The sequence below is a fragment of the Vibrio gelatinilyticus genome, assembly GCF_022836845.1.
GTDB lineage: Bacteria > Pseudomonadota > Gammaproteobacteria > Enterobacterales > Vibrionaceae > Vibrio > Vibrio gelatinilyticus.
In genome coordinates this window covers 1-57,671 of the sequence record NZ_JAJNNZ010000014.1, presented here as the reverse complement: position 1 = coordinate 57,671, position 57,671 = coordinate 1, and the positions used below count along the sequence as shown (strand labels likewise).

54 protein-coding genes, 1 tRNA gene and 3 pseudogenes (1 of these 58 running past the window's edge) are annotated in these 57,671 nt (G+C 44.3%); 34 read left to right on the top strand and 24 right to left on the bottom strand.

What is annotated here, in order from left to right:
* The 8 genes from potG to LNL84_RS15490 all read left to right on the top strand — a co-directional run.
* Positions 1–195 carry the 3' end of a putrescine ABC transporter ATP-binding subunit PotG gene (gene potG, locus LNL84_RS15525; RefSeq protein ID WP_244358465.1) on the top strand. The gene continues 948 nt to the left of window position 1, outside the view, so the window shows 195 of its 1,143 coding nt (coding positions 949–1,143); the start codon falls outside the window, past its left edge; its stop codon occupies positions 193–195.
* A complete protein-coding gene (potH, locus tag LNL84_RS15520) occupies positions 192–1,109 on the top strand; it encodes a putrescine ABC transporter permease PotH (protein ID WP_244358464.1) in 918 nt (305 codons plus the stop codon). Before potG ends, potH begins: the two co-directional genes overlap by 4 nt.
* Complete coding sequence (locus tag LNL84_RS15515) at positions 1,106–1,945, top strand: ABC transporter permease subunit (RefSeq protein WP_244358463.1); 840 nt, start codon at positions 1,106–1,108, stop codon at positions 1,943–1,945. Before potH ends, LNL84_RS15515 begins: the two co-directional genes overlap by 4 nt.
* A 96-nt stretch (positions 1,946–2,041) precedes the next feature.
* The gene (locus tag LNL84_RS15510) at positions 2,042–2,584 is read left to right on the top strand and encodes a cupin domain-containing protein (protein ID WP_244358462.1); all 543 of its coding nucleotides are present in this window, start codon (positions 2,042–2,044) and stop codon (positions 2,582–2,584) included.
* Positions 2,585–2,678: 94 nt separating this feature from the next.
* Entirely contained in the window at positions 2,679–3,101 is a 423-nt protein-coding gene (locus LNL84_RS15505) for an Hsp20 family protein (protein WP_244358461.1), read from the top strand.
* Positions 3,102–3,348: 247 nt separating this feature from the next.
* A complete protein-coding gene (locus LNL84_RS15500; RefSeq protein WP_244358460.1) occupies positions 3,349–3,525 on the top strand; it encodes a hypothetical protein in 177 nt (58 codons plus the stop codon).
* Positions 3,526–3,708: 183 nt separating this feature from the next.
* Positions 3,709–5,442 (top strand): amidohydrolase, encoded by a 1,734-nt coding sequence (locus tag LNL84_RS15495; protein WP_244358459.1) that lies wholly within the window; start codon positions 3,709–3,711, stop codon positions 5,440–5,442.
* 87 nt (positions 5,443–5,529) lie between these two features.
* Positions 5,530–5,958 carry a hypothetical protein gene (locus LNL84_RS15490; RefSeq protein WP_244358458.1) on the top strand — a complete coding sequence of 143 codons (429 nt, stop codon included), beginning with the start codon at positions 5,530–5,532 and terminating at the stop codon, positions 5,956–5,958.
* A 124-nt stretch (positions 5,959–6,082) separates the two neighbouring features.
* Here LNL84_RS15490 and LNL84_RS15485 read toward each other — a convergent pair whose 3' ends face one another.
* The 5 genes from LNL84_RS15485 to LNL84_RS15465 all read right to left on the bottom strand — a co-directional run bounded on the left by LNL84_RS15485 (position 6,083) and on the right by LNL84_RS15465 (position 11,696).
* The gene (locus LNL84_RS15485; RefSeq protein WP_244358457.1) at positions 6,083–6,535 is read right to left on the bottom strand and encodes a septal ring lytic transglycosylase RlpA family protein; all 453 of its coding nucleotides are present in this window, start codon (positions 6,533–6,535) and stop codon (positions 6,083–6,085) included.
* A 467-nt stretch (positions 6,536–7,002) separates the two neighbouring features.
* Complete coding sequence (locus LNL84_RS15480) at positions 7,003–8,640, bottom strand: MFS transporter (protein ID WP_244358456.1); 1,638 nt, start codon at positions 8,638–8,640, stop codon at positions 7,003–7,005.
* Positions 8,641–8,720: 80 nt separating this feature from the next.
* On the bottom strand, positions 8,721–10,340 hold the full coding sequence (locus LNL84_RS15475) for an MFS transporter (protein WP_244358455.1): 1,620 nt from the start codon (positions 10,338–10,340) through the stop codon (positions 8,721–8,723).
* Between the two features lie 169 nt (positions 10,341–10,509).
* Complete coding sequence (locus LNL84_RS15470; protein WP_244358454.1) at positions 10,510–10,992, bottom strand: hypothetical protein; 483 nt, start codon at positions 10,990–10,992, stop codon at positions 10,510–10,512.
* Positions 10,974–11,696, bottom strand: a complete 723-nt coding sequence (locus LNL84_RS15465) for a winged helix-turn-helix domain-containing protein (RefSeq protein WP_244358453.1) — start codon at positions 11,694–11,696, stop codon at positions 10,974–10,976. The genes LNL84_RS15470 and LNL84_RS15465 overlap by 19 nt, the downstream gene beginning before the upstream one ends.
* A 488-nt stretch (positions 11,697–12,184) precedes the next feature.
* On the opposite strand from LNL84_RS15465, the gene LNL84_RS15460 reads away from it, so the two are divergent.
* A complete protein-coding gene (locus tag LNL84_RS15460; RefSeq protein ID WP_244358452.1) occupies positions 12,185–13,021 on the top strand; it encodes a hypothetical protein in 837 nt (278 codons plus the stop codon).
* Between the two features lie 92 nt (positions 13,022–13,113).
* Here the strand turns inward: LNL84_RS15460 and LNL84_RS15455 are convergent, their stop codons facing one another.
* Both LNL84_RS15455 and LNL84_RS15450 read right to left on the bottom strand, forming a co-directional pair.
* A complete protein-coding gene (locus LNL84_RS15455) occupies positions 13,114–14,601 on the bottom strand; it encodes an aldehyde dehydrogenase (protein WP_244358451.1) in 1,488 nt (495 codons plus the stop codon).
* Between the two features lie 16 nt (positions 14,602–14,617).
* Entirely contained in the window at positions 14,618–15,166 is a 549-nt protein-coding gene (locus tag LNL84_RS15450) for a cupin domain-containing protein (protein WP_244358450.1), read from the bottom strand.
* A 244-nt stretch (positions 15,167–15,410) separates the two neighbouring features.
* Here LNL84_RS15450 and aptA point away from each other — a divergent pair, with 244 nt between their 5' ends.
* From aptA to LNL84_RS15435, 3 genes are read left to right on the top strand one after another with little or no spacing between them, the layout of a single operon-like run.
* Positions 15,411–16,742: an omega-aminotransferase AptA gene (gene aptA, locus LNL84_RS15445; protein ID WP_244358449.1), complete on the top strand. Its 1,332-nt coding sequence runs from the start codon at positions 15,411–15,413 to the stop codon at positions 16,740–16,742.
* A 3-nt stretch (positions 16,743–16,745) separates the two neighbouring features.
* Entirely contained in the window at positions 16,746–18,242 is a 1,497-nt protein-coding gene (locus tag LNL84_RS15440; protein WP_244358448.1) for a CoA-acylating methylmalonate-semialdehyde dehydrogenase, read from the top strand.
* Between the two features lie 7 nt (positions 18,243–18,249).
* Positions 18,250–18,999, top strand: a complete 750-nt coding sequence (locus tag LNL84_RS15435) for a type 1 glutamine amidotransferase (protein ID WP_244358447.1) — start codon at positions 18,250–18,252, stop codon at positions 18,997–18,999.
* 50 nt (positions 19,000–19,049) lie between these two features.
* On the opposite strand, the gene LNL84_RS15430 is transcribed toward LNL84_RS15435, so the two are convergent.
* Positions 19,050–19,409 carry a glutaredoxin family protein gene (locus LNL84_RS15430; RefSeq protein WP_244358446.1) on the bottom strand — a complete coding sequence of 120 codons (360 nt, stop codon included), beginning with the start codon at positions 19,407–19,409 and terminating at the stop codon, positions 19,050–19,052.
* Between the two features lie 84 nt (positions 19,410–19,493).
* Positions 19,494–21,068 (bottom strand): nitric oxide reductase transcriptional regulator NorR, encoded by a 1,575-nt coding sequence (gene norR, locus LNL84_RS15425; protein WP_244358498.1) that lies wholly within the window; start codon positions 21,066–21,068, stop codon positions 19,494–19,496.
* A 255-nt stretch (positions 21,069–21,323) separates the two neighbouring features.
* Here norR and hmpA point away from each other — a divergent pair, with 255 nt between their 5' ends.
* Both hmpA and LNL84_RS15415 read left to right on the top strand, forming a co-directional pair.
* Positions 21,324–22,523 (top strand): NO-inducible flavohemoprotein, encoded by a 1,200-nt coding sequence (gene hmpA, locus LNL84_RS15420; RefSeq protein ID WP_244358445.1) that lies wholly within the window; start codon positions 21,324–21,326, stop codon positions 22,521–22,523.
* A 222-nt stretch (positions 22,524–22,745) separates the two neighbouring features.
* Positions 22,746–23,723, top strand: coding sequence for a DUF4382 domain-containing protein (locus LNL84_RS15415; RefSeq protein WP_244358444.1), 978 nt, complete (start codon positions 22,746–22,748; stop codon positions 23,721–23,723).
* A gap of 6 nt (positions 23,724–23,729) precedes the next feature.
* On the opposite strand, the gene LNL84_RS15410 is transcribed toward LNL84_RS15415, so the two are convergent.
* The 4 genes from LNL84_RS15410 to LNL84_RS15395 all read right to left on the bottom strand — a co-directional run bounded on the left by LNL84_RS15410 (position 23,730) and on the right by LNL84_RS15395 (position 26,759).
* Positions 23,730–24,290, bottom strand: coding sequence for a hypothetical protein (locus LNL84_RS15410; RefSeq protein ID WP_244358443.1), 561 nt, complete (start codon positions 24,288–24,290; stop codon positions 23,730–23,732).
* The gene (locus LNL84_RS15405; protein ID WP_244358442.1) at positions 24,266–24,802 is read right to left on the bottom strand and encodes a YaeQ family protein; all 537 of its coding nucleotides are present in this window, start codon (positions 24,800–24,802) and stop codon (positions 24,266–24,268) included. Before LNL84_RS15405 ends, LNL84_RS15410 begins: the two co-directional genes overlap by 25 nt.
* Before the next feature lie 136 nt (positions 24,803–24,938).
* Positions 24,939–25,148, bottom strand: coding sequence for a cold-shock protein (locus LNL84_RS15400; protein WP_244358441.1), 210 nt, complete (start codon positions 25,146–25,148; stop codon positions 24,939–24,941).
* A 447-nt stretch (positions 25,149–25,595) separates the two neighbouring features.
* Positions 25,596–26,759 (bottom strand): threonine/serine exporter family protein, encoded by a 1,164-nt coding sequence (locus tag LNL84_RS15395; protein WP_244358440.1) that lies wholly within the window; start codon positions 26,757–26,759, stop codon positions 25,596–25,598.
* A 421-nt stretch (positions 26,760–27,180) separates the two neighbouring features.
* Between LNL84_RS15395 and LNL84_RS15390 the strand changes: the two genes are divergently transcribed.
* Positions 27,181–27,255 (top strand) — tRNA-Gly (locus LNL84_RS15390).
* Positions 27,256–27,452: 197 nt separating this feature from the next.
* Here LNL84_RS15390 and LNL84_RS15385 read toward each other — a convergent pair.
* Positions 27,453–27,620 (bottom strand): hypothetical protein, encoded by a 168-nt coding sequence (locus LNL84_RS15385; RefSeq protein WP_244358439.1) that lies wholly within the window; start codon positions 27,618–27,620, stop codon positions 27,453–27,455.
* A gap of 130 nt (positions 27,621–27,750) precedes the next feature.
* Positions 27,751–28,101 (bottom strand): TraR/DksA family transcriptional regulator, encoded by a 351-nt coding sequence (locus LNL84_RS15380; RefSeq protein WP_244358438.1) that lies wholly within the window; start codon positions 28,099–28,101, stop codon positions 27,751–27,753.
* A 75-nt stretch (positions 28,102–28,176) separates the two neighbouring features.
* Between LNL84_RS15380 and LNL84_RS15375 the strand changes: the two genes are divergently transcribed.
* From LNL84_RS15375 to LNL84_RS15365, 3 genes are all read left to right on the top strand, one after another.
* Positions 28,177–28,539 carry a hypothetical protein gene (locus tag LNL84_RS15375; protein ID WP_244358437.1) on the top strand — a complete coding sequence of 121 codons (363 nt, stop codon included), beginning with the start codon at positions 28,177–28,179 and terminating at the stop codon, positions 28,537–28,539.
* Positions 28,540–28,615: 76 nt separating this feature from the next.
* A complete protein-coding gene (locus LNL84_RS15370; RefSeq protein WP_244358436.1) occupies positions 28,616–29,212 on the top strand; it encodes a hypothetical protein in 597 nt (198 codons plus the stop codon).
* Positions 29,202–29,729 (top strand): opioid growth factor receptor-related protein, encoded by a 528-nt coding sequence (locus tag LNL84_RS15365; RefSeq protein ID WP_244358435.1) that lies wholly within the window; start codon positions 29,202–29,204, stop codon positions 29,727–29,729. The genes LNL84_RS15370 and LNL84_RS15365 overlap by 11 nt, the downstream gene beginning before the upstream one ends.
* A gap of 566 nt (positions 29,730–30,295) precedes the next feature.
* Here the strand turns inward: LNL84_RS15365 and LNL84_RS15360 are convergent.
* Positions 30,296–30,649, bottom strand: a complete 354-nt coding sequence (locus LNL84_RS15360) for a TraR/DksA family transcriptional regulator (protein ID WP_244358434.1) — start codon at positions 30,647–30,649, stop codon at positions 30,296–30,298.
* Positions 30,650–30,950: 301 nt separating this feature from the next.
* Between LNL84_RS15360 and LNL84_RS15355 the strand changes: the two genes are divergently transcribed.
* From LNL84_RS15355 to LNL84_RS15340, 4 genes are all read left to right on the top strand, one after another.
* Positions 30,951–31,088: a hypothetical protein gene (locus LNL84_RS15355; protein ID WP_244358433.1), complete on the top strand. Its 138-nt coding sequence runs from the start codon at positions 30,951–30,953 to the stop codon at positions 31,086–31,088.
* Positions 31,089–32,006: 918 nt separating this feature from the next.
* Entirely contained in the window at positions 32,007–33,014 is a 1,008-nt protein-coding gene (dctP, locus tag LNL84_RS15350) for a TRAP transporter substrate-binding protein DctP (RefSeq protein WP_244358432.1), read from the top strand.
* 100 nt (positions 33,015–33,114) lie between these two features.
* Positions 33,115–33,735: a TRAP transporter small permease subunit gene (locus LNL84_RS15345; protein ID WP_244358431.1), complete on the top strand. Its 621-nt coding sequence runs from the start codon at positions 33,115–33,117 to the stop codon at positions 33,733–33,735.
* Positions 33,735–35,144 (top strand): TRAP transporter large permease, encoded by a 1,410-nt coding sequence (locus LNL84_RS15340; RefSeq protein WP_244358430.1) that lies wholly within the window; start codon positions 33,735–33,737, stop codon positions 35,142–35,144. The genes LNL84_RS15345 and LNL84_RS15340 overlap by 1 nt, the downstream gene beginning before the upstream one ends.
* 186 nt (positions 35,145–35,330) lie before the next feature.
* On the opposite strand, the gene LNL84_RS15335 is transcribed toward LNL84_RS15340, so the two are convergent.
* Positions 35,331–35,951 (bottom strand): hypothetical protein, encoded by a 621-nt coding sequence (locus tag LNL84_RS15335; RefSeq protein WP_244358429.1) that lies wholly within the window; start codon positions 35,949–35,951, stop codon positions 35,331–35,333.
* Positions 35,952–36,221: 270 nt separating this feature from the next.
* On the bottom strand, positions 36,222–36,857 hold the full coding sequence (locus tag LNL84_RS15330; protein WP_244358428.1) for a D-Ala-D-Ala carboxypeptidase family metallohydrolase: 636 nt from the start codon (positions 36,855–36,857) through the stop codon (positions 36,222–36,224).
* Between the two features lie 350 nt (positions 36,858–37,207).
* Between LNL84_RS15330 and LNL84_RS15325 the strand changes: the two genes are divergently transcribed.
* From LNL84_RS15325 to LNL84_RS15295, 7 genes are all read left to right on the top strand, one after another.
* Positions 37,208–37,645, top strand: a complete 438-nt coding sequence (locus tag LNL84_RS15325; RefSeq protein ID WP_244358427.1) for a glycine zipper family protein — start codon at positions 37,208–37,210, stop codon at positions 37,643–37,645.
* A 216-nt stretch (positions 37,646–37,861) separates the two neighbouring features.
* Positions 37,862–39,256, top strand: a complete 1,395-nt coding sequence (locus tag LNL84_RS15320; RefSeq protein WP_244358426.1) for a coniferyl aldehyde dehydrogenase — start codon at positions 37,862–37,864, stop codon at positions 39,254–39,256.
* A 381-nt stretch (positions 39,257–39,637) separates the two neighbouring features.
* The gene (locus tag LNL84_RS15315; protein WP_244358425.1) at positions 39,638–40,675 is read left to right on the top strand and encodes a porin; all 1,038 of its coding nucleotides are present in this window, start codon (positions 39,638–39,640) and stop codon (positions 40,673–40,675) included.
* 163 nt (positions 40,676–40,838) lie between these two features.
* Positions 40,839–41,615, top strand: coding sequence for a helix-turn-helix transcriptional regulator (locus LNL84_RS15310; protein WP_244358424.1), 777 nt, complete (start codon positions 40,839–40,841; stop codon positions 41,613–41,615).
* Positions 41,616–41,776: 161 nt separating this feature from the next.
* On the top strand, positions 41,777–42,586 hold the full coding sequence (locus LNL84_RS15305; protein ID WP_244358423.1) for an SDR family NAD(P)-dependent oxidoreductase: 810 nt from the start codon (positions 41,777–41,779) through the stop codon (positions 42,584–42,586).
* Positions 42,587–42,824: 238 nt separating this feature from the next.
* Positions 42,825–43,997, top strand: a complete 1,173-nt coding sequence (locus LNL84_RS15300; protein WP_244358422.1) for an OmpP1/FadL family transporter — start codon at positions 42,825–42,827, stop codon at positions 43,995–43,997.
* A gap of 190 nt (positions 43,998–44,187) precedes the next feature.
* On the top strand, positions 44,188–44,586 hold the full coding sequence (locus LNL84_RS15295) for a hypothetical protein (protein ID WP_244358421.1): 399 nt from the start codon (positions 44,188–44,190) through the stop codon (positions 44,584–44,586).
* Positions 44,587–44,647: 61 nt separating this feature from the next.
* Here the strand turns inward: LNL84_RS15295 and LNL84_RS15290 are convergent, their stop codons facing one another.
* Together LNL84_RS15290 and LNL84_RS15285 are read right to left on the bottom strand one after the other, a co-directional pair.
* The gene (locus tag LNL84_RS15290) at positions 44,648–45,841 is read right to left on the bottom strand and encodes an HlyD family secretion protein (protein WP_244358420.1); all 1,194 of its coding nucleotides are present in this window, start codon (positions 45,839–45,841) and stop codon (positions 44,648–44,650) included.
* Positions 45,842–45,846: 5 nt separating this feature from the next.
* Entirely contained in the window at positions 45,847–46,170 is a 324-nt protein-coding gene (locus tag LNL84_RS15285) for a DUF3302 domain-containing protein (protein ID WP_244358419.1), read from the bottom strand.
* Positions 46,171–46,522: 352 nt separating this feature from the next.
* On the opposite strand from LNL84_RS15285, the gene LNL84_RS15280 reads away from it, so the two are divergent.
* Positions 46,523–48,100, top strand: coding sequence for an arylsulfatase (locus LNL84_RS15280; protein WP_425244316.1), 1,578 nt, complete (start codon positions 46,523–46,525; stop codon positions 48,098–48,100).
* 47 nt (positions 48,101–48,147) lie between these two features.
* Here the strand turns inward: LNL84_RS15280 and LNL84_RS15275 are convergent.
* The 3 genes and pseudogenes from LNL84_RS15275 to LNL84_RS15265 form a co-directional block, all read right to left on the bottom strand.
* A pseudogene (locus LNL84_RS15275) lies at positions 48,148–48,897 on the bottom strand (transposase); the annotation flags it as partial.
* Positions 48,894–49,172, bottom strand: a pseudogene (locus tag LNL84_RS15270) (NAD(P)H-dependent oxidoreductase); the annotation flags it as partial. The pseudogenes LNL84_RS15275 and LNL84_RS15270, both read right to left, overlap by 4 nt.
* A 146-nt stretch (positions 49,173–49,318) precedes the next feature.
* A complete protein-coding gene (locus LNL84_RS15265; protein WP_244358418.1) occupies positions 49,319–50,041 on the bottom strand; it encodes a TetR/AcrR family transcriptional regulator in 723 nt (240 codons plus the stop codon).
* A gap of 271 nt (positions 50,042–50,312) precedes the next feature.
* Here LNL84_RS15265 and LNL84_RS15260 point away from each other — a divergent pair, with 271 nt between their 5' ends.
* Genes LNL84_RS15260 through LNL84_RS15250 form a run of 3 tightly spaced genes read left to right on the top strand, consistent with a single transcriptional unit; the run spans position 50,313 to position 55,500 of the window.
* Entirely contained in the window at positions 50,313–51,386 is a 1,074-nt protein-coding gene (locus LNL84_RS15260; protein ID WP_244358417.1) for an efflux RND transporter periplasmic adaptor subunit, read from the top strand.
* Complete coding sequence (locus tag LNL84_RS15255; protein WP_244358416.1) at positions 51,386–52,444, top strand: efflux RND transporter periplasmic adaptor subunit; 1,059 nt, start codon at positions 51,386–51,388, stop codon at positions 52,442–52,444. The genes LNL84_RS15260 and LNL84_RS15255 overlap by 1 nt, the downstream gene beginning before the upstream one ends.
* Positions 52,444–55,500: an efflux RND transporter permease subunit gene (locus LNL84_RS15250; RefSeq protein ID WP_244358415.1), complete on the top strand. Its 3,057-nt coding sequence runs from the start codon at positions 52,444–52,446 to the stop codon at positions 55,498–55,500. Before LNL84_RS15255 ends, LNL84_RS15250 begins: the two co-directional genes overlap by 1 nt.
* A 48-nt stretch (positions 55,501–55,548) precedes the next feature.
* On the opposite strand, the pseudogene LNL84_RS15245 reads toward LNL84_RS15250, so the two are convergent.
* Positions 55,549–56,758 (bottom strand): annotated as a pseudogene (locus LNL84_RS15245) (IS4 family transposase); the annotation flags it as partial.
* A gap of 545 nt (positions 56,759–57,303) precedes the next feature.
* Here LNL84_RS15245 and LNL84_RS15240 point away from each other — a divergent pair.
* Entirely contained in the window at positions 57,304–57,657 is a 354-nt protein-coding gene (locus tag LNL84_RS15240) for a hypothetical protein (RefSeq protein WP_244358414.1), read from the top strand.
* The last annotated feature ends 14 nt before the right edge of the window (positions 57,658–57,671 follow it).

Here is a 57,671-nt window from a genome sequence, read left to right as displayed (position 1 = left end):
AACTCTTGCTCTGGCATTGTTGAAGATATTGCCTACATGGGGAATCAGTCCATTTACCATGTCAGGCTAGACAGCGGTAAGCTAGTGACCGCGACACTGCAAAATACCAGTCGACACCGTAAAGACATGCCAACATGGGAGCAAAGAGTCAACCTTTGCTGGGACATGGAAAGTTGTGTGGTACTCAAACTATGATAAAAAAAGCCAAACTTGATTTTTGGCGGGTGATACCTACGCCAAAATGCTTATTGCTTGCTGTGCCTTATGGCTGGCTATTGCTGTTTTTTCTATTGCCATTTCTCATTGTATTCAAAATCAGCTTGGCAGAGGCGCAGATAGCGATCCCGCCATACACAGAGCTGTTAACCTATGCAGAGCAGCAACTACAGTTGTTACTTAACATTGGCAATTACCAATACCTCATAGACGATGACCTTTATATCTCTTCGTATATACAATCGATTCGCATCGCACTGATATCGACATTGCTATGCTTGTTCATCGGTTTTCCAATTGCATGGGCAATAGTGCATTCAACACCATCGACACGAAATGTATTGCTTATGTTGATCATATTGCCGTCATGGACGAGCTTTTTGATACGTGTATATGCTTGGATCGGCATTCTTAAGAATAATGGGTTACTCAATAATGCCTTGCTGTCGATTGGCATCATCGATGAGCCTTTGAGGATCCTCCATACCGATGTGGCTGTTTACATTGGTATTGTTTACACCTATCTGCCCTTTATGGTGCTTCCTTTATACACTGCACTGATGCGAGTGGATTACTCCCTTATTGAGGCTGCTAGTGATCTGGGTGCTAAGCCTATGACGACATTATTTCAGATCCTGATTCCGTTAACCAGAGCGGGCATTATTGCAGGTTCTATGTTGGTGTTTATTCCTGCGGTTGGTGAATTTGTAATACCAGAGCTGTTAGGAGGACCTGATTCGATATTGATCGGTAAGGTGCTTTGGCAAGAGTTCTTTAACAACCGAGATTGGCCAGTGGCATCAGCAGTCGCGATTGTGATGTTGCTACTTCTGATGATTCCTATTTTGTGGTTCCACCGCTATCAAAAAAGAGAGCTGGAGGTAAATGCATGAACGCAATACCCGTCTATAAAAACAAATGGAAGTGGATGATTCTGGCTGCAGGGTTTACCTTTTTATACCTGCCAATTTTGATACTCATTATCTATTCATTTAACGAGAGCCGTTTGGTGACGGTATGGTCTGGCTTTTCCATCAAATGGTATTTTGAGTTGTTTGAAGATGACCTTCTAATGGGAGGGGTAAAACTTAGCCTCATCATAGGCTTTCTTTCTGCGAGCGCAGCAGTGGTATTAGGCACCGTCGCAGCCTTTGTTCTCAATCGTTTTGGTAAATTTCATGGTGAAACCAGCTTTGCGTTTATGATCACCGCGCCCTTAGTGATGCCCGAGGTGATTACCGGCCTGTCGTTGCTCTTGTTGTTTATTGCCATGGGGCAGATGTTTGAGTTGTTTAGTCAGCGAGGGATGCTCACTATTTGGATCGCCCACGTAACGTTTTGTACCGCGTATGTGACGGTAGTGGTAAGTTCCAGATTACAAGAAGTGGATCGTTCTATCGAGGAAGCGGCAATGGATTTGGGCGCTCCACCATGGAAAGTTTTTTTTCAAATTACCTTACCAACAATCGCACCCGCTATTCTAGCCGGTTGGTTACTTGCGTTTACCTTGTCTTTAGACGATCTCGTGATAGCGAGTTTTGTGTCAGGCCCAAGTGCTACGACCCTACCAATGGTGGTATTTTCCAGCGTAAGACTAGGGGTTAGCCCGAAAATCAATGCGTTAGCGACATTGATTATTCTTGCTGTCGCGTGTGCTACGTTTATTGCTTGGTGGGTAATGGCCAAAGCAGAGAAACGCAGACAACTTGAAATGAAATTGGCGGAATAATCCTAGCAATGAGGTCGGTCGCACTGTTGGTAGTGCGTCTACTATTTTGACTATAGGCGGTTATGATAGCAGCAAAAATCAAGAGGACGATTGAGCATGGACGTAGGCAAACAGTTAAAAACGATTAGAACCATGCGTGGCCTATCGCAAAGACAGTTGGCAAAGCAAAGTGGCGTGACCAACTCTATGATTTCTCAGATCGAGCAGAATTTAGTGAACCCCTCAGTGGGTTCGTTAAAGAAAATTCTTGATGCTATCCCCATTTCTATGGGGGAGTTTTTTACCCTCAACGTAGAGCCAGAAGACGATATCTTCTTCAACGCAGAGCAAATGGCCGACTTAGGCGATGGCACCATAAAAATGTTGCTGGTTGGTGCAAAGCGCGAAGGGCGTGAACTGGCCATTCTACGAGAAGTGTATCCACCGGGTTCGGATACAGGGACAGATTTCATGCAACACGACGGGGAAGAGGGCGGAATTGTTATTCGCGGAGAAATTGAAATTACGGTCGGTAGTCAGAGTCGTGTATTAAAGGCAGGGGATTCCTATTACTTTGAAACCCGAAAGCCCCACCGTTTTCGTAATAAAGGCAAGATAGAGTGCGAACTCATAAGCGCTGCCACACCTCCGACCTTCTAGCTTGACCTAGATCAATATCATCTAACAAATAGTCTTGGGCTTGATTCCCCTGAACTAAACTTACTAATGGGAACCTGTCGATCTGGAGGTTATTATGAGCCTAATTCCACGTGACTCTTGGAATGATTTCAGCCATATGTTCGATCATGCTTTTCCAACCATGCGGCCAAAATGGGGAAGTGGTGTATTTTCTCCAAAAGTAGACGTTTTGGACAAAGAGACAGCATTCGAGATCATTGCTGACCTTCCTGGGGTCGATAAAAAAGACATCTCCATTACTTATGAAAATGGCATGCTTACTTTGTCAGCATCCACTCTTCAAAGTGATGAACAGACTGAGATTGACAAAGTCATCCACAAAGAACGCTATGAAGGTAAAATGGTTCGTAGCTTCACATTGAGTGACAATGTACAGCCTCAGGATATTTATGCTGAATTCACCGATGGGGTACTTGTTGTGGTTGTCCCTAAAGTTGAGCCAACTAAGTCTGAACCTAAGCATATAGAAATCAGCTAACTCTAAAGGCCTAAGCAATTTAGGCCTTTATCATTGATACTTCCTTATCTAATTCTTTTTAAGAATAGATAAACCTTATCGTGAATTCGACAGCTCTATTCCCGATTTCAGATAATAAGTGCGATATTTATATTAATTATCATAAAAAGTAAAATTTGATTTGGTTTGTTATTAAATCAAAGAAGAGAACCACAATTTCAGCATATTATTGAGAGAAGCATTAATCGTTCTTAATAAGAGGCTAATAATGGCTTTAAATAAAAAAAAGACCATCGTAATAATCTGCACTATTCTTCTCGCCGTATTGTTCGCTGCTTACTTGATGACCGGTCATGATCAAACGAAACCCATTGACCTAGTAGAACCATTCCCAGCAGGTTCATTCGAAGTCCATGTGTTTCTAGAGCAACATAGTGGAGGGTAACAGACTGTAATTACGAGGCTTTAATCACTGGTTTATAGTTTTTTGATATTTTTATATTGCTAGAGTGAGGTGCAATATTTTTAATAATTTATTTTCATTTTTTAATTCTAGATTTCAGCAACCACGTTGGGCATATTTAATTCAACCAATATAGATAACGATAACCCTACACAGGAGTTTCTAATGACAAATAAAACATTCCATAAGCCAGGAATAGCCTATAGCGAAGAAGCTGTTTTATATACGGGCGATTTTATTACTGTTAATGAAAAACAACCACGAGCAAGTGCGACAGTAATAAAAGATGGCAAAATTATTTTTGTTGGAACAAAAGATCAAGCTGAGACTTTTTTAACAAATGAAAACATAGAGTATCGCCTAGATACTCAGTTTGAAGGTAAGACAATTGTCCCTGGTTTTATAGAAGCTCACATGCACCCACTTGGCGCAGCACTTTTCACAGCCCGCTTTGGTTACGTAGGTCAAATAGAACGTACAGCGGCCGCGGGAAAAGTATTACCAGCTAGTGTGACAAGCGCAGAGCTAACAAACACCATCGATCAGTTTGTTGCCGAGCATAATGAAGCTGGTAAAAAAGGCGAATGGCTTGACTTCTGGGGATTTGACCCACTATTGATGAGCGACGGCACAGTTGTTGATCGTGACTTCCTAGATGCATTGTGCAGCGACTCACCAATCATGCTTATGCACGCTTCTTGCCATGTAGCTGTGTTTAACACTGCGGCAATTGAAAAAGCGGGTTATAGCCTTAACGATAATCCAGCATTCGTTTTCCGTAAAGATGATCGCCTAACAGGTGAAATTGCAGAAATGCCAGATATCTTACGTGCAGTTGGGACTGGAGCTTTCAACCTGGGTACGGCAGAAGATGCAGTCGGTGCGATGATCGCTTACGTCGATGGTACAAGCCGTTTAGGTGTGACAACCATGTCTGATTGTGGAATGGGTCTACCTCAAAATCCTTTCCCTCTTTACACAGCTCTTTCTCAAATGCCAATCTTTAAGGCGCGTCTTGCCGCTTACCCACTGGTACCAAACTTTAACAAGGATGAGCTTGCAGAGTTTAATGCTGCAAGCAACGACCGACTTTTTGCAACCAAAACTAAGTACCTGAACACTGATGGTTCTATCCAAGGTTTTACAGCGGTACTTAAAGAAGGTGAAAAGTACTACAACGGAAAAGAGAGCGGCCATTTCCAATATGATGATGAAAAAATGTACGAGGATGTGTTTTATGCACATGAACTAGGCTACAGCATCTCATTCCACTGTAATGGCGAAGGTTGCACAGACAAACTATTGGATCTCATTGAACGCATGCAAAAAGAGTGTGCTCAGCCAAATGTACGCCATTGCCTAGAGCACAACCAAATGGTTACCCCTGAGCAAATGGAACGCATGAAGACCTTGGGTGTGGTTCACAACTTATTTGGTACGCATATTCCTTTCTGGGGCGATGTTCATGCATCCCAAACCGTTGGTCCTGAGCGCGTTAAAACACTGAACCCATTCCAAACATCTGCAAAAAAAGGCGTCCCTTTCTCAATCCACTGTGATGATGTCGTAACTCAAGTTAACCCATTGTTCATGATGTGGGGCGCAATGAACCGCCAATGTGTTTTCTCTGGCAAAGTGTACGGCGAAGATGAGTGTCTAACCGCAGAGCAAGCATTACACGCTGTAACTCTTGGCGCGGCTTATCTTATGGAGAAAGAGCACATGATAGGCTCAATAGAGGTAGGCAAGCTCGCAGACATGGCAATTCTTGATGCGAATATCTTGGATATCGACAAGATGGCAGTTAAAGACGTCAAAGTACACGCGACGATGCTAGGTGGTGATGTTTCTGTTCACGAAAGTGCAACAGCGACTAACGAAGAAGCGATGCCTGCTTAATATGTGGTGATTTGCTTTAAATAAATAGAGTGCTCCTAGCAATTAGGAGCATTTTTTTTAATCTTCTAGAAAAAGAGTAACAATGAAATGAAAATGAAGACGGTCAATGAACTTATCTTATGTAGCTTGATCGGAACCTTTGCAATGCTTGGTTACGGTGCCGTTTGGAATTGGGTTTCTGTGGATGGCGTTTTTATGGCGCTGGTATCAGCGATTATCATGGCGGTAGTACTCAAAAGCTCGGTTGCTTTTGAAAAATTTGCTGCTGTCTTTTGTCTTAAACAATCAACTTTGCCGAAGATTAAACGTTTTTTCTCATCATGGTTCATTTTGATCGGCTCTAAAGTGGTTGCAATGGGCGCGATTGTTCTTTTGTTTGATGAGCAAGTTCAGTTCTCTGGGCCAGCGGGTGGCGTTGTGGCTTTCTACATTACGATTATTTCGATTGTGATCTTAGAATCCTTATTCCTTAAGACGGTGAATAAAAAAGCCGCAAAAGAAGCAACCCCAGCTTAGTCTCTGCATTAAGTAGAGCTCACTCCCCTTATAGTCTTAAAAGCCTCACTTCATAGTGAGGCTTTTGTATCCATTGAGAACCGCGCCCCCAATAAATGGGTTTATTGGACGAGGCACCAGCGTGCTAGTGCTTGTACCTAAAGGTATTACTGTCATCAATAATTTCAATTTTGATAGACGCTAAACCTTTGTTGATATCACCTATTTGTTCAAATGACTTTTTAGAAAGGTCAATGATTCGGCCTTTAACAAAAGGCCCTCGATCATTGATTTTAACATCCACCGATTTGCTATTGGTTGTATTGGTGACCCGTACGATAGTCCCAAAAGGTAGAGTTCTATGAGCCGCAGTGTAGGCTCTCTTGTTATAACGCTCACCACTTGCTGTGAGCTTTCCATGGTATTTACGTCCATACCATGACGCTTGACCGACAAGCTCGTGTGACCTTGCATAACTCCTTGTTTTTCGCTCATCAGCTACCGAAGTAGAGGAGCAGCCAACGAGCAGAGCAAGGAGCAAAGCGGTAAAAGCGAGGTTTAGTTTTTTCATACGAGTTGAGTATTCCATTTTATTCATGTCATGTTTGTCGGTTTTGGATGGATTGCCGGTTCAGTAACATTACCTAGAATGTTGGTCGAAATAGCGTGTTTATCATCTGAACAGATTCTGAAATTTTTCCATGAACGACAGTTCCTTTGGTCATGGTTAAGAAAGGTTTTTGAAGAGAAAACAACAGCGTTGCTCATATGTGAGCCATAGAAATAGACTCTCAAACAAACTATTCGCGCTGATGCGTGAATGAACGTATCTAAAGCCTATGGTCATCGACATGTTCATCGCTGATCACAAGATAAAGTGATTTTAACTTACAGCGGGAATTGAGGGATTATCAAACATTGAAGGGGCGAAACTCATTCTAGCTATGCTGCTAAATAGCTGAGAAGAGCACCTAAAAGAAAAGCGCATTGTTCGGTTCAGAACAATGCGCTTTCAATAGATTGTTTGGACTATTTACCTTGTCGGTGATACTAGCCTCTTTACATTTAACAACTTGTTTTTGTGGGCACTAGTACGGCAGACGTATCATCCTGACATTCCAATCTGGAACTCACAACAAACCCCAATAGCGCCGTCATCATTAAGGCTATCATCGTCAGATCAAACCCTTTTAAACGAGCATTAGCGTTTATTACGATTAGGTTGTGTGTTTGCGCACTATCAAACTCAAACATCGTTACCGAACTTTCTAGCCTTGTGTTATCGATATAAGGAATGTGTGATAATTTGTCGATACTTTCAACAAACGCAGTTGGCATTTGAGCTACGATTTCGGAATGAGATTGGATTTCGCTTTCTAATCCCCACTGATTTGCCCCACCAAACAGACTGATCCCAATGACCAGACCTATGTTTCGTAGCGTAGCTTGCAGTCCGCCAGACTGCTCCGCATCACGCTCACCCAGCGCACTCGTGATAATGACTGGGCATTGTGATGCCAAAATACCCATAGCCGCACCGAGTAATGCCATACCTAGGTAAAACGAGCCTAAAATGTGATCCGCAGCGCTCGATAGCCACAGTGTGCCACCAGCGAGAATGACCCCAAAAAATGCGATTTGGCAAAGCGTTTTAGGGTTCAGGTGCTTAAAGACAACGGGAGTAATGATTGAAAAGCCAATCATAAACGCTGAAAAGAGCAAAATAATGCCACCAGAGTGCGCTGAAGACAGTGCGACTGCCACTTGAAGATAAGTAACAATCACAAAGCTACTGCCACCAAGAATGATGTACATCAGTGGCAAAATAATAAAACCCTTTCGAGATGAGCGATTGGTCAGCCAGTGAATCGGTAGTAGGGCATGTCCGTGGCGCTTTTGAAAGCTAAGTTGCTGGAAAATGAAGCATGTAAATAAGCTTATACCAACAACAATAAAAAGCAGTGCTGGGCTTAATGGAAAGATAAAACTTAGCCAATTGGGAATACTAGCCCCTTGCAGAGCGTATAGTCCGCCCCAGTAAGGCAACTTAATAAGGCCAAAACACAGTACTGTGATGCTAACGGCCCCAAGAATGGAACCCGCAATATCAAATTTTGCGGGTTGATTGGTGTGTATAGGTTCGATACGGGTGATCGCGCCAATCAGAGTGGCGAGGTAGCACAAAGCGATAAGAGCAAAGGGCCATTGCCAGCTCACGTTGTCGTGAAGCCAGCCGCTTAGTAGTGGCATAACAGCTGCTGCAAGCCCAGTCGCTGCGGCCATTAACCCAAAGCCGAGCGCTCTAGACTTTCCAGGGGAGTGAGCCACTACAAGCGCAAGAACGGCCGGTAAAATAAACGCAGAACCTATCCCAGCGAGAGGCCGAACAAATAGGGTCACTGAGTAGATGTCTGGAATTAGAATGAAGCCTAAAGTGGAGATAAACCCTAGAGTGGTGCCGATGATGAGCAAACGGCGCCAGCCAATAATGAGTCCGAACATACTGGCAGATAACATCAATGCTGCACCAACCAGCGGTTGAATGATGCCGAGAACTTGAATGCTGGCAATGTCGGTATTAAAGACATTGACAAGAGTAGACGTAGAGATGGAAAGGTTTGCTACATCAGCGGAAAGAGTAAACTGTGCTAAGCACAGTACCCAAAGTAAAAATCCTTTTTTATTATCTAAGGCTTTGACCATAGCTGCCTCGCTCTATTTTAGGATTAGGGAAGTAGAAACAATAAAGCCTCGGTCAAACCGAGGCTTATCAAAGGTGCGCGTTAACTGTTCATTAATGAACGTTTAGGCAGCTTCGTACACAATGCGAGACCACCCATCATCAAGGCAATGAGCGTGTAAAGTGCATAGTGTACCGAAGACAAACGAGACTCTGCCATTACAGCGACAACAGCCTGTTGCTCTTGGGCTGGGATTTCAGCAGTAATCATTAGTTCGCGTGCCATATCGTTTGAAACAAACGGTAGAGAAGGCGTTTCAACGATGATTTGCTTAGTTTCAGCAGATAGAGTTTCATGCTCCATTACGCCGTTTTTGATTTCACCTGTTAGTGAGAACAGCATTACCGAACCTAGAATAGCAACACCAAACGCTTGACCGATGTTACGAGACGTGGCCTGGATACCACCAGATTGTTGAGCGTCTTGCTCACTTAGAGCTGAGGTTACAACAATCGATGCTTGAGAAGCGAGTAGACCAGCACCAATACCAAATACTGTTAGTGAAATGTATTGCCAGAAAGTAATGCCGTCAGCGGTGAAACCAAAGAACATTAATGCAGTACCTGCCGCCGCAATGATAAAGCCAAGTTGGCAAATACGCTGGCAGCTTAGGTGACCCAGTTTTGCTGGAGCGCCAAGTGAGCCAATCATCATGCCCAAAGCAAATGCACAAAGTGCCATACCAGAAGCGAACGCGCTCATACCAGCGACTAGCTGCATGTATGAAACGTTGATAAAGCCAGTTGCACCGAACAGTAGGAAGATAGTTGCACAAAGAACTAGACCAACAACAACCTGTGGGTTTTCAACGTAAGATCGAGGTAGAAGAGGTGTGTTACCGGCAGCTTCGAAGCGGCGCTCCCAAACCATGAGAGCCTTAAGGATGATACCACCCAGAGCAACGACAGGCAGTGCTGGAGAAAGACCCATGATATTGAAATCCGTTAATGGAGCAACCAAACCCCAGTCAGAGATTTTCAGTAGACCCGTTACGAAGCATAGAAGCCCTGTACCTGCCAGAACCACGCCAACAACGTCGAACTTACCTTTGAAAGTCGCTCTTGGTAGCTCGGGAAGCTTCATACTGCCAAGCATCACCAATGCACAGTAGACACCTAATCCTGAGAATGCAACGCGGAAGCTAGCCACATCGAGAATAAAACCAAAGATAAGAGGCGTTAATGCGCTCGCTAGGCCGACCAGCGCAGCGATTGCGGAGAAGGCGATCGCTTGGTCTTTGCCTTTGTAGATACCAGCGATATTAGCCAGAACGGCAGGAATAAGTAAACAAGCGCCAAGGCCCGAACCGACGCGAGCTACATAGTTTAAGATTTCCATGTTTGGAGCAAATGCGGCTCCGAACGATGCGACTGACAATAGACCAGCACCGATAATCATTTGGCGTTTCCAACCGATGATCAGACCAATTAGGCCACCAGCGATCATACCTGCACCAGCGATAAGTGGGTACATAGCGTTAGCCATTTGAATGTCAGACATGGTCGCACCGTGCAATGCAATTAGCGCTTCCGTTGAAATAGCCAAACCTGAGTTATCAGCCATTGTTGAAAATTGAGCGGCAAGAAGTACGATCAGAGGGAACCATTTGGCTAACCCGACCTTCTCTTCTGGTGTAGGAACCGAAGTAGCGGATACCGTCATTGTTAGATACCTTTTATGTTGAAGAGCAAGAGCTCTGTAGTTTTAGTTTAAACACGTTTATCGAAGCTATTAAACCGTGTTAGAGAGCTCTTGCTCCAACCAAAAAAAGTATCTTTCAGGGAAAAAAAATTGTATTTCTAAAATGGCAGATAAAAAAACATAAAACGCACTATTTTTCGTCTTCTTTGGTCAAAAGAATCGAAGCGTTATTGTTTTTAGATAGTTGAATATTAAGAAAAATTCTGTCGTTATCTACCCTCCAACCATCAACTCTGAACAGGGTACCGTAAGAAGGTACGTGAATGCCCGTATCTTTAAGAAATTCTTCCAGTCCATTGACGCTTCGTTCGGTAACTTCAAGATGGCTACGTTCATGATTTAACTTTTTATAAGCTAAGTTGACATCGTAGGTGTAGTTATACTGACCGTAACGATTCTCTACGGACAGCCGGGCACTTTTTCTCTCAATAATAAACGTCGCGTAGCTTTCTACTTTTTTATCCCCAAAGGAAATTTGTCCCTTTCCATACCAAACCCCCTGGTACAAACGAAGGGGGTCATTAAGGTATTGATAAGTGAGGTACCCGATAAAATACGATACAGAAAGAATCAAAAGGACAACGGTGCTTTGTATTAGTCGGCGAGTTGACATTGAATGGTTCCTTCTGTCTTTTTACATACTCGGTATTCATTATTGGTTTTCAACACATAATGTGGCGTTGAAAGTTGCTCTAAGTTAAGACGCTCCAGTTCTCCTTCTTCGGGCACAAACAAAATCCAGTGTCCTTTGTATAAGAAGCTAGTACGCTCGGGGGGATTCATAAAGACACCTGATGCCGAAATGGCAAATGCGATGACGCCACAAGCCAAAACCAGCACCCATTGGTTAATGCTAAACAGTGAAAGAAGAGTCACCGAGCTTTCTTTCTTAGTGTTGAGGTTGGTCGACTGGTCTTGCGCCTTGCTATCTGACGTCAAAGCGTTTTCGTTAGCTTCTGATAGGGGAGCTTGGACGGATAACTCTTCTTCGACCACCTGCGGTTTTGTGGCCAGTACGTAGCCTTGTTTTGGGATAGTGCGTATCAGAGTGCGCTGTTCATCATTCAAAGAAAAGCGCAGTGCTTTTATTGTTTGGTTAATCGTTGCGTTAGTTGCGTAAGAATCTTTCCATAATTGCTCTTCGATTTCCTTTCTGGATAAAACTTCGGGAAAACTCTCTATCAGAGCATGAAACAAATTGGCTTCTCTTGCTCGTAATCGGCTTATTTCACCTAGTTTTTCGATAGCGCCCGAGGTTGGTGAATAGAGGATATCACCTACTTGATACACAGGTGGCTCAAGAGAGAGTAGTGACATATAAGATCTCTTCGTTTCCAAGTATTTAGTAATAGTAGCAAACAATAACATTGAATTCGTCTATCGAAACATAGCGTTATAATGATTATTGCCAATTATTACGGATGGTGTCGGAGTCTAAGATTCGCTGAAAATACTATGGTCAGTTGCCTTAGATACATGCGCTTATGCTAATGGAAACGTTATTGATATTGTTTTGATCTATAGCAATATTATTCCCAGAAATAATCCACAAGCCCCTAAAATGCCGTTGATAGCACAGTGAATTTAGAACTTTATATAATTTAAATCATTTGTATAAGGTAGGCTAGTGCGATGTTTTTTTTAGATATATCAAAAGATGTTGAGGTGACTACTTTTTACTATTTATTTTTGCTTATTGTTTTTTAATTTAGTTATCGCTCAATAACATGATTTTTTACAGTGTATGCGTTCGCTGGCTTTCTTTTAGCTGGCATTTCCAATAACAAATTTAATAGGTTTGTACCATGGCAGCACTTAAAAAATTATCACTAGCTTGCGCGTTAGTATTCGCATCGTCAGTCTCTTACGCCGATGATCATATAGAGCCAGTCGATGCTCCTGATCCAGGGGATCACACGAAAGTCTCAACCGTTATGAGCGCAACGTACGGCAAGCAAAGCTTAGGTGAAAACGACAACGATTTTATTCAATTTCTTGGGCAGGCGTCAGGAAGTAAGGCAAATGGCAATTTATTTTTAGGGCAACTGACACTAGAAGCGCAAGAAAATAAAGGCACGGCTAACCCATTCGCGAGCGAAGATTTGAAGATGTCTAAGTTGCGCGCTCGCTACTTTGAAGTGTCTCATACTAATTGGGAAAACGCTCCGATGATGGGTATTTCTTTAGACTACATTGAGACAAGCTTTGCAGAAGATCCTATCTCTGACCGTTTATTTGCTGTTGGTGGCTTGGTACGTATGACCACACCTTTCAAGAACTGGTTATCCTTCCCAATTTTGGCGGTTGCAGTCGGTCAAAACAATGGTGACTATGCAGATGTTGGTGTTGTAGATGATTACGCCTATGGTTTTCAGTTTAACTTTTTAAACTCAATCTACCTAAGCGAAAACGGTACCCACATTCAGTTTAACCCACAGTTTAGTTCAATCGAGATGGGCGGCATGTTAGGTACAGTGAATACGCTTCAGTTAGATACGGCTTTCCAAATGCCGCTTTCTGAGAACCGTAAGCACTGGGGAAAACTGACCTATACGGAATACTTCGATAATACTGGCGACAGTGGCTTTGGTCATAATAAGAATAACACTGAGTTGAAATTTACATATAGCTACTACCTATAAATTCAACTTAATGTGAATAAGCCGCCACGACCTAGTCATCGTTGGCGGCTTTTGTGATTTTATCTACAAAAGTGAGTGATTGACGAGCAAGGCTAATCCAGTTCAATCCACGTTGACTTCATCTCCGTGTACTTATCCAGAGCATGCAATGATTTGTCTCTGCCATTACCGCTTTGTTTGTATCCGCCAAATGGCATCGTCATATCACCGCCATCCCAATTATTTACGAATACGGTACCCGCACGAAGTGCACGTGAGCAGCGTACAGCCGTTGAAATATCAGATGTCCAAACGCCTGCAGCTAAGCCATAGTCACTGTCATTAGCAAGCTCGATGGCTTCTTCGATGCTATCGAAAGTGGACACGCACAGAACTGGACCAAAGATTTCTTCCTGGAAAATGCGCATATCACGCGTGACTTCAGTAAATACGGCGGGCTGAATATAGAAGCCATCTGTTTGGCTTAATGCAGGTTGGCCTCCGTACACAAGCGTGGCACCATCTTCTTTGCCGATTTCGATGTACTCAAGTACACGTTCGTATTGGGCGCGGTCAACAATTGCTCCGACACGAGTCTCTTCAAGTAAAGGGTCGCCCGGTTGCCATTGTTCCATATGGCGCAGCAGGCGTGCCAAAAAGTCGTCTTTGATTGATGAATGCACCAACAACCTTGACCCCGCGGTACATACTTCACCCTGGTTATAACAGATAGCCGACGCCGCCGTTGCTGCGGCTTTTTCGATGTCTTTCACATCATGGTGAATAATATGTGGGCTTTTGCCTCCACACTCCATAAACGCGCGTTTGAGATTTGATTGTCCTGCAAAACTTAGCAGTTTTTTACCCACGGCGGTTGAACCGGTAAAGGTAATACAATCGACATCGTTGTGAAGAGCCAGAGCTTGTCCGGCTTCATGACCAAATCCAGGAAGTACCTGTAGCACTCCATCAGGGATCCCTGCTTTTGTGGCTAGCTCGGCCAATAGTATTGCAGTAAGCGGGGACTTCTCGGAAGGTTTAATAATTACCGAGTTACCCGTTGCCAAAGCAGGGCCGATTTTCCAGGCGGCCATCACAGTGGGAAAATTCCAGGGGACTATCGCTGCGACCACGCCAAGAGGTTCACGGGTAACTAATGCTAGTGCATCATCAGTAACAGGTGCCACTTCATCGTAAATCTTATCAATAGCTTCGGCGTTCCAGGCAATACAACGCGCGGTAGCAGGGGCATCATACCCTAAAGCATCTCCGATAGGTTTTCCCATGTCTAGCGATTCTAGTATCGCAAAGTGCTCTTTGTGCTGGTCGATTTCATCAGCGTATTTAAGAAGGATGCTCTTTCTTCGGCTGGGGGATAACCCTGCCCATACGCGACTATTGAATGCCTTTCTTGCCACGACAACCGCGCGATCAACATCGTCTTCATTGCAGCGAGCAACATGAGCCAAGGTATGGCCTGTTGCAGGGTTAATCACCTCAAAGGTATCTCTGGAAAGAGCGTCGTGAAGTTTTCCATCGATAAACGCCTGAGTCGAAAAACTCAATGTTTCTGCTTTATCATGCCAAATCATAGTATCCATTTTGATTCCTCTTTCCCTAAAAGCTTGCTGGTGAATTTGCGCTGACAATGATGCAGTCTTCATCAGCGATGTTTCTAAAACGATGCGGGCGAGTACTGTCAAAGTAGTAGCCATCACCGACATAAAGAATGACCGTTTGGTTATCGACTGTGAGCTCTAACTGGCCTTGAATAATAACGCCGCACTCTTGTCCTGAATGCGTGAGCATTTCCGCTCCGGTATCGGCGCCTTTTTGTAAGGTTTCTCGAAGCATACCGATGTGTCGTTCGCTGTGAAAGTGACCGACTTGACGGTAACTAATGCGCCCTTGACCAATCTCTGGCTGCTCGTGTTTACGGGTATAGAACTGCTCAGGTTGTGGGTCATCGACGGCAAAAAACTCTGCCATCGATGTCGGTACTTTACTTAGCAGCTTACTAAGTGAGGCGACAGATGGGCTCACCGCGTTATTCTCTATTTGTGAAATAAAGCCGTTTGTCACGCCTGCGCGCTTAGCCAATTCACGCTGTGATAACCCGGCTTTTTCTCTCAGTGCCTTAAAGCGCGTACCAATTTCTACGTCCATCCGAGCTTACCTTTGTTGTATCGGTGATTATTAAATTAAACACAATGTAGTCAGAAGTGCTAATTTCGTCCAATAAATGTTCAAGATATAAACATTGCATGCGCTCAATTTCCAAGCTATAGTCGTTTTTGTTAATTATTTTATAACACAATTATAACAAAGTCGTTAGGTGTTTATTAAATGAATCACCTGATGGCTGACTTAACGCAAGCTTCACACAGCGCTAGATTGAGGAGATGCTGATATGCAGGACCAAAAACACGAGCAAGGCTTAGATGCGTTCTGGATGCCCTTTACTGCCAATGCACAGTTTAAGCAATCGCCACGAATAATGGTCTCTGCCGAGGGAATGTACTACAAAAGCGACGACAAACGCCAAATCCTGGATGGAACCGCAGGCTTGTGGTGCTGTAATGCAGGCCACGGGCGTCGCGAGATCAGTGAGGCCGTAAGTAAGCAAATCCATAATCTGGATTTCGCCCCAACGTTTCAAATGGGACACCCTCTACCTTTTCAACTTGCAGAGGAACTGGCAGAGGTCGCGCCAACGGGGCTGAATAAAGTGTTCTTTACCAACTCAGGTTCAGAATCTGTAGATACAGCGCTTAAGATAGCGCTCGCTTATCAAAGAACCATTGGTCAAGGAACCCGAACCCGGTTCATTGGCCGAGAACGAGGTTATCACGGTGTCGGCTTTGGTGGGATTTCTGTGGGCGGTATCGTCAACAACCGTAAAATGTTTGGCAGCTTGCTGACTGGAGTGGACCATCTCCCTCATACCTTAGATATAGAACACAGTGGCTTTTCGCGTGGCTTGCCTGATTACGATCCAGGTTGGGCTGAGAGTCTTCAAAATATCGTCACGCTGCATGACGCCAGTAATATTGCGGCTGTCATTGTCGAACCCATTGCGGGTTCAACCGGTGTTATTTTACCACCTAAAGGTTACTTAAAGCGTTTGAGAGAGATTTGTACCCAGCATGGCATCCTATTGATATTTGATGAAGTCATTACTGGGTTCGGTCGTATCGGTAGTCCGTTTGCCTCCCAAGAGTTTGATGTGATCCCAGACATTATGACCACCGCGAAAGGTTTGACTAACGGGGCTATTCCAATGGGTGCTGTGTTTGTTCGCGACGAAATCTACGACGCGATGGTTAATCCAGACGGCGGGGCCATCGAGCTTTTCCACGGCTACACTTATTCAGGCCATCCGGTGGCTGCGGCAGCCGGACTCGCTTCATTGAGTATTTATCGCCAGGAAAACCTTTACTCCCGTGCTTCAGAGCTGAGCCAATATTGGCAAGACGCTGTTCATAGCCTAAAAGGCTTACCTCACGTTATTGATCTCAGAAATTACGGACTGATCGCAGGTATAGAGCTTTCAAGCATCGAAGGAAAGCCTGGCTCACGGGCATATCAAGTGTTTCAGGCATGCTATGAGAGAGGCGCATTAATAAGGGTAACCGGCGACATTATAGCGCTCTCTCCGCCGTTGATTATCGAAAAACATCATATAGATGAATTGTTTAATATTTTGGGTGATGTGCTTAGCACGATCGAATACAAGGAATAGTTTATGTCAGTTTTAGTTTCAAACTTTATTAATGGCGAGGTAGTGCAAAGCACCAGTGGCCGAACTTTAGAGCTGTTTAACCCCGCGAATGGCGAATTACGCGGCAAAGTTCAACTTTCCACCCCACAAGAAGCACTTTCAGCTGTTGCCGTGGCTAAGAACGCTCAATTGGAATGGCAAGCAACACCGCCCTTACAACGCGCAAGGGTGATGTTCAAGTTTAAAGCGTTGTTAGAGCAACACGCTGACGAAATGGCAACTTTGATTACACAAGAGCACGGAAAAGTACACAGCGATGCACTTGGTGAGCTTACACGTGGATTGGAAGTCGTAGAATTTGCCTGTGGTATCCCTCACTTGCTAAAAGGTGAGCACTCTTTGAATGTTGGACGAGAGATTGACAGCCACTCAATGATGCAACCAGTCGGTGTTTGTGTCGGGATAACGCCATTTAACTTTCCGGTAATGGTTCCTCTGTGGATGATCCCGGTTTCTCTGGCTTGTGGTAACAGTTTTATTTTGAAGCCATCTGAAAAAGACCCAAGTGTTTCTTTAATGTTGGCTGACCTGCTGCAGCAAGCTGGCCTTCCTGATGGTGTTTTTAATGTGGTGCAAGGTGATAAAGAGGTCGTCGATGCATTGTTAGAGTCGAAAGATGTTGCAGCGGTCAGCTTCGTTGGTTCTACACCCATTGCCGAAGCCATCTACGCAAAAGGCAGCGCCAATGGTAAGCGAGTTCAAGCATTAGGCGGTGCAAAAAACCACCTGGTTGTCATGCCAGATGCCGATTTAGAAGGGGCGACAAATGCGATTATGGGCGCAGCCTATGGTGCGGCAGGTGAGCGCTGCATGGCGATCTCTGTAGCCGTTGCAGTCGGAGATGATACGGCAGATAGACTGGTCGCGTCGCTTAAAGAAAAAGTAGAAGCATTACGCGTTGGCCCAGGTTTAGGGGTAACACCTGAAAATGAGATGGGCCCGTTAATTAGCAAGCCTCATATGAATAAAGTGAAAGAGTACATTCAAAGCGGCGTTGATCAAGGGGCAACGTTGGTGGTTGATGGGCGAGGTATTGAGCCTGCGTCTCCGGGGTATTTTGTTGGAGGTACTTTATTTGACGACGTTACACCGGACATGACCATATATAAAGATGAAATTTTTGGCCCAGTATTGTCTGTTGTGCGAGCTAAAGACTACCAACAAGCACTCCAATTTATTAATGATCATGAATTCGGTAATGGCACGGCCATTTTCACTCGAGATGGTGACACAGCTCGCGATTTTACAGAGCAAGTTCAAATCGGGATGGTTGGTGTGAATGTCCCCATCCCAGTGCCAATGGCATTTCATAGCTTTGGTGGCTGGAAACGATCGATTTTTGGGCCGTTAAATGTTCATGGTAATGACGGGGTTCGCTTCTATACTCGTATGAAGACAGTCACGGCACGTTGGCCGAAAGGCCAAAGAGAAAGTGAATTTGTGATGCCAACAATGAAGTAGGTGACCAATGAAGATAGGAATAATAACGTGTGGGCATGTTGACCCACCCTTATCAGATGATCATGGCCAGTACGCAGATATGATTGAAAGCGTTCTTTATGATATTAACGACGGCTATACCTTTCAAGATTACGATGCCACATTGGGGCAGTTTCCAGAATATGGAGAGTGTCATGGGTTTATTATTAGTGGCAGTGTACACAATGCTTACGACGAGGATCCTTGGATCCTTCAACTATCAGAATGGATAGTTGGCTGTGAAGCCCAGCGAAAGCCCTTAGTTGGAATTTGTTTTGGCCACCAACTCATCGCGCGAGCATTGGGTGGGAAGGTTGAAAAGTCGAATAAAGGCTGGGGTATTGGTAGCTATGAAGTGCAAATAAAAGCACAGAAGAAATGGATGAACCTCGCTGTGGACACTGCTCGCTTGTTGGTGAGTCATCAAGATCAGGTGGTTATTGTACCCGGAGGCGTGAAGGTGATAGCTGGGAACGATTTCTGCCCTAACTTTATGTTTGTGAAAGATAACCATCTGTTTACAGTTCAGGGTCATCCTGAATTTAGTACGAGCTTTACTGAGAAGTTGGTGGAAAAACGCAAGCATTTAATAACGCCTTCGTATTATCATCAAGCATTTGAAGAGATTAACAAGCCTCAGGATTCAGCCCTTATTCTACACTGGATCGACAGTTTTTTTGTGATGGCCCAGCAAAGCAAATCCATTGAAAATAGAATGAAGCAGACAGAGTTTCACTAAGGCAAACAAAAAAGGTGCACGATTCGTGCACCTTTGTTTTTAGCAAAGTTTTAAGCAAATTCTTTTTCAAGATAAGCGACAATATCGGATGATTCGTACATCCAAGTGACGTCTTCACCATTTTCAATTCGAAGACATGGCACTTTGACGCGACCACCCCCTTCGAGTAGTGCCTGTTTATGCACGGGATCGGTTTTGGCGTCACGCAATTCAATATTCACGGATTGACGTTTCATTGCGCGACGAACTTTCACGCAAAATGGGCAGGCGTCGAATTGGTAAAGAGCCATTGATTTAGCTTTATCATCAACCTGTGCTTGTGCATCCTCGGACCGTGTGAGTCCCTTAGGTGCGAAAACAAAATTACCGGTCAGGATAACCTTTCCTAATATCCAACGAATGAGCTTCATAACTACCTTTTTTGACTGATTATTATTAATATGCGCTGAAATGTTATCACTATGTAGCGTCAGATAATATATCGGATGGCCGATTTATTGTCGTTTTAGCTCATGACTTTTTTCTACACTCAATCCTAGCCGTTTGGAAAGCCGAACCAAGTTAGCTCGATCGGTATGCAATTGCCTGGCGGCTTGTGCCCAGTTGTACTCCGTGGTAATGAGGGTGTTTGAGATGAGCTCACGTTGAAACTCCTCAGTGGCTTGCCGCAACCCTACCGAGTTGCGGGTGATTTTGGGGGCAATAGCTTCTTGTTGAACAGAGTGAGCGTCGTCAAATTGACCGCAGTCCTCGTTGGTAATCGAAATCACTTTTTGGTCAAACATGCGCGCTTTTGCTTTTAAAGCCGCTCGGTTAATGACGTGCTCTAGTTCGCGCACGTTACCAGGCCAAGAATACTGGCTAAGGTAAGGAATAACATTTGCTTTCATTTTTATCTGGCTGATACCAAGTTTCCTGCGTGCTTGCTCCAGGAAAAACCCCGCCAGCAATTCGACATCGCCATTACGGTCACGCAGTGCAGGCACAGAGATAGGGTAGACACTCAGCCGATGATAAAGATCGGCGCGGAACTTACCATTTTCCACTTCTAACTTTAGGTCACGGTTTGTAGCAGCGAGCACACGGACGTTGATCTTTTGGATTTCGTCTTTACCCACAGGCTGAATTTCATTATTTTGCAGAGCGCGAAGCAGTTTACTTTGCGCAGCCAAGGGCAGTTCGCCAATTTCATCCAAAAACAGCGTCCCTTTGTCTGCCAGGGCAAACTTGCCCATACGGTTTCTGTCTGCGCCCGTGAAGGCACCTTTAACATGGCCAAATAGCTCACTCTCTATTAAGTTCTCAGGGATGGCTGCGCAGTTGACATAAACCAAGGGACTTTGTCGACGAGACGATTGATGGTGAAGGGTTCTTGCCACTAACTCTTTGCCAACGCCCGTTTCTCCATGAATGAGAATGTTAAAATCTGAGGGCGCGACAATGTCAATATCGCTTTTGAGCGCTTTCATCGGTGCGCTATTGCCGATCATCTCTCCGCCGTCACGCTCCCAAGCTTCTTCATTGAGTTCTTCGAGTAATTTTTGAGATTGCTTCGCTTGATATTCAAGGCGTGAGAAAGTCAGTGCCATTTTAAGTGTTGAAGCCGCGATAGCAGCGAGCACTTCCAAGCTTCTTGTTGGGATTTGGTCAAATGTGTTAGTGGACAGACTGTCTAGAGTTAATGCGCCAAGTATCTTATCACCAAATATTAGCGGCAGCCCCATACAAGAGTGCATGGGCAAATCGCCGTGATGATCAATAAGCAAACCGTCGAATGGATCAGCAAGCTCGCTATCGGCATCAAAAATGACAGGAACACTAGACGCCATGATCTCTTCAAAACGGGGGTGCTCGGAAATAACAAAGCGTCGACCTAATGTATCTCTCGATAGGCCCTGCATCGCGAGTGGCACCAATGTGTCCCCCTGCAGTGAGAGTAAGGCAACACTGTCACAGCGAATCGTTTTTCGTACGGTATTAATCAGGGTATCAAATCGTTGTTGATCGTTATTACTGCTAGCGAGTCCGACAGTGAGCTCTAAGAGACTTGAAGGCGAGATGTCTTGCATGAATTGCTCTGATAGTGAAAAGAGTAGAAGTGTCATTATAGGGTCATTTGGACTCAACCAAAAGCAGTCTTTTTGACATTTTTGTAAGCTTGTATTGGAATGGAGGCCCTGCAGTAAGGGCTTTATAAGTTGGCACATTAACTGCTATAGATAATTGCTCGTAATGAAAATACAAATGAGTGTGAATCGCACCAAATTATAAACGACGAGCAGTTATCACCATTAGCCCTTTAAATGACTTTCATGGGAGTTCCTATGCTCAACAATCAACATATCGACGTTATTAAAAGCACCATTCCACTATTGGAATCTGCAGGCCCAGCCCTCACCGAACACTTCTACAAGCGAATGTTCACGCATAACCCAGAGCTAAAAGATATCTTCAATATGACGCATCAAAAAACAGGCCGTCAAAGTGTCGCCTTGTTTGAGGCGATTGCCGCTTATGCTAAGCATATCGAAAACCTTGCTGCGTTGAGCAGTGCGGTAGAACGCATTGCGCATAAACATACCAGCTTTAATATTCAGGCCGAGCACTATCAAATAGTCGGAATGCATCTGATTGAAACGCTGCGAGAATTGGCGCCCGATGCTTTCACTCAAGAGGTTGAAGAAGCATGGACCGAGGCGTATTTGTTTCTTGCTCAAATCTTTATCAATCGAGAAGATGAGCTATATACATTAAGGGAGCAGGCCATCGGCGGATGGAAGGGCGCGCGACCGTTTGTGGTGGTCAGTAAAACTGCAGAATCTGAAGCGGTGACTAGCTTTGTACTAAAGCCTAAAGATGGCGGTAAAGTGGTTGCTTTCGTTCCAGGTCAATACATAGGGGTCAAAGTGAAACCTACCCTTAGTGAAAATATCGAAATTCGTCAATATTCGTTGTCTGATAGCCCCAATGGTGAAACGTATCGTATCTCCGTTAAAAAAGATTCAGCCGATAACGGTCACGCTGGTTTGGTGTCTCATTATCTTCATCAAGAGGTTTTTGTAGGTGACACGATTGAAGTTATGCCGCCAGCGGGAGATTTTTTCTATGTCGAAAAACAGGCACCAGTTGTCCTTATCTCCGCAGGGGTTGGATGTACGCCAATGCAAGGGATGTTGAATCATCTTTCCGAAACGAATAAACCGCAAGCGGTGACCTATCTTCATGCGTGCGACAATGCTAACCAGCATTCGTTTGTAGAAGAGACACAATCACTTCTGACCCGTAACGATTGGAACCAGCACGTCTGGTATCGGGAGGGTGAGGATCAGCAATGTGAAGTCACTGGCCATGTCGGAATGATGACGTTAAATTCGTTGGCTAACGAGCTGCCATTGCAAACGGGCAACTTTTATATATGCGGCCCAATCGGTTTTATGAAAAGCATTGTTGAACAACTGACCTCATTGGGTGTGATGACTGAAAGAATACACTATGAAGTGTTTGGTCCCCATGCGTCTCTATAGTTCACCTATTTCTAACCTATTGCTTTAATTAGTCAAAGGCGCAGGTATCATGCCTGCGTTAATTTATTGAGCGCTTGATCGGATTGTGTAAAGTCAAGGTGAGTCGATTGTCAGTTTTTATCAGAATGTCGATCTATTCCCAAATTCTCAAGGACGTTACATCATTATCCCTAGAAACACCCTATTATTGATATGTTTGTTATTGGTATAGGTTATTACAACATGAAGCTTTCTTACTTGGCTGGCGCTGTAGCCGCAGCGACATTAGCTCTGACTGGTTGTGGCGGTTCAGATGGCGACAGCACTAAATATTCAAATGTGTCTTTTGCTGTATCGGACGCCCCTGTAGACACTGCGGAGTCGGTGACTGTGGCATTCTCGCAGATCGAACTCAAAAAAGACGATGGGACTCGCGTTTTGTTGGATGTCACTCCTTCTGATCCAAATAAAGATTATGAGCAAATCGATTTGCTTGATTATCAGGGGATGGAGTCGGCAGTCATATTGACCTCTGAGCCAGTTCCTGTTGGTGTATATAAAGAGTTGATTTTGTTAATCTACCCTGAAGATGGCTTGAATTACGTGACTCAAGAAGGCATTCAAGAGCCACTTAAACAACCAAGTAATAAATTGAAGCTGGGTAGTTTCGAAGTGAGTGAGCAAGTCGATGGAACAACCCAGGCATTCACGATTGAGTTTGACCTCAGAAAATCCTTAGTGGAAAGGGGGACAGGCGCTCAAAATGGCTATATTCTCAAGCCTCATGGTGTGACCATTGTAGACAATGCAACATCAGGTTCGCTGTCAGGTGATGTCACAACGTCCTTGTATACAACGGGTGGTGGGTGTTCTGAAGAAAGCAGCTACTCTAATAGCTATGTCTATCTCTACAAAGGGTTTCATGATGAAAGCAATCTAGTCGATCTTGTTGATCCGCTGGATCCAAACTTCGATGACTCAGGGTTGTTACTACCTGAAGCTGCAGTTGCCCCGTTCGCTTCCGCACCCGTGTCTGATGCGAATAGCTATCAGTTTGGATACTTAGCCCCAGGCGAATACACCGTTGCGTTTAGCTGTAAAGCCGATGGCGATGATTCTATTCAGTATGATGGTTTAACTATTCCGAACCCAACAGGGCAGTTGCACGAGGTTACCATCACCGCTGGAAACCCATCAGTACAGGATTTTGGAACATTGTAGTCGTTCTTAATTAAACCATTTCTCAAACCATCGCTTCCATAAGGGAGTGGTGGTTTTTTTTGCGTCGAAGTGGCGATAACCCACATAGAAGCTTTGATTGAACTGACAGCGCAATGCTTCGCTATCTGTGCCTAAAAGCCGACTTAGTAATATGGCACTCTGTTGGCCGTGATCATTCGCTAAACTAAAATCCATTCCAAGTCGCCCCTGGACAAATAGCCATAGATGCGTGGCCAATTGCATTTCGACACTTGCGGGAAGCTTTAGGACATTCGCTTGCTCTTGGCCTAACTCATTAATAAACGCCTGTCTCATTTCCTCGATGGCGTCTTGGTGGGCAGTGAGAGAGCCAAACAATTCAAGGTGAGCTTTTGTCATCACGCCCAAAAGGTGCTGGTGGGCATTGATGTTGGGCTTTGCTTGCAATACTCGTTCATACAATGAGCTGTGGCAGTGGCAAAACTGATCAAATTGCTCTTGATGTTCGCTAACAAATTGGACGCTTTTTACGCCCAATTCTTCAAATGCCGTTTGCAACAAGGTCATTTGACTTGCAGCTCTTGCCACGGGACTTCAACTGAGCCATTGTCACTGTCAATGAACACAGAGTTGCCGGTGATCATTACCGACAGGTCCATGGTACGAGAAATAAGGCGACACAAATTCTCAATGGCCTCAGGATCTAATCGGTAGATATCGGCATTAAAAAATCCCATCTTTCCTTTGTTTTGCTCCCACCACACATCAGTTTTTGTGTTAAAGCTGTAGACCATGACCTTTTGAGCGAGGCGGGTCGATTTTTTAACGCGCTCAGCATCGGGTTCGCCCATATCAATCCAAAGTTCGACTTGGTCATCAAGTGATTTCTGCCAGATATCAGGCTCTTCAATCGTAGATAGCCCTTTAGTGAATTGAAGCTCAGGCGATGCATTGAGACAGAAAGCGACAAGCCTTGCCATCATTCTTTGGTTGTTTTCAGAAGGGTGCTGAGCAACGGTTAAATTGAGAGAGTCGTAATGGTCTCTATTCATGTCGGTTAGCGCAACACGGAATTTATAGATCGTGGGTTTTAGGGCCATGATTACATCTTAAAATTGAAAGTAGAACCTATAGTACGTAAGCAAGCCGCAAAAAGGTATAAAAGGAAGGGGATTAGCGTTCAATTGATATAAAAATAGCCAGCTAGGCCGGCTATTTTAACAGAATACTAGCGACTTACAGTACAGTAATGCTTTCTGCTTGAGGGCCTTTTTGACCTTGAGCTACGATGAACTCAACTTTTTGACCTTCAATAAGCGTTTTGAAACCGTCGCCTTTGATGTTGCTGAAGTGAGCAAACACATCAGGGCCATTCTCTTGTTGAATGAAGCCAAAGCCTTTAGTTTCGTTGAACCACTTAACTGTACCAGTTACTGTATTAGACATTTTTCTTTCCTAAATTTTTTATTCTTTATGCCGATTTGGCAGCTATAGCGTCAAAAAGTAGATTGCTATTGCGTACAACACGACGGGGAGTTACTAAGAATCCAACGAATGTATATGTAAACAATGGAACTTCTTTCTAGCCAAGAACGAATATAAAACAATGCGCGGTTAAGTCAATAAAGATAGGGTACTATTCATTCATGTTTTTGAACTCAACCTCTATTTTTTGCGTGCAATTTCATTTTCTTACATTAGTAATTGACAGAATGAGATATTTTGTTCCCAAATTCTGTCAAAATAATCAGAGCCTCGTCATATTTTTTTAACTAACAGCTTGAAATAAATGTATAAATTTTGATGTTAAAATTAATAACTCTGTAACTTAATTGATGTATTTTCTGTGTTACTAAGGTGCCCTAAATAAACGAGGCACCCTAGCATTTTATATCATCTATCTATTTTTGGAGAATAGATAGAATAAGCGGTAATTTGCCCGGCAACAATCGCAGAGAACATGAATAAAGCCGATAAACCAATACTCGGGATCGGCAAGATAGATTGCTCGAACACCGATTGACTTGCACTCACTAAAACTCGGCTACCAGGGACTAATATGATGATTCCTTGAACAATGTAGATAGAGCCTGTTAGATCTAGTCTTTTCGCAAGCCACGTACCGTAGAGCGTAATAAGTACTGTCGTTATCCATGTGCCAACAACCCATCCGGCATCAAAACCCAGAAAGAATGGGCCCCACATACCAAGGATTGCAACGGGCAGGCCAAGGAAAATGTCTTTAGGGCGCGCGTTGAAAATAATTCCAATTGAAATGGAAATTAACGGTAAACCTAGGTAATGCAGCCAGATGGGCACTTCGTTAATGTATGAGATGGAATCAGTATGTCCCCAAATTCCTTCACCAATATTTAGGCCAATAACAATGCCGACAAACAGCTTGATTAAAGTGAGAGCACTTTGTCCTAGTAGAGCTGTGCCCGAAACAAGGTCATTAAAGGCCAAACATTCGAGAGCGTTAGCAATGGATAAACCGGGGACGAATAACACTATTGATGCGATACACAAGGCCCAAATAGGGACCGATGCGCCTGTACTGGCGATAAACGCGACAAAAATACCGGTCAATAGCGCAGCGACAAACTCGACAGCAATTGCTCGGCGATTTTTAAAAGACATCTGACATCCCCAAACCATTAAGCCTAATACCGCAGCATAGAGAATGGCTTCGATAGTGCTACCAACCAACATTAAGTAGGCGGGCGGTATACCGATATTCGCCAACGCCACAATGTATTTGGGATATCCCACAGGTTCGGGAATGGGCTCGTTTGATGGTTGGTTAATTCGAATAATGGTGTTTGCGAGCAAACCCAGATTAATCGAAGCGGGTTTTAAGCGTTTCATGACAACGGTATTGTTTTTGTCAGGAAACTGATAATTGATGGCTGTGGGGGTGGCTTGCACCATCACATCAATGCCATGTTTTGAGGCGTAAAACTGTGAATATTTTTCGACTTTATATGGAGCGCAGCCACAGCGATGTAATGTATCGCCAATCTCTACTATTTTTTTTATTTTGTATGGAGAGGGCATGTTTTTTTCCCGTAGAACCCAAGCCTTAGACTGGCGCCAAAGGTAGCAGAATTGAGTGGGTTTATCGACGATTTTCAACCTTGTAAGACGAAAAACGCAAACAATCTGTTGAAGTATAGGCGTCATCATTCAAACATACTTATTCATATAGCCGCTTTATTAGGACGTTGTGTATCGCAGTACGAAATCAATCACCACCACAGCTCGCCTAAGGGGCAGTCGTCTTCGATTAGTCATTGCATTACCACCGCACTCACACTGGAATTATGTGCGCTCCATCACACTCCTCAAGCCAGAGAAGCCGAGTGGAGAACAAACTATAACCATATGGAATAAAAAACGCGCAAACAAACACTTAAGGGGCAATTAAGGCTTTTCTTTCTCAGTAGTTATGGCATTATCTATCTCGTACCAACGATGTGCGTGCATCGTATAATGGCTATTACCTCAGCCTTCCAAGCTGATGATGTGGGTTCGATTCCCACTGCACGCTCCAATCCCTATCTGTTCTAAACTCAATCTAACGTCATCAAAAGAAACGCTTTATTGCGTGTTTTCTCATATCTGAAATTCAAGTTCAAGACGTTGTCTACTATGTCGGTGGCCAAATGGTGGCCAATTTGGTGTCCACCATTGCTAAGGGGTATTAAGTGTCGTTAAATGTGCTTAAGCATACAACTTATCTTTCCAACCTTAGTTATTTAATGGGCACATTTCAGACATACCCACAACAACAATCGAATTATCGCTGTACTTGCATACTTTTCTAACACCATCTAGCCAACTGTTAGTTAATACACCATAGGCCATTGCGTTTGTACTTAGAAGTATGGCTAATGTAGTGATAGTTAGTTTTTTCATTATTTTTCCTAATAGATACCAATATTTAATATGCATGTTAAAAGAGCCCCCTCTTTGGTAATGGGGCGAATGTACTTTGTTTAAACTGATGTATACCGTACTGAAGTTTTGTCAGTTTGTTAGTGACCGTTTACCTATAAAGGTGCTGGTTCATTTCTTTTTTAGTTTGACAACTAATGCAGTGCGTACATGTGACATCAAAGGCTAAGCGAGCTGGTTCGATGTCGTCACCACATGCCTGACAATACCCATAATCATCTAACGACAGTTTTGCTTTAGCGATACTTAACGCCTTTGCGCGTGCATTCAAACGACCGATAATCGTGTTTAGTTGGTAATGATGTTGCAATTGGTCAGCCGTATCGCAGCAATCGCTTGATTGAACGGCGGATTGGCTTAATTGTCTGCAGGTATTGTCGATACTCGCTAGAGTATGGGTAAGCTCTTCTTGAATACGAGCTTCAATGTGATTCAAATCCATGTGTTGTTTTCCTTGGCCTGTTTGCTTTTTGTTCGTAAAAAGCTATTTGGCAAAATAAAGTAGCCCCATGCTACTATGTCTCAGACTGGAGATGCAATCTTGGGCACAAGTATGCTCAAACCGAGCACACTGCTCGTTAGCGGTATTACCGAAAAACCGGATATACAGCATCTGATAGAGATCTTCGTCATCGGTACAGGTATTTCAGGTACAGAGGAAAGTGTCTTGGAGGGTTATCAGTCCATCAAACTTGCCATCTCTAACGAGGCAGCAAAAGATACCGTCAACCAAACTAAAGCGCCTGTCACTGTAGAAAAGCTGGAGACGAACGTTAAGGGTAATACGGTGGCTGCAACTCGCACGGAACCCGCGAAGCGCAGAGAAGCAATGGAATACCTCAATATTCCGGCGTTTTTGAGAAACTCGAAAAAGAACTGATGGGTCGCTCCATAATGCTTACGCTTCTCGCTTTCTCATTGGCAAGATGTCGTCACTTTCAATTGAAAAGGAAAATATGAAACGCTCGCTAATTGGCCTTTTGGGTTTAATGCAACTAGTACTATGGTCTCTGCCAGTTAAAGCGGAGGTACAGCCTTATCCGCATCACTTGGCGCGCATCACATTAACTGAGGAATGGGTTATCAAGCAAGATAAAGACGTGGTTGGTCTCGCCGTTGATGGCTCAGAGATGCATCACTTTCTTCAGCAGCAAATTGAAGAGCAAAGTATCTTCTTTTTATCGATTGAACTTCCATGGACATTGGTGCCTGTGCGTATATTAGTGGCTGACTATCAACACGTTTCTGAAGATGGTGAAAACTACTATGTCCCGATGGACAGGGCAGAGTATTTCCTTCCAGATCTGAGTGATTTTGAACAAGGCTTCAACCGCAAGCGAATGCTTAGGTCTAGCGAAAGCACGCAATATCAAGGTTATTATCAAGCCTTTAAGTTGCACTGCTTTAGCGGTATTTGCAGTTATCAGTTGAGATTGGTACCACCAAAACCTGAGCGTGCTGCTGCGACCTATAAAACCGTTTATCCCCTCCTTGAAGGTAGTTATGTAACCGACCCTGATTTTCGACTTCTGGAGGTCATTTATGAAGACTGAACAGTCCGCATTAATCGCCTTTCAACTCGAAAAAGGTACTGATCATCAAGGGCGACTCATTACCGAGATATGGAACTTCAATGACTTTTGGCTAGAGCATGACCACAAGTACATTCAGTGGCTATTTCCCATTGACACGCAAACCAAGTTCAACCGACATGCGCCGGTTTTAACCACAGGTGACAGAGCTGCATTTTTTGAGTCGAAAGTGCTTCAACAAGCGCAGCGTAAATCTTTAGATGTGTTGCTTCACTTTTTTGGTTTGCAGTGGCAAAAGGGTGACATCGTGCCTACCGCTCAGCTTAATATCCGCGAGCATATTTGGTTGAAACGGGGTGGACATAACCACTTACGTATTTCACGAATCATCCGAAGCCTTGCGCTTTGTGGGCAACACGAGCTCAGCGACCAATTTCAACAGGCTGTGATTAAGGTCGCGAAAGAGCACGGAGAGGTTTGTGAAGAGTCGATAGACTATTGGTTGAAAGCGGCCGATAACTTGGACTTGAACACATAACGAGAGACAAAGAAGTTGTGACTGTGTCTGACGTAATCTCAAAATGAGGTTTCAGTATCCTAATTTCAATATCTTTGCATCACCTTCCATGCTCCAGAGCTTCACAGGGCAATGGCGACTATCTTAACGAAGAGCATTTAGATATCGCAGCGGTTAGATCTTGATTGATATTGCTGCAGTGTTTAATGAGGAGTCGTCGCTCGGCGATGGTGACGTAATTAAATAGGTCTACATCGCCATAAACGAACCATGAAGTCATTAATATTAGTGCCTCTGTTGGCGATAACACACAAAATGAAGGCATGTATTATTTGAAGTGCAGCACAGTCCTTTTTGATCAGTGCGTGTAAACCAGTTCCAATAAGGCTGTCAATGATCACATTTTGAGTGGCAACGAATCGCTGCCGGTTCGTTTGCGATTTTTACTCCCGAAACCTTTAGCATCGGCTGAATAATGGTGTTATAGCCAGTCAAATAATGCCGCTACATCAAGCAAAGACATACGGAACAATATGCCAACACTCATGGCGCTAATGATGCATAAACCTAAAGAAACGCAGTCAATCTTAGTGGGCATAAAGGTGCTGGCTCATTTCTTTTTTTGTTTGGCAGGTAATACAGTGTGTGCTGGTAACGTCAAAGACCAAGCGAGCTGGTTCAATATCGTCACCACATTCCTGGCAATAGCCGTACTCTTCATTGATGAGTTTAACTTTTGCGATATTTAATGCTTTAAGGCGTGCATTCAATCGGGTAATGATGGTATTGAGTTGGTATTGTTGTTGCACTTGATCGGCGTTGTCACAACAATCGCTAGATTTAACCACTGGTTGGCTCAACAGTGTTTTGGTATCGTGAAGGTTTGCGAGAGTGCGAGTGAGCTCTTCGTGAACTCGCGTTTCAAAGTGATTCAAATCCATGTGTTTATCTCCTTGGCCTACGTGCTTACTCGTAGTGGGTAAAGCATTCGGCAAAATAATGAAGTCCCGAGATGTTAATCCATCCTCGGGGCCTAAATTGGCGCTGTAGTCCCTATGCTATGTAAGTCGCTCCATACATTACTTTCCATGATAGACCAGCCATTATCATTTAGTTTTTGGCCCTTATCGCTATCCTAGCGGTGTCCATTTAAGTCCAATCCGGCTTTATCCTAAAACCTTTCGCCCATCCCAAAAAACAATGCATGTCCTCGACTAGCGCTATCGATGAGATAGATTCTACGTGCATCATGAAAGAAAGGGATGTTGGGAAAGTGTAAAAAACAATGCCTTAGATGAATGGCTGGCTTTGGGTGTCGAAAAAGCAATGACTTATGGCTGTGTTGTAGAAAAATTTGCTTTAAATATTGAAATAAATTAGCACGGTAATGGCGAATATCTTACAAGGTTTGCTGACAATGTTATGACACGCGCTCTATGCCTACCTTGTTTATGTTACTTGGCATAGGCACTGTCTATTTTATTGGTGTAACACATTGGTTTTTTGCAGTGTGTTGTCCACAAAAATTGTGAGTAACAGAGAAGAAATCGTTTGCTTCATAGGGTTGGCGGATTACAAGTAAAATCTGGAGAGAGCAGTGAATACATCAAGGGGAACGTGTATTCACTGAGGCGAGTTCCCATCGCTAAGCCATACTCATTAACGGCGAGCTACCGACTACCTATAAAATTTTAGTTTATGTGGAGGTGACTTCAAGCAATCAGCGGTAGTTTAGCGTTTTTTCTATGACACAGTAATGCCTTTTGAGTGAAGTCGATAGACGTTGGCATGTATATAATTGTAGTGCTATCAGCGATGAACATCAGCACGATGCTTGGTTGCTATTCAACAGACAAAGAAAGAATTTTTTAGTATTCAATTTCACTAGAGCTGGTGGGTTCCCAACATACGCTATTGTCACGTTGTGGGTATCCACCCCATTTACGTAGGTTTGCGAAAATTCACTAAGCAGAGACATGTCGCCTCCTTTGTATCTGGGCATATTATGTTCCTACTTTCATATCATAATTAATAAATAGACTTAAATATGGTCATAGGCACATACTTACTCCATTGCGTTATCAACTTATTGTCAGCACTTTATTGTCTGCACTTCGACGAATCAATTTCCTGCTCATGTATCAAAATTGGTAAAAAAAACAGCACTATTTGAGAATTATTCTACGCTTATCATTAAGTTACTTTGACTCTCGTGTTAATGACTCGCTGAGTCAGCATTATATTGAATGTCATTTTAGCTGTGGATTAGCAACGATGACTTATCGCAAGGAGAAGTGAATGAAAGGATTGAATACGGTGTTGGCAACATCTTTGGTGTTGACAGGTATGGTAGTGGCTGATGTTCAAGCTGCGACAGAATGGAACGTGTCACTATGGGGCAAGCGCCGCGCATTTACTGAAAATGTCGAAAAACTGGCAGAGCTCGTTGAGCAAAAAACCAATGGAGAATTCAAATTAAAACTCTCATACGGTGGGCTCTCTAAGTCTCGCGAAAATCTTGATGGGATCTCTTTTGGCGCATTTGAAATGGCGCAGTTTTGTTCTTTTTATCACACCGATAAAAACCCAACAATTACGGTAACGGAATTGCCTTTTTCTAAAGATGTGTCTTTAGCTCGTGTCGGTGAAATCTACATGGAAGTGTTCAAACATCCTGAAGTAACAAAAGACTTGGCAAGGTGGAACGCTACGTTGCTCATGCCAACACCACTGCCGCAGTACAACATTGCTAGTAAGAGTGATGAAATGAGTTCCCTTGAACATTTCGACGGGCTGAGAGTACGTGGTCCCGGGGGTATCATGGGTGTATTAGGAAAGTTGGGTGCGGTGAAAACCAGTGTTCCTTTTTCTGAGGTTAGACAATCGATGGATTCTGGCGTCATTGATGCGGCTTCGTTTGCCCCTCATGCTCACCTAGCTACAAATTCCTACAAAGTGGCAAACTGGGTGACAACAAACTTAAACTTGGGATCTGCTAATTGTCCGGTGGTTGTGAATAGTGAAGCGCTTGAAATGCTAAAGCCAGCACATAAAGAAGCGTTGTTAGGTTCCGTTGATGAAGCGTTGGCGTATTACGTTGAGAATTACGAGCAGAATACCACCGCAAAATTTGACGCAGCAATCGCACAAGAAAAAGTCACTCAAGTCACCTTTACACCAGATCAAACACTGAAGCTTAATGATCTCGCGGCCTCAGTTCGTCAAGATTGGGTAGACAAATACAAAGATAGGTTTGATTCCCAGGCGCTGTTTGATTTCACTGAAAAGCAATTCGCACAAAAATAACAACAACTATCGAGTTTCCGGTGCCGGTGCCTGACCATTGGCACCGTTTTTATGTGCATCAATCACTGTCAGTTTGTGTACCGATAAAAGGAAGTAAGGTATGTCTGCGTCTGTACGAAATGATGAATCAGCCCTGAGTTTGGCTGATCGTTGGTTTTTTCGAGTTGAATCGTCTTTAAATCTGGCCGCAGGTTTGGTGATTCTTTGTTTGGTGGCTATGGCAACCATTAACGTGTTGGGGCGTTGGTTATTCTCATCACCGATTAGTGGTTATATTGATTGGGTAGAACAAGCCATGGCATTTATTGCCTTTTTGGGTATCGCTTATACTCAGCGGCTAGGTGGGCATATTCGTATGGATATTATTGTCGGGCGCTTTCACGGACGTTGGCTGTGGTTTACCGAACTTGTTACGACACTGTTGATGTTTGTTGTTACATTGGTCCTCATCTACGGGTCTTACCTGCATTTTTGGCGTGCCTATTCGATTGGCGATTCTTCTCTTGATATTAACTTGCCTACCTGGCCAGCAAAACTGGTTGTTCCAGTGGCCTTTACCATCCTCGCGTTGCGGCTGTTATTACAGCTGTGGGGGTATACCCGAGCATTACGCAATGGAGAACATCACCCAGTCGCAGTCCCCCTAATAGAGTCTGCTTTTGAGGTGGCAAAAAAAGAAGCAGAAAGTGTGAGTAATCCTAACGACTCGGTGGGAAAATAATGACGCAGTTAATTGAAATAATGGCTTCGATGGACTCGATCGAGATTGGTTTATGGGTCTCAGGAGCAATGCTGTTATTTGTTGTTCTCGGAGTAAGAGTCGCATTCGCAGCTGCAACGGCAGGTTTTTTGGGTTTAGTATGGATTTTCTCAGCAAAACTTGGATTTGAAAGGGGGTTTATGGTTGCCGTGAAGATGGCGGGCACTATACCTCACTCGAAAGTATCGTCCCTTGCGTTATCCCTCATACCTACATTCATTTTAATAGGCTTTTTAGCCTACCATGCTGGTTTGACCCGTTCTTTGTTTGAAGCCGCCAAGCGGTGGGTTGGGTGGCTACCGGGAGGTATGGGTGTTGCAACTGTATTCTCGACAGCAGGGTTTGCGGCTGTGTCGGGTGCATCGGTTGCCACATCGGCGGTGTTTGCACGAATTGCTGTGCCTGAGATGTTAAAGCTCGGATATGACAAGCGATTTGCTGCAGGTGTTGTTGCCGCTGGTGGAACACTGGCCTCGCTTATACCACCTTCGGCGATCTTGGTGATTTACGCCATCATTGTTGAACAAGACGTGGGAGCACTGCTAATGGCCGGCTTTATTCCCGGGGCGGTGTCAGCGCTTATCTATGGTGGGCTGGTGATCTTTCTTGCATTGACAAGAAAAGATTTTGGACCCCCGGTAAAAGGATATAGTTGGAAGCAACGTTTTGAGTCGATACCGGGAGCACTGCCCATCTTTGCTGTCATCGGCATTATTGTTGTCTGCATTTATGGCGGCGTTGGAACGCCAACAGAAGCTGGTGCATTAGGGGCAACGCTTATCTTAATGATTGCGCTGTATCATGGTAGCCGTTGGAAAGAGATAAAAAGTTCACTTATGGAAACCGCCAAACTATCGGCAATGATTTTTGCCATTATTTGGGGTGTCTTGATCTACGTGCGTTTTCTAGGGTTTGCCGATCTACCCAGTGTATTTTCTGACTGGATCGTCAGTTTAGAGCAAAGCCCAATGCTAACGCTTTTGCTCATACTTTGTGCTTATGCCGTGTTGGGTATGTTTATGGATGCGATTGGTATGCTGTTATTAACGCTGCCCGTTGTTTATCCTGCTGTGATCGCCCTAAATGGCGGTGCCGATGTTGCAGCGGTGGATTCAGCCTTTGGAGTATCAGGGGTAGGCTGCGCAATTTGGTTCGGTATCATTGTAGTAAAAATGGCCGAACTGTGCCTCATCACCCCTCCAATAGGCTTGAACTGTTTTGTGGTTGCCGGAGTCAGACCTGAGTGTTCGGTACAAGATGTTTTTCGCGGATGTTTGCCGTTTTTCGTTGCAGATGTCATTACTATAGCGGTATTAATCGCAATGCCTGGTATTGTACTGTGGCTGCCTGCGCTGATTGGCTATACCTAAACAAAGTGGTTAGTGATGTGGATAGGTATGGTCCAAAAATTGACAGATTTGCATGACGGTTTCTCTATGGGGAAACCAACCGTTGTGTCGATAGATATCAACAAAAACGGTGGATAACCATAAGGAAACCGCTTGCATCATAGAGTTAATGAGATGCAAGCAAAAGTTAATGCATACAACCTATGGCTAGCGCGAAAAGTCGAATTTGAAGCCAATACGATAGATGAATTCAGAGCTCTGCCTTGTGGCAAAGTCGATTCCAAAGGACGGATGAAAACTGTCGAGTACAGGGATGGAAAACAGACTAAAGCTCCAGTCAAAGGTATTGTTAATGCTCAGTACGGTTCTAGCGCTATCGAATGCCTCATAGTGAACAGCAACATCGGCCAACCACCTAGGAGCAATAACAGCTGAAAGTCTTGCTTTACAATAGGGCGCCATTTCTGATTTGTTGTGATCTACTGTTTCGTCTGTGGTTGAGGCATGATTGTTCACTACACCACAAGATAAAGGGAGCGAGATAATCCCATTATTGAACGGTACAAAACCTGCTCCAAGGCTCCATTTATCAATGCCCGTATCTAACTTTGTCGCGAAGTTGGCGTCTCCTTCAAGGAGAAAGGAGTGTGCGATATTGATATTAAAGTTACCGTATAAACCCATTAAATACGCGTCACCATCATTGTTGTAGCCATTCAAATAGTACGGCTCAAATGCGCCAGAAGCGTATTTGTGCCAATTAACCCCGATATTAATGTGGGTGGGGTTAGTCGTGAAACTGGCTGCCGCTTTAGGGCTATATTGCATAGACTAGGACTAGCAAGCTTTTAGATGATAACCGTGTGTCAACTCGGCTTAGGGGCGTGAAACGTTCTTGGGAGTTTAATAAAAGAAATGTCGAATTAATGTCGAATGGATGATGTCGATTTCGAGAAAATATATTGGTAGGAATTTTGTCGAAAAAGAGACCACTGCTCACCCTTAATTAAACATCAGGGTGAGTGAATTTCATTACTTAGAAAGGCGAAGGATAAGTCAAAATTAGGCAGAACAGGGGGCTTACCAAGACTAAATTAATCACCAGTTTCTATAGCCACAGGTATCAATGTGAAAGCGAACCCCTGAATATAGCCCAAGTCCCATTTTGTGTTCTTTACCAACGGTGCGATAGATTTCTTTCAATTTTTTATGCAGCTCAGAGCGGCTAATTTCTTCGGCTGGCACCAAGTCTAGCGCACAAAAGTCCATGTGCTTACTGCGTGCCGCACCTCCAGCACTTTGGTTGTAATAGGTGGTTCTTTCGCCAGAAACAGGGATCACGACACCAATTTCAGGCTCTACGAAATTTTGGATGAATAAAATCGTATTGATCATACTTTGCACGTGGCTAGCGCGGGGCATTGTAAAAACTGACGTGCCATTGAGCACCCAATCCGTGCCCTGAAGTAGAACCAAATGAAGCGGCATCGTGTCTTCCACCTTCACGCCAGCTTCAAGCAACTGACGGCCAATTTTATCCACTTTATCCTGAGCGTTATTCATAATAACCCAACCACGAAAAGCGGCTCTAGTGGGGACCTTATAGCCTCTTACATCCATAACAAGATCGTCATACGTTAAGTTGATATCATCTTTGTATAAGCTTTCATACTGGTTCGCGTAGGCTATGTTACTTACAGATATCAATACAATAAGTAGAAGGGAGGTTTTCATATCGCTGACACCGTTTCAAATGACTGTAGCCAAGTATAGTCCACTCTATAGTGCGTTGAATTACTATGTTGTTAGCACTCTCCATTAGCCGATGCATTAATCGCTTTTAACATGCGGTTATCGATAATTGGCTTGGTCGGAATAAATAGTTTTTTATTGAACACTAAGCACAAGATAGAAAAACACGACTGCATTTATTTTATTGTGTATCTCAATACTATGGAAAATGGTTGAAACCATTCAATACATAGACATTTAGATGTTGGGGGAAACCAGTAATTTTACTGTATATCAAATATAAAACAGCGTGCATTATGCTTAAAATATTTGATTAGCAGAGTAGAAATAAGATGAAGAAGATTATCCTAGCAGGAGTGTTAGTTACGTTGTCTTGCTCAGCCCTGGCTCAAGAGCAGGAAAGAGGTGGTGATATCATTGACCAAAGATCAAAACTGATTTTCAATTATGACAATGTAACCAAAGAGGTCGCCAAGGAAGAATTGTCTTATTGTCAAAACCTGGCCAATCAAACTCAGGAAGAAGTGGTTGAGGCAAAAGGCAGTGGGGTGCGCGGTCTACTAAAAGGCGCAGCCGCGGGAGCCGCTGTAGGAGCAATTTCTGGTGGCAGTGGATCTGATGCAGCGAAAGTTGGTGCAGCAGGTGGTTTACTCGTAGGTCGAGTAGCGGGTAAAGGAAATCAAAGTGCTCAGCAACAAAAGAACTTAGAAAACTACAAGGTAGTACTTCGCAACTGTATGATTGAACGTAAATACGTTGCGCTTAACTGATCATTAGCGACACCGATACTCAAGTATATTTTTAGAAGCGCTCAGTTTACTGGGCGTTTTTGTTATTTGGTGTCTGTATGAATACCGCTAATAATAGAACGCTTCAAAGAAGCAGAGAGCACAGTTCGCTATAAAGCCGATTGCAGTAATTATTACTGATGAGTTTGCTGCGAATTTATAGTCTATTGAAGCAACGCCAACAACGTGGAAAACACTATGAATTTAAACGAACGGTTTCAACAAACACAAGATGCATTTCAGGAAGATACGAATCCTACATTGGAGCAACGCGTCGATAGAATTCAAAAACTGAAGCGCATTCTACTCGGTAATATCGATGTGTTTGCAGCAAATATTGCCAAGGACTTTGGCCAACGCAGTCTGCAAGATACCATGCTAGAAATCCTACCCATTGTAAACAACATCCATTATACACTCGAAAACCTTGAACAGTGGATGCAACCCTCCGTGCGCAATCCAGGAGTATTGCTTGCCAGTACATCAGAAGCGAGTGTAACTTATCAGCCAAAAGGTGTGGTCGGTATTATCAGTACATGGAACGCGCCGTTAATGGTTACGATCAATCCGTTGACGACGGCTCTTGCAGCAGGTAACCGCGCACTCATCAAAATGAGTGAGTTTACACCCAACCTCAATGCTGCGTTGAAGACTGCATTGGCGACAGAGTTCGACGAAACAGAAGTGTGCATTATTGAAGGGGAAGCGGACATCGCGGCTCAATTCAGTGCGTTACCATTTGACCATATTTTATTTACCGGATCGACAACCGTGGGGCGTCTGGTAATGAAAGCGGCGGCCGACAATCTCACCCCGGTAACGTTAGAGTTAGGTGGTAAGTCTCCAGTGCTCATCGATGACACGATATCAATTTCTAAGGCGGTTGAGCGAATTGTTGTCGGTAAGAGTGCCAATAATGGTCAGTATTGCATTGCACCAGACTACGTGCTGATTCCAGACAATAAACTAGAAGAGTTTATTGATGAGTATACCGTGCAATACCAGCAGCTATTTAGTGAAGGAGTGGATTCACCCGAAATGACGTCACTGGCCACAGAGGGGCAATTGACCCGACTTCATAGTTATCTTGAAGAAGCGCAGAATAAAGCAGAGCGAATCGTATCGTGCCACCCTAACGGGTACCGGTTTGAAGACCGTCTGATCTCGACACAGCTTATCATTAATCCAGCCGCTGAGTCTCTCGTGATGACCAATGAAATCTTTGGCCCACTGTTACCTGTAGTGACCTATCAAACGTTCGATGAAGCGTTGCAGATCATTGAGAGCAATCCAAATCCATTGGCCCTTTATCTGATGTCTGAGTCAGAAGAAAGGCAGTTGTGGGTGACAAAACATGTAAGATCTGGAGGCATGTGTATCAATGATGCTTTGTTCCATGCATCGGTTGACGATGCTCCGTTTGGTGGAGTGAGAGAGTCAGGTATCGGGGCCTATCATGGTATTGAAGGCTTTCACACCTTCTCTCATGTCAAAACGGTACTTAAAACGGGAAACCATACGCTAGTGAAGCAGATGTTTGTACCCGGTGATAATGAGGTGAAACAAATGATTGCACAGCTGCTCAATGGTTAACCTCATCTGTTAATGGCGAGGGAATAACTCGCTGATGGTATAAAACAAAGCCGACTATTTCTGATAGTCGGCTTTTTTAAAATGTAATGCATAACAAGGTGTGTAAATGCTATAAAAATGTCATTTATATTAAGCGGTAATTTTTAAAAGAAGTGCAGTAAAAATACGGTACTAATATTTTTTGGATATGAATGGGTTCTTTAAATAAAAGGGATGCCATTTTAAACCTCTGCATAATTGTGAGTCATAACACTAAGATACAATTTTTTTCAGTAATATTACCGTATTTATACCGCGTCGATTCATTCAATATTAATCCCATCGAAAGGGCATATTTGCTCAGTCATAGAAGTAAACATCATTACTATTGGGATACAAGAAATGAAAAAACTAGCAATTGCTATCGCGATGATTTTGTCAGCACCAGTATTAGCCGAATCGGATGCGGCAACAGTATCGGCAGAACAGTCTTCAGCAGCAAACATCTCTGAATTGTCTTCAACGGCAGATAAACCAAATAACCTGTATGACTTCATTGAAAACGACAAGCTTTCAGGTGTGGCATACGCGGGTGCTGAGCTAGGTGGTAATGTTCTTTTTGACGACAAAAACAACAGTTTTGAACACAGCTACATGTTTAAAGTGGGTGCAGATCTTAGTTATTCAGTGACGGATAGCTTCTCACTCCTAATGGGTGGTGAAGCTCGTTATCAGTGGGTTGGTTACGACACTAAAGTTGAGCCAATCAATTATGTTGACCGTTTTGTATTTGGTGCCAAATCAGCAGCAGGTGTGACGACATTCGGTAAACAGTGTGGTATCGCGGATGTCTACTTAGGTTTCGGTGATATTTCAAAAGAGCATGGTCTGAGTGCAGAAGCTGACGAAGCAACGTGTACCGATGAGCAGCTAAACCATCACTACTTTGGTGAGAATTTTGACATCGGCGCAACGTGGGAACACTCAAATGACGCATGGGCTGTGGGCGGTTCTGCGACAGTAGGTCCTGTGGTTATCGGTGGTACTTATGTAGATATCGCGAAAGGCGAATATTCTACAGATGCAAAAAACACTAACGAAAAAGTGTATACCATAGGTGCTGTAGCTGTATTCGATAAATTCAACTTTGCTGCAAAATATGATTTTGCGGACGTCGAGACAATGAACTCAGCTAACGAAGAAACAACAGGTTATGCACTAGGTATTGCATACCAGGCGACAATGAACCTGTCTATCTCTTCTACTTATAACTCAGAAGAGTACAATTTTACTGAAGTTGGTCGCTCTTACACAGAAGACGACTGGGTCACTATCGGCGCGTCTTACCGCTTGAATGAGCACTTAGAACTTGTTACTGACTACAAATTTACTTCAGAAGACGATGACAAGCTTTTCCTACGTGCAAACGTAAGCCTTTAATTGAGTCTTTGACACTCTATTATTAAACTCTTTGCCAGTAGCGCTTGCTACTGGCTTTTTTGTTTATGCCCTCAGATTGTCATGTGTTGACACATAAGACATTTATGAGCTAGTTTTTATTAAAAATCTATAATAATTAGTCTGTTGTAAGGCGACATTGAGAATGAATAACACATTTGAAGATCTGCTAATGAGTCAGTCGGAGCAACTTACGGCCTCTAAGCCCAATGAGTTTTTAGAGAACTTTGTCAAGCTAGCTGAAGACGCGTTAGAGTGGTTCAAACTGGATAGGCTCACCGTATTTCCTAACTCGATGATTCTGCTCAATGATGGTAAAACTATCTCTGTATCACGAGAAGGTATTCCTGCATTAGAGAAGCAGCGTTTTATCAGGGGGAATTATAAGGACTATTTGCGGATTCTGCGTTCTAAACAAACCTGGCAGATTTTTGATAGCGAAGCGTTAGCTAAACATCCGCTCGACCCAGTGAAAGAGCTATACCTTGAGGGGGCAAGATGGCATGGTATTATTCGTCTGGAATTGTTTGGTCAAACCTGGGGTGCGCTTGCTTTCTCTCGATTTAGTTTGGATGAACCGCCATTAACCGAAGAAAACATCAAGCGGCTAAAATTATTGTGTGATATTTGGTTGTGTTTCTGGCAGCACGCGACAATGACACGAAACTTGAGTCTAGATGATAATACCGTTGTGGATGAGAGCGAGAAACTGCTATTGCTGAGTAAGAAACAGTGTACTGTTTTGACCTTATTAGCGCAGGGTTACACTGCAAAGCAATGTGCGGAAAAATTATTTCTTAGCCCGAGAACCATAGAGTCTCACAAGTACAGAATGCTCGATATTCTCGATCTCGACAATCACACAGAACTGGTTCAGTTTGCTCTGAGAAATGGCTTAGGCATTGAATCGGTTGATCGCTAGTATCCCCCGACATTAACCACAAAGTATTATCTATGCAGTATTATCTATGCAGTAGTTATTACTGCATATTCCCTTACACCCTACATTTATACTGCCCTAGTTAAAAATCATTCAATCAAACATCGATTGAGACCACATTGTAAACTGAGGGTAAGACAGTCATGAAAAGCGTGATGAACAAAACCGTACTGGTGACGGGTGGCGCGAGTGGTATGGGCAAAGCCTACGTAGAAAGAGCGGTTCGAGAGGGTGCCAAGCGCGTTATCATCTGGGATCTGAATCAAGCAGCGATGGCGCAAGTGAAGCAGGAATTTAGTTCCAGCAAAACAGAGATCCATACTTTTGAAGTGGACGTGACGAATACAGAACTGGTTTATCAAACTGCAGAGAAAATTATCGCTGAGATAGGGGCGGTAGAACTGCTGATCAACAACGCTGGTATCGTTATATCGGAGCGTTTCATTGACCATGACCCTAAAAAAATCGACTTGTCGATGCAAATCAACAGTACCGCGCCTATGCACATTGCGCGCGCTTTTCTGCCTGCTATGGCTGATGTGGCTGATGCTCACATCGTCAACATCTCTTCAGGTGCGGGCTTTATGTATTGCCCGCGAATTATCGTCTACTGCGCCAGTAAATGGGCCATGCTAGGCTGGTCGCAAGGTCTTCGTGTTGAGTTGGCTGAGACTCTGCCACACATTAAGGTGACGACGGTTACACCGGGTCATATTGATACAGGTATGTTTGCTGGCGCACACTCAAAGCTGATGCCGATGATTTCTACCGATGAGATGGTGGATGCAGTATGGCAGGGCATTAAGCGCAATAAGATCCTGGTAGCGCGTCCAAAAGCAGTCGGACTTATTCCATTTATCCGAGGTATTTTTGGTTTTCGTGGTTGGGACTGGATTTCCAAAATTACAGGGACCAACGATTTCATGGCGGGCCACAACGACACCCGCAAATAGCCAGTGTTACTTATTCTTGTTGGAATTATTGCCGTACTCTCGCGATAGAGTACGGCTTTATTTTTCCTATCAATTACCTTGCTCACAAAACATCATTTCGCCTATCCGTTGCAGTAATTTTACCGATCATTTCAGGTCACGGCTTTCTTAAAATTCCACACAGTAAATCACGACAAACCAAAGTATTCCAAGAGAAGTTTTGGGCGTCACTCTATTCATTCTTACTGAGCGACAATACATGAAAAAATCGATCATAGCTTTATTGATACTGGCTCCGACGGTTAATGCCAGCGGGTTGTTATTACAAGAAGCTGTTACGGCAAATGCGGGTACCGCAGGTGCGGGTGATGGTGTCTATACCGAGTCTGCAGCCGCGAGTTGGGCTAACCCGGCTACCATGTCTTTTATGGGAGAACAATTAACCACAGTTAACGCAATGTTGCTGAATCTGAATATGGATTACATTGACAAAAGCCCTACCCAAAGTAATGGACAAGCGACCACCACAATGCCGTCTGTGGGGATGTTTCATGTTCGCCAAATTAGCAACGACCTCCATCTGGGGTTGAATTTCGGCGTCGTCGGTGGCTCGTCCATTGAGTACGGCGACAGTTGGGCTGGTGCACCGTATTTGGATAAAGCGTTTATGTCGGCAGTTCAGCTGAATCCAAACCTGAGTTACCGTGTGAATGACAACTTGTCGTTAGCGGTTGGCGCTCAGTTAAACTATGGTTTGCTGGAAGCGTCTACGTCAACGTTGCAAACCGACCTGGGTTCTGACTGGGCTTATGGTTTTACCTTGGGAGCGATGTACAGCCGTGACGACTGGTCTCTGGGGCTAAGCTATCATTCAAACCTCATCCATGACTTTTCAATGAAGGCGAGCTCAGACGCAATAAATGAACCTATTCCGGTAAACACCGAACTGGCGATTCCGGCGATCGTCGACTTGAGTGGTCGATACGCGGTTAATGACAAGTTGTCGTTACTGAGCTCTGTTCAATTTCATCAATGGAGCGAATTCAAAGAAACGGCTCTTTATAACGATAACGTATCGCAAAGCATTGACCGACAATGGCAGGACGTTTGGAAGTTTGCTGTGGGTGGCGAGTACCAGTTAAACCAAAAGTGGGCGCTCAAAGCGGGCTTCTCTTATGAGACTTCACCGCAGGACGACCCTTCATTGCAGTGGGTCGAACTGCCAGTTGGAGAGCAGTACCGTTATTCTGTGGGTGCCCGTACACAGTGGGATGGTAAAACGGTCGACTTCTTTTATGAGTTCGCCGACTTTGGCTCGATGCCTATTCAGCGTCAGGTCGGACCGAATCCAGGAAATCTCGACGGACTTCCTGACTTGGATGGGACATTTGAAGGCCATATCCATTTTGTAGGTTTTAACGTTAGTTTTTAATTCCCTTTGCTCAAGTAGCGCTTGCTAGGCGCTACTTTTTTATTCACGTCAATGATTCGTGATAAACCGTAATTCTTACTGAATACCCTTCATCGGCCTTTCGATACACTCGATATCAGAATTCATTTATTAGTGAAAAGTGTTTATTTCACGTCAACTTTTTATTTAACTTTAACCTAAGTGGTGCACAATGTTTTTTAATCGCTATTTAAAACCGTTTCTTGTTACTGGTGGCTTGGTCACGATGTTTGCGGGTATTTATGCCATCAACCCCGAGTCGGCGTTGCGTGAATTGAATAACCTTCCGTACGACTCGAATTATGTGTTTCTCTTCAGGCACTGGGGCATGATGGTCGGGTTGATGGGCTTCTTCATTACTGCTTCTGCATTCAAGCCTCAGTGGAGAGAGTCCATCATTTTGTATTCCTTTCTGGAGAAGTTGTTTATGGTGTATTTGTACATGTCGAACTTTTTTAATCCAGACACGGCCCATCTCAACGCGGATTTCATTCCGTTTGTGATCACGGATATCACCATCTGTACCTACACGCTTGGATATTGGCTTGAGAATAGAAAGAAGACAAAGTAAGGCAATACAATAATAGGAAAAAAATCCACGGACATGTCCGTGGATTTTTTTTAAGTAGCGATTACTTCATCGGCCAAATGTATTTGAGCCACGACATCATACGAAGCAAAACGCGACGGACGATAGAGGTATGAAGAATGTCGCCCTCATGGTTGAGGACAACAGCCTGACCCTGAACGCCCATTGGAAGGGCGTAGTCATCCAGATCTTCGTCTAATTCGATGATACCTACAGCGAATCCATGACGGGCCAGTGTGCTTGCCGAGACGAGTGTGCCATTAGCCTGTACTTCACCTTCACGCATTGCTGGCAGTACACTCACTAGCTTACCCGTGAAGACTTTGCCCGGTTGTGAATCGAGGACCATTTCAGCTTCCAGCCCCAGCTTTAGTCTGCGCAATGAGTTTTGCCAGAACATACCGGTGATCTGACGTTTGCCCGTATTCGGGATGAACACCATGGAAGGACGCAGTGGAATAGAGGCTGCCCGGAAGCCAGGAGCTAGTGCAATTTGGGTTGGAATACCATCAGAAGGAGCACGCACGAACGTGTATTCCAGATCTAGCTCCGCTTGACTGACGGCTTGTTGCAACTGAGCAACACGCGAATGCTCGCCGTAGATGTTGGAGTCAGCATCCAGACGGATTCGCTCTTGCTCCGATTTAGCGGCATCAAGTGTTGAGCGCGCAATATCAACACCCGCTTTTGCAGCGTTGTAGAGCTCTTTCTGGCGTTCTATCTGACTTTCTGTAAATGGCGAGTTTTCTCCACCTTTAGTATGTGCTTCGGTATAGCGCATATAGGTGGACAGTGTTCGCTTCAGGTTCGCTTCCGTTTTTTCCACAGTGGCTCGTGCTTTTTCAGTGTTGGCCAGAGCTGAGACTAAGCCCTGCTCCTTTTGATAAGCGATGCTCTTTGCTTCAGCTAAAGCGGCTTTTGCTTTGCGAAGGGCAATTTGCTGTTTGTCGTTTTCAAGCGTAAACAGTAATTCGCCTTTCTTTACCGGGACGTTCGCTTTGGCATGGACCTCTTTAACCGTGCCGGTCACTTGCGGAATAATAGGGACGGTGACGAACACTTCTTTAGAGAATTTGGCATAAGGGTGGTTGTAGTTCATCGCAATCATGATGGTACTAAGAATACCAATACCGCCTAATACAGCGGTTGGAACAGACCACTTGTTTAGAGGGATTTTAAATAACTTAAAGATAGCAATACATAAAGCGGTATAGGTAAGAATAATTAACATATCCATGATTATTAGCCCTCGACCTTATTAATGTGCTTCTTAAGTTCGGCGATTTCGAGCTTCATTTGCTCTAGTTCCGAATCAAATTGCAGTTTCTGTTGTTGTGAGAAACCCCAGCCCGTACCAGGCTTGTAGAGCGTTGCCCAGATCCACAGGAACGGCCAGATAGCGTGCAGAGTAAACAAGCTGACCCAGCCAGCGACATGAATGGCATCCTGATGTGGATGGTTACGTTTATGGGCAATTTCGTAAGGGATATCATGGATAACGATGATCCCGTAAAATATTGTTATCAATACGAAAAAGACCAGAAAAAGTGCAAAATAATCTAGCATAAAGACACCTGAAATATTTAACGGTAAATAGAAATGGTCAAATGGATTAAAGTCATTTGTACAAGTGGATCGATTCTAGATAGGGAATAGGAGGTGAAATACAGTAAATGTACTGAACCGAAGTGACATTTGATGTTCGATGATAAAAAACAAGAGAAATCATGATGGCGGTCAAATTTATTACCCGGTATGAACAGTTGTTAGGAAATAGTCCGCTGAGTCACTATTAGATGACGGTTATTTTCATTAAATAAATCTTAGCCAAGTTTAATAAGCAGTAAATATACTGATTACCAAGCGAGAGGGTTTTTAAATAATAGTTTCGACTTATTTCTAATCCAAGGTCTGAACTATGTTTCAAAAGAAAACCTTTTTACAACTTGCAGTAGGTGCAGCGCTGGCGGCCACCTCGATGGCAAGTTTTGCAACAACCGATACCTCACGTCCTAACATCCTTGCTATTTGGGGTGATGATATTGGTATGGATAACCTGAGTGCGTACACCAAAGGTCAGGCAGGCCACTGGACGCCTAACATTGATCGTATTGCCAACGAAGGTGTTCTGTTCACTGATTTTTACGGTGAGAACTCTTGTACGGCGGGTCGCGCAGCCTTTATCACGGGCCAGCATCCTATGCGTACCGGTTTGACAAAAGTGGGTATGCCAGGAGCGAAACAGGGCTCAAAAGCAGAAGATCCGTCCATTGCCACCATGCTTAAGGAAAAGGGGTACATGACGGGCCAGTTTGGTAAGAACCACTTGGGCGATCTGGATGAACATTTGCCAACCAACCACGGTTTCGACGAATTTTTTGGCAACCTTTATCACTTAAATGCAGAAGAAGAGCCGGAGCATCAGGATTATCCGAAAATGCCGTGGTTTAAGAAGAAGTTTGGGCCACGCGGTGTGATTCACTCTTATGCGGATGGCAAGATTGAAGATACAGGGCCGCTGACCAAAAAACGCATGGAAACGGTAGACGAAGAGTTCCTGGCAGCAACGTTGGATTTTATAGACCGAGCTCATAAAGAAAACAAACCATTCTTCGTTTGGTTCAACGCGACACGTATGCACGTTTGGACGCACCTAAAAGAAGAGTCAAAAGGTTTGTCTAAGCGCGGCGGTATCTACGGTGACGGCCTTGTAGAGCACGATAACATGGTTGGTGAGCTGCTGGACAAGCTGGATGAGCTAAAGATCGCTGACAACACCATCGTTAGCTATACCACGGATAATGGTGTAGAGAAGCTTTCTTGGCCGGATGGCGGCACAGCACGTTTCCGGGGTGAAAAGAACTCATCGTGGGAAGGTGGACACCGTGTACCTGCGATGATCCGCTGGCCCGGTAAGATCCCGGCAGGTTCTGTGGTCAACGAAATCGCGGCCCACAACGATTGGATGCCAACTTTCCTTGCCGCCACTGGTGATACTACGATTGTAGAAGACCTCAAAAAAGGGAAGAAAATCAATGGCAAGGAATATAAGGTTCACCTAGATGGTTACAACTTGTTGCCTGCACTGGAAACTGGCAAGGCAACAACGCAGCATAACCTGACTACTTGGCCACGCCAATACTATATTTATGCGACAGATAATGGCGATATTTCTGCTGTGCGCGTGGGAGACTACAAAGTCATGTTCAGTGTGAATAACTGCCACGGTTTAGAAACTTGGAATTGTTCATTTGAAGAGCTTCGTGCTCCGAAGATGTATAACCTTCGTCAGGATCCTTATGAGATCGCTGACCATGAAGGTATGTACACACAGTGGTATATTGAGCATCTTCCATACCTGTACCTGGGTGCGGCTACAACGGGTCAGTTCCTGCAAACCTTCCAGGAGTTCCCTCCGCGTCAGGTTCCAGGTTCATTCTCGATTGACCAGATCGTAGAAAAAATGAACATCTGGCAACGCGCTCAATACAAGTAGCACCAAATACAGTGACTTCAAAAGCCCGGTAACTCCCGCAACGTAGTTCACTTAAGTGGAGCCGCGGAACGATTAATAGGATATCGGGTCTTTGATATTTTTGCCGCCCTAGGCCGATTCGGCTTAGGGCGTTTATCTATAAAGAGTATAGATAAATCTACCCCTGAGGCTCTTTAGACGCTTTGGTGTGTTACCAAGAGATACAGCTTTACTCATAACCTTGAGCTGGCTGGCCATAAATCGGCAAGCGTACTTAAAGCTGATTTCATTAGGTAATCGTCCGTGCTCAACTACGGCTTGACTTGCTTCTCGTCTTACCAAGTTATAACCAAGTAATAGTCCCCATAACTCTCGGTAGACGAGTTCTACTGTTTTGCTTCTCAACACTAAAGCGTTGTGTGGCATCGAACTCTTAATGTCACGATAACCTAATTCGAACTCCCACCTTTCATGGTAAAGCTCTGCGACAGCTTGAGCGTCATATTTGTCTCTAGGAAGTGAAGTAAACACCGTTTTGGATTTACCTTGCACCTCATAAGTGACGGCTCTGACTGTCCATTTCTCTGGAAGACGAGGGTTCTTTTCACGAGCATCTCCACAAGCATGTCACTGCTTTCTTTATCATCCAATAGAGTATATTTCACGCCCTTCTTTGCAGGCAGAAGCCAGTGTCTGTTTCTTCCACTGTTTTGCAGAGAAAGTAGTAAATCTGCACCGTAAAAACCTTTATCCAATAACGTCACAGAGTTATCTGGCAACGCGTTAATAAAAGGCATCGCTAAGGGGATTTCGCCTCGTCCATGTACTTTTTAAAGCTCCAAGGCACTGCTATCCAGTTCACGGGAGATTGAATGATCACTCGATCTGCCCACTTAAAGTTATCCAGTTGTGCTAGTACATTAATCTCGTCTTGCATGGTGACAATACGTGTTTGATGGCCTTTGCCTTCGAGTAGGGTGCTCGCCTTATCGACAAGAGTTGCGTTAAGTTTACCTTCAGAGAATGGGTAAGGCTGGTGCGCATTGATGATTAATATATTGCTCTTGGTTTTATGTCCTCTAAATTTTACTATGTCTGGAGTGTGTCCGAGCGCTCTGGTGGTATATTAAAGTAACCTAAAAACTAAAATCAATTAGTATACTTTTAGTAACCTTGAGTTTGGTGACTTTAGGGCACAAAAAAAAGCAGCGTTACGCTGCTTTTTATCAATGAGTTAGCTTATATCGGGCACTCTTCCCAGCCACATTCGACATGGTGAACCAGATCGGAGACTTTGTCTGGATTGAGTCGATACTGCTTATCAACATGAAGTTTGGCAGCAGTGAGTTGTTCAAATAGTTGCCAGTGTTTCAGCAAACACTCATCTTCATCTTGAGTAACTTCAGACCAGGTTTCTTTAAGCATGGGCATCATACATGCTGAGCCATGGGCATACAGCATCATCTGCCATTTGAGTTCTTGTCTGTTCAAACGATCGTCATCTGCTCGACCTTGATTATATTTATCGACCAGCGCCTTCACGATGCATTCGATTTCCCCTTTGCCATCCACAAAATAGTCAAAGAATTCGTTTTCCTGACGCATAGCATCGGCAATGAGCTGAATAGGCTCGCGGACAACCATAATGTGAGCCAGCATTTCAACGGAAAAACGATAGAGCTTCACATTGGTTGGGATATCTTCTGGTAGTTGCTCGAGAAGGTGCAGGATGTACTTCTGCATGTAGGCGTGCATATGGTCGCTGATGCCGTACCAGATTTGCTCCTTACTACCGAAGTGGTGGCGAATCAAACTATGAGACACACCTGCACGCTCACTGATATTACGAATAGAAACTCTCTCATATCCCAGTTCGCAAAACATTTGCGCGGCGACCGTCATGATCAGGTTTTTCGTCTCTTCTGCCGCCATGGCGCTGCGACGACCTTTTTTCTTCTCCACTCGATACCTTTTTAATTAATCAGTCCTATACAGGGTACTGAATTACCCACCTATCGACAAGATGCACATCGGCCGAACGTCACAATGCAGTAGATCTACTTATGCCGGGGCCTGAGGGCTTGTATATAACCAAAAGTGATGAAAAGCATACAAAAAATTATACTGCACGTGTGTGTAATATGTATTGATCTCTTTCAAATTAAACATATACTGCACAACTGTAAAGTTAATTTACTGCACGATCGTAAAGTATAAATTTGGGACAAATATTATGAACACCCATCGTCTATTCAAAAATACAGGCTGGTTTGCGTTACCTATATTGGTTGCCGTTGGTTTATCCGGATGCAATCAAGCGCAATCAGAAATCAATGAACCTGTGATTAAGCCCGTTAAAGTGGTGCTGGTTCCTGAACTCAATTTTGCTCTTGTCAGCAGCTATCTTGCACAAGTCGATGCGACGGATCGTGCTCAACTCTCTTTTCAGGTCGCAGGGCAAATTTCATCGATAGACGTCAAAATGGGTGAGGCTATCAGTCAGGGTGAAATCTTGGCGACGCTTGATCCAACCGACTATCAAGTTGCCTTGGATGCAAAACAGGCCGAGTTCGATCTTGCAGAATCGCAGTGGCAACGCGCCAAGCAGCTATTTGCTAAAAAGCTGATTAGTGCCGATGAATTCGATCGAATCGAAACCCAATTTAAAGCCGCTAAGGCATCATTGGCACAAGCTAAAGCCGATCTTGGTTATACCCAAATCATTGCGCCGTTTGATGGTGTGGTCTCTATGACTTACCAAAAGCCGTTTGAAGTCGTTGGCGCAAAACAGCCGATTTTGAATCTTATTAGCAGTGATGATCTTGACGTGACATTCACTATTCCGGTTACGGAAGTGAAAGCGATGACGCTAGAAGAGTTAAAGAATCAGCACTTTTTTGTCACGCTAGACAGTCATCGTAATCAGCGTATTGAAGCCAGATTCCGTGAAATTGCCATGCAGCCTGATCTTGATACCAACAGCTACGCAGCTGCTGTTACGATAGTTAAGCCAAACAACATCAATGTCTTATCAGGCATGTCGGGACAAGTGCATATTCAAAGTGAAGCAAAAGAGCGAGCATTTTCACTGCCAGCCAGTGCGTGGATCAGTCAACAAGCGGCCAGTGGTAAGGTGTGGCGCTTTGATCCCGTGACAGAGCAAATTCACCAAATCCAACTGTCTACCAATGAAAGTGGTGCCGTGACTGCGGGTTTGCAGCAAGGCGATCAAATCGTAGTGGCAGGTGCTGCAAATTTAGTTGAAGGACAGCGAGTTAAGTTGTGGACGCGTGAGGGGGGCATCTAGTGAAGAGATCAGTCATTGCCCTCGGCTTAGTATCATTGGCACTAGCGGGCTGTAATTCGGATGTTGCCGTTCGTGAGCGTGCACCTTTGATGGTCGAGTCTATTGAAGTTTCTAAACCCGTAGAGCAGCAATATCGCGAGTTTAAAGGTCAAGTTGTCACCGCTGAGCAAACTAAGCTGTCATTTCGAATCCAAGGTGAAATTGCCCATTTGCTTGTAAAGCCGGGTCAATCGGTGAAGAAGGGTCAGGTTGTTGCCAAACTGGATGATAAAAAGCTCCAGCAGCAATACGGTGATGCACAGGCTCAATATGAACTGGCGACCAAGCAACTGCGTCGTGGTACCGAGTTATATGCGCGAGACATGATTTCCAACTCTGAGCTGGACGAGCTGACATCCAATCGACAATTGGCGAAGGCGCAATACCAGAATGTTCAGCACCAACTTCAGTACACCAGCTTAAAAGCGCCGTTTTCTGGCGTGGTTGCCGAGGTTAACAAAGAGCGTTTTGAAAACGTTGGCCCGGGTGAAACCGTGGTATCCATTTATCAGGATGACAAAGTCTACGTGAAGATCAGTCTTTCTGACCACATTTTAGCGTCTATCACTCCTCAAGCTCAGCGCAATGCCTACCAGCCGCGCGCATTTTTCTCTGGCATTGATGAAAGCTACACCATGACCTACCTGGAGCACTCCAGCGAGCCAGATGCTCAAAGTCGTGCTTATGAACTTTGGCTACAAATGCCACAACCCAAAGAGAAAATCCTACCGGGTACCAGTGTGTCAGTGCATGTGGACATGGTCGCTGCAGGGTTAAGTACGATTCAAGGTTATCAATTGCCAATGACAGTACTGGAAGCTGGCATGGAGCCGAAACAGTTTTTTGTCTGGAAGCATGAAGATGGCATGGCGATGAAAACGCCAGTGCGAGTTGACCAAGTGAATAGTTTCGGGGTGATTGTCGATTCAGGCGTGACCCAAGGTGACATTCTAATTAGCTCAAGTTTGAGAAAGCTCAGAGACGGCGAAGCAGTAGCACTCTTGGAGAATAATAAATAATGAGTTTGACCGAGTATTCAATCAAAAACCGCGTCATTAGCTGGCTGTTTCTGGTCATCTTGGCTATTGGTGGTATTCAATCGTTTAACGACTTAGGGCGTTTGGAAGACCCAGCTTTTACTATTAAAGATGCGATGGTGATTTCAACTTATTCCGGCGCGACCTCGACTGAAGTAGAAGAAGAGCTCACGTATCCGCTGGAAAAAGAGATCCGTAAACTTCCGTACATCAAGAACATCAAATCGACCTCGTCGGCGGGGCTGTCACAGATCATGGTCAGTATGGAAATGGACTATGGCCCTGATGAACTTCCCCAAATCTGGGATGAAATGCGCCGTAAGATTAATGACTTAAGGCCTAACCTCCCATCAAGAGTAAATTCGATTCAGATCATCGATGATTTTGGTGATGTGTTTGGTGTGATGATCATGCTCACGGGTGATGGCTACGATTATGTGGAGCTAAAACGTTACGCTGATTACTTGAGTCGCGAGCTAGAGCTGGTGAATGGCGTGGGCAAAGTCGCCATCGCTGGTGACCAAAAAGAGATGTTATTCGTTGAGCTGTCGCTAGAGCGTCTATCCGCCCTCAACCTTGATATGAACACTGTCATGGGGCTGCTCAATCAGCAAAGCAGCGTCCAGTCTGCCGGTGAAATCATGATTAATGGTGAGAGCTTGGCAATCCGTCCAAACGGAAATTTGGATTCGGTAGAGTCGCTAGAAAACCTCATCATACACGGCCGCGACACGGGTAATCTTATCCGCCTAAAGGACGTGGCTGATATTTCCAAAGGGATCCAAGAAAAGCCGTCAAATGTGATTACCTTTAATGGTAAGCCAGCAATTAACTTGGCAATTTCATTTGGTGCTGGTGTCAACGTGGTCGAAGTCGGTAAGGCGTTAGATGCTGAGCTACAAGCACTCGAGAGCATTAAGCCTGCCGGCATTAATCTTGACTACTTTTACAACCAATCTGCAGAAGTCGATAAGTCGGTGCAAGACTTTGTGGTCAGTCTTGCTCAAGCGGTGGGCATCGTAATTGTGGTGCTACTGTTCACTATGGGCATGCGTAGCGGCATCATTATTGGCGCGGTTTTGCTGCTCACCGTGTTTGGTACTTTCATTATGATGAGTATCAACAATATTGAGCTACACCGAATATCGCTTGGTGCACTTATCATCGCGCTGGGTATGTTGGTGGACAATGCGATTGTGATTGTCGAAGGCATCTTGGTTGGACTTAAGCAGGGGCAAACCAAAAAGCAAGCCGCGATGAGTATTGCAAAACAGACGCAATGGCCGCTACTTGGTGCGACCGTTATAGCAATTACCGCCTTTGCTCCAATTGGCTTGTCACAAGACGCCACGGGTGAGTTCATGGGGTCGTTGTTCTGGGTGCTGTGCTACTCCTTGTTCCTTAGCTGGATTACGGCATTAACTCTAACGCCGTTTCTAGCCGATATCTTGCTGAAAGAATCAGATAAAAACGACCAAACTGCCGCTGCAGACCCATACAAAGGCGTGCTGTTTACGGTGTTCCGTTGGTCTTTAGAGTTGGCATTGAAACTTCGTTGGCTCACCGTTGCGGGCATGATTGCGCTACTGGTCTCCGCTGTCATGGCATTTGGTTTGGTGAAGCAGTCGTTCTTCCCACCATCGAATACGCCAATGTTCTTTGTCGATATGTGGATGCCTGAGGGCACGGATATACGTCAAACACTGAAGCAAACTGAGCAGGTGGAAGAGTATATTCAGGCCCAAGATAATGTGGAGTTCGTTTCCACAACGGTTGGGCAAGGTTTGCAACGTTTCATGCTGACTTATCAGCCAGAGAAAAGCTATGAAGGCTATGCTCAGCTGCAAGTGCGAACCACCAGTCGTGACAACATGTTTGATTTACTCAACACGTTGGATGCAGAACTGTCGTCTCAATTTGCCACCCCAACTTTCCAGCTTCGACTGATGGAATTTGGCCCATCACCAGCGTCTAAGATTGAAGCACGTATTATTGGCCCAGATCCGCAGGTACTGCGTGATATCGCGGTGCAAGTTGAAGATGTATTACTTGCCGATCCTGGCGCAAGAAACATCCGTCATGACTGGCGTGAACGCACCAAGCAATTGGTACCTCAGTTTAATGAATCGAAAGCGCGCCGCTTGGGTATCTCAAAAGAAGATCTATCAAGCACTCTGCAACTGGCATTCGGTGGTAACACGATTGGCGTTTTCCGCGATGGTACGCAAATGCTACCCATCGTCACCAGATTGACGGAAGCAGAGCGTGTCGATTACGCATCGCTGCAAAACATCTCCATTTGGAGCCCAATGCTGCAAACGTACGTGCCAGTAGAGCAGGTGATTGATAATGTCACGTTGGAATGGCAAGAGCCGATTATTCAACGTCGAGACAGAAAACGTACGCTAACCGTCCTCGCTGACCATGATGTATTGGGGGACGAGACGGCGGCAAGTTTATTCGCTCGTGTTAAGCCACAGATAGAATCACTGCCTCTGCCTGATGGCTACACGATCGAATGGGGGGGGGAGTACGAGTCTTCCAGGGATGCCCAACAAGCGATGTTTAAGTCATTGCCGATGGGGTACTTGTTGATGTTTATCATCACCATGCTTCTGTTTAATTCATTGAAGAAGCCGTTGGTTATCTGGTTCACGGTTCCACTGTCCATTATTGGTGTGGCATTTGGTCTGCTTCTCTCAAATATGCCTTTTAGTTTTACGGCATTGCTTGGTTTGTTGAGCCTGAGTGGCATGATCCTCAAAAATGGCATTGTACTGATGGATCAAATTAATTTGGAGCTAGAGAGTGGCAAAGATCCCTACCAGGCGATTATTGACAGTGCGGTAAGTCGTGTCCGACCGGTTAGCATGGCGGCCCTGACCACCATTCTGGGAATGATTCCTTTGATGTTTGATGCCTTCTTTGGTTCGATGGCGGTCACCATCATGGCCGGATTGGGTTTTGCGACTGTGTTGACATTGATTGTGGTGCCCGTTTTATTTGCCATATTCTTTAATATCAAGCAGGTGAAGTAATAAACCGTCATAAGTATCGTTAAAGCCCACAGTGATGTGCAACGTAGTTCACTTAAGTGGAGCCGCGGAACGATTAATAGGATATCGGGTCTTTGATATTTTTGCCGCCCTAGGCCGATTCGGCTTAGGGCGTTTATCTATAAAGAGTATAGATAAATCTACCCCTGAGGCTCTTTAGACGCTTTGGTGTGTTACCAAGAGATACAGCTTTACTCATAACCTTGAGCTGGCTGGCTATAAATTGGCAAGCGTACTTAAAGCTTATTTCATTAGGTAATCGCCCGTGCTCAACTACGGCTTGACTTGCTTCTCGTCTTACCAAGTTATAACCAAGTAATAGTCCCCATAACTCTCGGTAGACGAGTTCTACTGTTTTGCTTCTCAACACTAAAGCGTTGTGTGGCATCGAACTCTTAATGTCACGATAACCTAATTCGAACTCCCACCTTTCATGGTAAAGCTCTGCGACAGCTTGAGCGTCATATTTGTCTCTAGGAAGTGAAGTAAACACCGTTTTGGATTTACCTTGCACCTCATAAGTGACGGCTCTGACTGTCCATTTCTCTGGAAGACTAGGGTTCTTTTTACGAGCCTGCGGTGAGACATTCATCTCCACAAGCATGTCACTGCTTTCTTTATCATCCAATAGAGTGTATTTCACACCCTTCTTTGCAGGCAGAAGCCAGTGTCTGTTTCTTCCACTGTTTTGCAGAGAAAGTAGTAAATCTGCACCGTAAAAACCTTTATCCAATAACGTCACAGAGTTATCTGGCAACGCGTTAATAAAAGGCATCGCTAAGGGGATTTCGCCTCGACGATAAGGGCTTATCGCGGCTTCAACGATGACATGAGAGCGAACATTCATCATGGTCACAACCCTTAATACTGGATGAGGTGTTTGCCTGTTGCTAGACGTAATTCCGGAGCCAAAATGTTCTCTTAATTCGGGTGTGTCAGCTGTTCTAAAAAGAGCACCATCTACAGCAAAAACTTGTAGGCCTTGCCACGTATCATCAGGATATCGCTCAAGCCCCCATGTTTTCCCACATTGCTTAAACAGCCATTCTGGTGCTGCTTTACCCAAGCGTTGCCTTGCTTGGGTTAAAGCACTCTTTGCCAACAGTTCTTCATCAGCAAGGCCATCAGCACAGACGTTCATTCTCCGTGCGACTTCGGCAATGGGTTCATTACGGAAAAAAGCCATAACGACAATTAGCCACAAAACCATATCACTCGGTAATCGGCGTCGACGGATTGTCTCTCATCAGAAGGATCGGTCAACCGAACCTTATCTGATCTACATTGCGGTAACTCCCTGGCTTTTTCTATTTTCCAAAAATGCATTTCTGTTATTCGTGTGCAGCGCAGTAAAACCTGGTCACAATAGGTGTTAGAAAATGGCACGGAGCGATCAAGGTGTAAGTACTTAAATCCTTGATAAGCACAAATGACAAGAAACAATTAAATCGTTAGTTTTCATCGCATTACACACTAGTAGGTTGAATGCTAATTGGTGGGTTTAGTGACACAACGCCGATAAGGGGAAGGGCATGGATTTATGGCGTAAGACTATGATGAGGTTAATCTCTAGCATTAAAGGCAGCAGGTGTAATTTAGCACGGCAAGCTTATAAGTTGGGGGTAGTCAATGGATACCAACTGGCGAAGGCCAAAACGGCAGACTCGGAGGCACAGTTGGAAATTCGTGCGAGATTTGAATCTGAATGTGGTTAGGCTCTGATTATAGAGCCGATTTTGGGTATTGAATTGCTTGCGATAGGAAAGAGAAAAGGTGTTAAGAGGCATGAACTATAATACACAGCAATTATATTATAATTACAAACTGCGCCTTAAAAAGGTGCTCACCGACGCTGGAGCGCGAAGCGATGAAATTGCGTTGGTGATAGAAAATACGACTAATGGTTTATTAGAGGCCCATAAGCGACTGGTATTGAAATATACAGAACACGATCGGTTAACGTTACTACTTAGCGCTGAAGCTTTAGTCTATAACATAACTACACGATTGCGAGGTTCGCCAAGTAAGCGACTACAAGATCTGGATACGTTAGCACTAATTCTAAAAATGGAAGCTCTGAGAATTGATCCCGACGTGTTCGGTCCAGAATACCCCTTGAAAACGTATCGACTCGATTAAAGAGCCCGCCTTAG

What these genes read in the sequence shown, in the direction of transcription:
- potH (WP_244358464.1), top strand. Translation starts at nt 192, where the DNA reads ATGATAAAAAAAGCCAAACTTGATTTTTGGCGGGTGATACCTACGCCA.
- LNL84_RS15515 (WP_244358463.1), top strand. Translation starts at nt 1,106, where the DNA reads ATGAACGCAATACCCGTCTATAAAAACAAATGGAAGTGGATGATTCTG.
- LNL84_RS15510 (WP_244358462.1), top strand. Translation starts at nt 2,042, where the DNA reads ATGGACGTAGGCAAACAGTTAAAAACGATTAGAACCATGCGTGGCCTA.
- LNL84_RS15505 (WP_244358461.1), top strand. Translation starts at nt 2,679, where the DNA reads ATGAGCCTAATTCCACGTGACTCTTGGAATGATTTCAGCCATATGTTC.
- LNL84_RS15500 (WP_244358460.1), top strand. Translation starts at nt 3,349, where the DNA reads ATGGCTTTAAATAAAAAAAAGACCATCGTAATAATCTGCACTATTCTT.
- LNL84_RS15495 (WP_244358459.1), top strand. Translation starts at nt 3,709, where the DNA reads ATGACAAATAAAACATTCCATAAGCCAGGAATAGCCTATAGCGAAGAA.
- LNL84_RS15490 (WP_244358458.1), top strand. Translation starts at nt 5,530, where the DNA reads ATGAAAATGAAGACGGTCAATGAACTTATCTTATGTAGCTTGATCGGA.
- LNL84_RS15485 (WP_244358457.1), bottom strand. Translation starts at nt 6,535, where the DNA reads ATGAATAAAATGGAATACTCAACTCGTATGAAAAAACTAAACCTCGCT.
- LNL84_RS15480 (WP_244358456.1), bottom strand. Translation starts at nt 8,640, where the DNA reads ATGGTCAAAGCCTTAGATAATAAAAAAGGATTTTTACTTTGGGTACTG.
- LNL84_RS15475 (WP_244358455.1), bottom strand. Translation starts at nt 10,340, where the DNA reads ATGACGGTATCCGCTACTTCGGTTCCTACACCAGAAGAGAAGGTCGGG.
- LNL84_RS15470 (WP_244358454.1), bottom strand. Translation starts at nt 10,992, where the DNA reads ATGTCAACTCGCCGACTAATACAAAGCACCGTTGTCCTTTTGATTCTT.
- LNL84_RS15465 (WP_244358453.1), bottom strand. Translation starts at nt 11,696, where the DNA reads ATGTCACTACTCTCTCTTGAGCCACCTGTGTATCAAGTAGGTGATATC.
- LNL84_RS15460 (WP_244358452.1), top strand. Translation starts at nt 12,185, where the DNA reads ATGGCAGCACTTAAAAAATTATCACTAGCTTGCGCGTTAGTATTCGCA.
- LNL84_RS15455 (WP_244358451.1), bottom strand. Translation starts at nt 14,601, where the DNA reads ATGGATACTATGATTTGGCATGATAAAGCAGAAACATTGAGTTTTTCG.
- LNL84_RS15450 (WP_244358450.1), bottom strand. Translation starts at nt 15,166, where the DNA reads ATGGACGTAGAAATTGGTACGCGCTTTAAGGCACTGAGAGAAAAAGCC.
- aptA (WP_244358449.1), top strand. Translation starts at nt 15,411, where the DNA reads ATGCAGGACCAAAAACACGAGCAAGGCTTAGATGCGTTCTGGATGCCC.
- LNL84_RS15440 (WP_244358448.1), top strand. Translation starts at nt 16,746, where the DNA reads ATGTCAGTTTTAGTTTCAAACTTTATTAATGGCGAGGTAGTGCAAAGC.
- LNL84_RS15435 (WP_244358447.1), top strand. Translation starts at nt 18,250, where the DNA reads ATGAAGATAGGAATAATAACGTGTGGGCATGTTGACCCACCCTTATCA.
- LNL84_RS15430 (WP_244358446.1), bottom strand. Translation starts at nt 19,409, where the DNA reads ATGAAGCTCATTCGTTGGATATTAGGAAAGGTTATCCTGACCGGTAAT.
- norR (WP_244358498.1), bottom strand. Translation starts at nt 21,068, where the DNA reads ATGCAAGACATCTCGCCTTCAAGTCTCTTAGAGCTCACTGTCGGACTC.
- hmpA (WP_244358445.1), top strand. Translation starts at nt 21,324, where the DNA reads ATGCTCAACAATCAACATATCGACGTTATTAAAAGCACCATTCCACTA.
- LNL84_RS15415 (WP_244358444.1), top strand. Translation starts at nt 22,746, where the DNA reads ATGAAGCTTTCTTACTTGGCTGGCGCTGTAGCCGCAGCGACATTAGCT.
- LNL84_RS15405 (WP_244358442.1), bottom strand. Translation starts at nt 24,802, where the DNA reads ATGGCCCTAAAACCCACGATCTATAAATTCCGTGTTGCGCTAACCGAC.
- LNL84_RS15400 (WP_244358441.1), bottom strand. Translation starts at nt 25,148, where the DNA reads ATGTCTAATACAGTAACTGGTACAGTTAAGTGGTTCAACGAAACTAAA.
- LNL84_RS15395 (WP_244358440.1), bottom strand. Translation starts at nt 26,759, where the DNA reads ATGCCCTCTCCATACAAAATAAAAAAAATAGTAGAGATTGGCGATACA.
- LNL84_RS15385 (WP_244358439.1), bottom strand. Translation starts at nt 27,620, where the DNA reads ATGAAAAAACTAACTATCACTACATTAGCCATACTTCTAAGTACAAAC.
- LNL84_RS15380 (WP_244358438.1), bottom strand. Translation starts at nt 28,101, where the DNA reads ATGGATTTGAATCACATTGAAGCTCGTATTCAAGAAGAGCTTACCCAT.
- LNL84_RS15375 (WP_244358437.1), top strand. Translation starts at nt 28,177, where the DNA reads ATGTCTCAGACTGGAGATGCAATCTTGGGCACAAGTATGCTCAAACCG.
- LNL84_RS15370 (WP_244358436.1), top strand. Translation starts at nt 28,616, where the DNA reads ATGAAACGCTCGCTAATTGGCCTTTTGGGTTTAATGCAACTAGTACTA.
- LNL84_RS15365 (WP_244358435.1), top strand. Translation starts at nt 29,202, where the DNA reads ATGAAGACTGAACAGTCCGCATTAATCGCCTTTCAACTCGAAAAAGGT.
- LNL84_RS15360 (WP_244358434.1), bottom strand. Translation starts at nt 30,649, where the DNA reads ATGGATTTGAATCACTTTGAAACGCGAGTTCACGAAGAGCTCACTCGC.
- dctP (WP_244358432.1), top strand. Translation starts at nt 32,007, where the DNA reads ATGAAAGGATTGAATACGGTGTTGGCAACATCTTTGGTGTTGACAGGT.
- LNL84_RS15345 (WP_244358431.1), top strand. Translation starts at nt 33,115, where the DNA reads ATGTCTGCGTCTGTACGAAATGATGAATCAGCCCTGAGTTTGGCTGAT.
- LNL84_RS15340 (WP_244358430.1), top strand. Translation starts at nt 33,735, where the DNA reads ATGACGCAGTTAATTGAAATAATGGCTTCGATGGACTCGATCGAGATT.
- LNL84_RS15335 (WP_244358429.1), bottom strand. Translation starts at nt 35,951, where the DNA reads ATGCAATATAGCCCTAAAGCGGCAGCCAGTTTCACGACTAACCCCACC.
- LNL84_RS15330 (WP_244358428.1), bottom strand. Translation starts at nt 36,857, where the DNA reads ATGAAAACCTCCCTTCTACTTATTGTATTGATATCTGTAAGTAACATA.
- LNL84_RS15325 (WP_244358427.1), top strand. Translation starts at nt 37,208, where the DNA reads ATGAAGAAGATTATCCTAGCAGGAGTGTTAGTTACGTTGTCTTGCTCA.
- LNL84_RS15320 (WP_244358426.1), top strand. Translation starts at nt 37,862, where the DNA reads ATGAATTTAAACGAACGGTTTCAACAAACACAAGATGCATTTCAGGAA.
- LNL84_RS15315 (WP_244358425.1), top strand. Translation starts at nt 39,638, where the DNA reads ATGAAAAAACTAGCAATTGCTATCGCGATGATTTTGTCAGCACCAGTA.
- LNL84_RS15310 (WP_244358424.1), top strand. Translation starts at nt 40,839, where the DNA reads ATGAATAACACATTTGAAGATCTGCTAATGAGTCAGTCGGAGCAACTT.
- LNL84_RS15305 (WP_244358423.1), top strand. Translation starts at nt 41,777, where the DNA reads ATGAAAAGCGTGATGAACAAAACCGTACTGGTGACGGGTGGCGCGAGT.
- LNL84_RS15300 (WP_244358422.1), top strand. Translation starts at nt 42,825, where the DNA reads ATGAAAAAATCGATCATAGCTTTATTGATACTGGCTCCGACGGTTAAT.
- LNL84_RS15295 (WP_244358421.1), top strand. Translation starts at nt 44,188, where the DNA reads ATGTTTTTTAATCGCTATTTAAAACCGTTTCTTGTTACTGGTGGCTTG.
- LNL84_RS15290 (WP_244358420.1), bottom strand. Translation starts at nt 45,841, where the DNA reads ATGGATATGTTAATTATTCTTACCTATACCGCTTTATGTATTGCTATC.
- LNL84_RS15285 (WP_244358419.1), bottom strand. Translation starts at nt 46,170, where the DNA reads ATGCTAGATTATTTTGCACTTTTTCTGGTCTTTTTCGTATTGATAACA.
- LNL84_RS15280 (WP_425244316.1), top strand. Translation starts at nt 46,523, where the DNA reads ATGTTTCAAAAGAAAACCTTTTTACAACTTGCAGTAGGTGCAGCGCTG.
- LNL84_RS15260 (WP_244358417.1), top strand. Translation starts at nt 50,313, where the DNA reads ATGAACACCCATCGTCTATTCAAAAATACAGGCTGGTTTGCGTTACCT.
- LNL84_RS15250 (WP_244358415.1), top strand. Translation starts at nt 52,444, where the DNA reads ATGAGTTTGACCGAGTATTCAATCAAAAACCGCGTCATTAGCTGGCTG.
- LNL84_RS15240 (WP_244358414.1), top strand. Translation starts at nt 57,304, where the DNA reads ATGAACTATAATACACAGCAATTATATTATAATTACAAACTGCGCCTT.